At 72.3% G+C, this 55153-nt stretch carries 57 protein-coding genes, 1 tRNA gene and 2 pseudogenes (1 of these 60 cut by a window edge); 27 read left to right on the top strand and 33 right to left on the bottom strand.

Features of this window, described 5'->3' with window-relative positions; translation table 11 throughout:
- Positions 1 to 913: the 3' portion of a trehalose-6-phosphate synthase gene (locus tag O7617_RS18580; RefSeq protein WP_278141292.1), read on the top strand. It extends 488 nt beyond the left edge of the window; the window shows 913 of its 1401 coding nt (coding positions 489-1401); the start codon falls outside the window, past its left edge; the stop codon is at positions 911 to 913.
- A gap of 41 nt (positions 914 to 954) precedes the next feature.
- A complete protein-coding gene (gene otsB / locus O7617_RS18575; protein WP_282264786.1) occupies positions 955 to 3519 on the top strand; it encodes a trehalose-phosphatase in 2565 nt (854 codons plus the stop codon).
- 150 nt (positions 3520 to 3669) lie between these two features.
- On the opposite strand, the gene cobA is transcribed toward otsB, so the two are convergent.
- From cobA to cobC, 3 genes are read right to left on the bottom strand one after another with little or no spacing between them, the layout of a single operon-like run.
- Positions 3670 to 4998 (bottom strand): uroporphyrinogen-III C-methyltransferase, encoded by a 1329-nt coding sequence (cobA, locus tag O7617_RS18570; protein WP_282257036.1) that lies wholly within the window; start codon positions 4996 to 4998, stop codon positions 3670 to 3672.
- Positions 4999 to 5038: 40 nt separating this feature from the next.
- The gene (locus tag O7617_RS18565; RefSeq protein ID WP_282264785.1) at positions 5039 to 6190 is read right to left on the bottom strand and encodes a nicotinate-nucleotide--dimethylbenzimidazole phosphoribosyltransferase; all 1152 of its coding nucleotides are present in this window, start codon (positions 6188 to 6190) and stop codon (positions 5039 to 5041) included.
- Positions 6190 to 7257 (bottom strand): Rv2231c family pyridoxal phosphate-dependent protein CobC, encoded by a 1068-nt coding sequence (cobC, locus tag O7617_RS18560; protein ID WP_282257035.1) that lies wholly within the window; start codon positions 7255 to 7257, stop codon positions 6190 to 6192. The genes O7617_RS18565 and cobC overlap by 1 nt, the downstream gene beginning before the upstream one ends.
- A 121-nt stretch (positions 7258 to 7378) precedes the next feature.
- Here cobC and O7617_RS18555 point away from each other — a divergent pair, with 121 nt between their 5' ends.
- Complete coding sequence (locus O7617_RS18555; RefSeq protein WP_282257034.1) at positions 7379 to 9508, top strand: transglycosylase domain-containing protein; 2130 nt, start codon at positions 7379 to 7381, stop codon at positions 9506 to 9508.
- An 81-nt stretch (positions 9509 to 9589) separates the two neighbouring features.
- Here O7617_RS18555 and O7617_RS18550 read toward each other — a convergent pair whose 3' ends face one another.
- Complete coding sequence (locus O7617_RS18550) at positions 9590 to 10159, bottom strand: GNAT family protein (protein ID WP_282257033.1); 570 nt, start codon at positions 10157 to 10159, stop codon at positions 9590 to 9592.
- A complete protein-coding gene (locus tag O7617_RS18545) occupies positions 10156 to 11559 on the bottom strand; it encodes a cobyrinate a,c-diamide synthase (RefSeq protein WP_282257032.1) in 1404 nt (467 codons plus the stop codon). The genes O7617_RS18550 and O7617_RS18545 overlap by 4 nt, the downstream gene beginning before the upstream one ends.
- Before the next feature lie 182 nt (positions 11560 to 11741).
- On the opposite strand from O7617_RS18545, the gene O7617_RS18540 reads away from it, so the two are divergent.
- On the top strand, positions 11742 to 12566 hold the full coding sequence (locus tag O7617_RS18540) for an SURF1 family protein (RefSeq protein ID WP_282257031.1): 825 nt from the start codon (positions 11742 to 11744) through the stop codon (positions 12564 to 12566).
- A gap of 101 nt (positions 12567 to 12667) precedes the next feature.
- The gene (locus O7617_RS18535) at positions 12668 to 13363 is read left to right on the top strand and encodes a hypothetical protein (RefSeq protein WP_282257030.1); all 696 of its coding nucleotides are present in this window, start codon (positions 12668 to 12670) and stop codon (positions 13361 to 13363) included.
- 19 nt (positions 13364 to 13382) lie between these two features.
- Here O7617_RS18535 and O7617_RS18530 read toward each other — a convergent pair whose 3' ends face one another.
- The 5 genes from O7617_RS18530 to O7617_RS18510 all read right to left on the bottom strand — a co-directional run bounded on the left by O7617_RS18530 (position 13383) and on the right by O7617_RS18510 (position 19280).
- Positions 13383 to 14975, bottom strand: a complete 1593-nt coding sequence (locus O7617_RS18530; protein WP_282257029.1) for an ATP-dependent DNA ligase — start codon at positions 14973 to 14975, stop codon at positions 13383 to 13385.
- A gap of 236 nt (positions 14976 to 15211) precedes the next feature.
- A complete protein-coding gene (locus tag O7617_RS18525) occupies positions 15212 to 15418 on the bottom strand; it encodes a hypothetical protein (protein WP_030333429.1) in 207 nt (68 codons plus the stop codon).
- A gap of 350 nt (positions 15419 to 15768) precedes the next feature.
- Positions 15769 to 17121: a dipeptidase gene (locus tag O7617_RS18520; protein ID WP_282264784.1), complete on the bottom strand. Its 1353-nt coding sequence runs from the start codon at positions 17119 to 17121 to the stop codon at positions 15769 to 15771.
- Between the two features lie 36 nt (positions 17122 to 17157).
- Complete coding sequence (locus O7617_RS18515; protein WP_282257028.1) at positions 17158 to 18303, bottom strand: M48 family metallopeptidase; 1146 nt, start codon at positions 18301 to 18303, stop codon at positions 17158 to 17160.
- 263 nt (positions 18304 to 18566) lie between these two features.
- Positions 18567 to 19280 carry a hypothetical protein gene (locus tag O7617_RS18510; protein ID WP_282257027.1) on the bottom strand — a complete coding sequence of 238 codons (714 nt, stop codon included), beginning with the start codon at positions 19278 to 19280 and terminating at the stop codon, positions 18567 to 18569.
- A gap of 223 nt (positions 19281 to 19503) precedes the next feature.
- On the opposite strand from O7617_RS18510, the gene O7617_RS18505 reads away from it, so the two are divergent.
- Both O7617_RS18505 and O7617_RS18500 read left to right on the top strand, forming a co-directional pair.
- Positions 19504 to 19905 carry a rhodanese-like domain-containing protein gene (locus O7617_RS18505; RefSeq protein ID WP_282264783.1) on the top strand — a complete coding sequence of 134 codons (402 nt, stop codon included), beginning with the start codon at positions 19504 to 19506 and terminating at the stop codon, positions 19903 to 19905.
- Between the two features lie 57 nt (positions 19906 to 19962).
- Positions 19963 to 20184, top strand: a complete 222-nt coding sequence (locus O7617_RS18500; RefSeq protein WP_282257026.1) for a hypothetical protein — start codon at positions 19963 to 19965, stop codon at positions 20182 to 20184.
- Positions 20185 to 20416: 232 nt separating this feature from the next.
- Here the strand turns inward: O7617_RS18500 and O7617_RS18495 are convergent, their stop codons facing one another.
- The 3 genes and pseudogenes from O7617_RS18495 to ssb form a co-directional block, all read right to left on the bottom strand.
- On the bottom strand, positions 20417 to 21958 hold the full coding sequence (locus O7617_RS18495) for a cobyric acid synthase (protein WP_282257025.1): 1542 nt from the start codon (positions 21956 to 21958) through the stop codon (positions 20417 to 20419).
- A gap of 236 nt (positions 21959 to 22194) precedes the next feature.
- Positions 22195 to 23169: pseudogene (locus tag O7617_RS18490) on the bottom strand (cobalamin biosynthesis protein); the annotation flags it as partial.
- Positions 23170 to 23531: 362 nt separating this feature from the next.
- Positions 23532 to 24278, bottom strand: coding sequence for a single-stranded DNA-binding protein (ssb, locus tag O7617_RS18485; RefSeq protein ID WP_282257024.1), 747 nt, complete (start codon positions 24276 to 24278; stop codon positions 23532 to 23534).
- Between the two features lie 303 nt (positions 24279 to 24581).
- Here ssb and O7617_RS18480 point away from each other — a divergent pair, with 303 nt between their 5' ends.
- Both O7617_RS18480 and O7617_RS18475 read left to right on the top strand, forming a co-directional pair.
- On the top strand, positions 24582 to 25022 hold the full coding sequence (locus O7617_RS18480; RefSeq protein WP_282257023.1) for an HPF/RaiA family ribosome-associated protein: 441 nt from the start codon (positions 24582 to 24584) through the stop codon (positions 25020 to 25022).
- A 297-nt stretch (positions 25023 to 25319) separates the two neighbouring features.
- Positions 25320 to 26315 carry an alpha/beta hydrolase gene (locus tag O7617_RS18475; protein WP_282257022.1) on the top strand — a complete coding sequence of 332 codons (996 nt, stop codon included), beginning with the start codon at positions 25320 to 25322 and terminating at the stop codon, positions 26313 to 26315.
- A 29-nt stretch (positions 26316 to 26344) separates the two neighbouring features.
- Here O7617_RS18475 and O7617_RS18470 read toward each other — a convergent pair whose 3' ends face one another.
- Complete coding sequence (locus O7617_RS18470; RefSeq protein WP_282257021.1) at positions 26345 to 27040, bottom strand: hypothetical protein; 696 nt, start codon at positions 27038 to 27040, stop codon at positions 26345 to 26347.
- 160 nt (positions 27041 to 27200) lie between these two features.
- Between O7617_RS18470 and O7617_RS18465 the strand changes: the two genes are divergently transcribed.
- Positions 27201 to 27273 (top strand) — tRNA-Arg (locus O7617_RS18465).
- 64 nt (positions 27274 to 27337) lie between these two features.
- Here the strand turns inward: O7617_RS18465 and O7617_RS18460 are convergent.
- Positions 27338 to 27625: pseudogene (locus tag O7617_RS18460) on the bottom strand (class I SAM-dependent methyltransferase); the annotation flags it as partial.
- A gap of 450 nt (positions 27626 to 28075) precedes the next feature.
- Between O7617_RS18460 and O7617_RS18455 the strand changes: the two are divergent.
- Complete coding sequence (locus O7617_RS18455; RefSeq protein WP_282264782.1) at positions 28076 to 28456, top strand: VOC family protein; 381 nt, start codon at positions 28076 to 28078, stop codon at positions 28454 to 28456.
- A 43-nt stretch (positions 28457 to 28499) separates the two neighbouring features.
- Here the strand turns inward: O7617_RS18455 and O7617_RS18450 are convergent, their stop codons facing one another.
- On the bottom strand, positions 28500 to 28733 hold the full coding sequence (locus tag O7617_RS18450) for a GntR family transcriptional regulator (RefSeq protein WP_282257020.1): 234 nt from the start codon (positions 28731 to 28733) through the stop codon (positions 28500 to 28502).
- 175 nt (positions 28734 to 28908) lie between these two features.
- Between O7617_RS18450 and O7617_RS18445 the strand changes: the two genes are divergently transcribed.
- The 3 genes from O7617_RS18445 to O7617_RS18435 all read left to right on the top strand — a co-directional run bounded on the left by O7617_RS18445 (position 28909) and on the right by O7617_RS18435 (position 31083).
- The gene (locus O7617_RS18445; RefSeq protein WP_282257019.1) at positions 28909 to 29439 is read left to right on the top strand and encodes a hypothetical protein; all 531 of its coding nucleotides are present in this window, start codon (positions 28909 to 28911) and stop codon (positions 29437 to 29439) included.
- A 100-nt stretch (positions 29440 to 29539) separates the two neighbouring features.
- Positions 29540 to 30037, top strand: a complete 498-nt coding sequence (locus tag O7617_RS18440) for a SigE family RNA polymerase sigma factor (protein ID WP_282257018.1) — start codon at positions 29540 to 29542, stop codon at positions 30035 to 30037.
- The gene (locus O7617_RS18435; RefSeq protein WP_282257017.1) at positions 30037 to 31083 is read left to right on the top strand and encodes a hypothetical protein; all 1047 of its coding nucleotides are present in this window, start codon (positions 30037 to 30039) and stop codon (positions 31081 to 31083) included. Before O7617_RS18440 ends, O7617_RS18435 begins: the two co-directional genes overlap by 1 nt.
- 8 nt (positions 31084 to 31091) lie before the next feature.
- Here O7617_RS18435 and O7617_RS18430 read toward each other — a convergent pair whose 3' ends face one another.
- Positions 31092 to 31526: a VOC family protein gene (locus O7617_RS18430; protein ID WP_282257016.1), complete on the bottom strand. Its 435-nt coding sequence runs from the start codon at positions 31524 to 31526 to the stop codon at positions 31092 to 31094.
- A gap of 30 nt (positions 31527 to 31556) precedes the next feature.
- The gene (locus tag O7617_RS18425; protein ID WP_282257015.1) at positions 31557 to 32558 is read right to left on the bottom strand and encodes a hypothetical protein; all 1002 of its coding nucleotides are present in this window, start codon (positions 32556 to 32558) and stop codon (positions 31557 to 31559) included.
- 103 nt (positions 32559 to 32661) lie between these two features.
- On the opposite strand from O7617_RS18425, the gene O7617_RS18420 reads away from it, so the two are divergent.
- From O7617_RS18420 to O7617_RS18395, 6 genes are all read left to right on the top strand, one after another.
- Positions 32662 to 33132: a hypothetical protein gene (locus O7617_RS18420; protein WP_282257014.1), complete on the top strand. Its 471-nt coding sequence runs from the start codon at positions 32662 to 32664 to the stop codon at positions 33130 to 33132.
- An 86-nt stretch (positions 33133 to 33218) separates the two neighbouring features.
- Complete coding sequence (locus O7617_RS18415; RefSeq protein ID WP_282257013.1) at positions 33219 to 33611, top strand: VOC family protein; 393 nt, start codon at positions 33219 to 33221, stop codon at positions 33609 to 33611.
- Positions 33612 to 33729: 118 nt separating this feature from the next.
- Positions 33730 to 34908, top strand: a complete 1179-nt coding sequence (locus O7617_RS18410; RefSeq protein ID WP_282257012.1) for an ATP-binding protein — start codon at positions 33730 to 33732, stop codon at positions 34906 to 34908.
- Positions 34898 to 36106, top strand: a complete 1209-nt coding sequence (locus O7617_RS18405) for a hypothetical protein (protein ID WP_282257011.1) — start codon at positions 34898 to 34900, stop codon at positions 36104 to 36106. The genes O7617_RS18410 and O7617_RS18405 overlap by 11 nt, the downstream gene beginning before the upstream one ends.
- Positions 36079 to 36792 (top strand): response regulator transcription factor, encoded by a 714-nt coding sequence (locus O7617_RS18400; protein WP_282257010.1) that lies wholly within the window; start codon positions 36079 to 36081, stop codon positions 36790 to 36792. The genes O7617_RS18405 and O7617_RS18400 overlap by 28 nt, the downstream gene beginning before the upstream one ends.
- A 72-nt stretch (positions 36793 to 36864) precedes the next feature.
- Positions 36865 to 37587 carry a hypothetical protein gene (locus O7617_RS18395; protein WP_282257009.1) on the top strand — a complete coding sequence of 241 codons (723 nt, stop codon included), beginning with the start codon at positions 36865 to 36867 and terminating at the stop codon, positions 37585 to 37587.
- Between the two features lie 45 nt (positions 37588 to 37632).
- On the opposite strand, the gene O7617_RS18390 is transcribed toward O7617_RS18395, so the two are convergent.
- The 9 genes from O7617_RS18390 to O7617_RS18350 form a co-directional block, all read right to left on the bottom strand.
- Positions 37633 to 37806 (bottom strand): hypothetical protein, encoded by a 174-nt coding sequence (locus O7617_RS18390; RefSeq protein ID WP_282257008.1) that lies wholly within the window; start codon positions 37804 to 37806, stop codon positions 37633 to 37635.
- Between the two features lie 33 nt (positions 37807 to 37839).
- A complete protein-coding gene (locus O7617_RS18385; RefSeq protein ID WP_282257007.1) occupies positions 37840 to 38592 on the bottom strand; it encodes a lysophospholipid acyltransferase family protein in 753 nt (250 codons plus the stop codon).
- Between the two features lie 94 nt (positions 38593 to 38686).
- Positions 38687 to 40747 (bottom strand): glycogen debranching N-terminal domain-containing protein, encoded by a 2061-nt coding sequence (locus tag O7617_RS18380; protein ID WP_282257006.1) that lies wholly within the window; start codon positions 40745 to 40747, stop codon positions 38687 to 38689.
- The gene (locus tag O7617_RS18375) at positions 40747 to 41118 is read right to left on the bottom strand and encodes an SCP2 sterol-binding domain-containing protein (protein WP_282257005.1); all 372 of its coding nucleotides are present in this window, start codon (positions 41116 to 41118) and stop codon (positions 40747 to 40749) included. The genes O7617_RS18380 and O7617_RS18375 overlap by 1 nt, the downstream gene beginning before the upstream one ends.
- A gap of 389 nt (positions 41119 to 41507) precedes the next feature.
- Entirely contained in the window at positions 41508 to 41924 is a 417-nt protein-coding gene (locus O7617_RS18370) for a CBS domain-containing protein (protein ID WP_145779288.1), read from the bottom strand.
- Between the two features lie 197 nt (positions 41925 to 42121).
- Positions 42122 to 42595: a PPOX class F420-dependent oxidoreductase gene (locus tag O7617_RS18365; protein WP_282257004.1), complete on the bottom strand. Its 474-nt coding sequence runs from the start codon at positions 42593 to 42595 to the stop codon at positions 42122 to 42124.
- 82 nt (positions 42596 to 42677) lie between these two features.
- On the bottom strand, positions 42678 to 43703 hold the full coding sequence (locus tag O7617_RS18360) for an aspartate-semialdehyde dehydrogenase (protein WP_282257003.1): 1026 nt from the start codon (positions 43701 to 43703) through the stop codon (positions 42678 to 42680).
- Positions 43704 to 43956: 253 nt separating this feature from the next.
- Positions 43957 to 45294 (bottom strand): pitrilysin family protein, encoded by a 1338-nt coding sequence (locus O7617_RS18355; protein ID WP_282257002.1) that lies wholly within the window; start codon positions 45292 to 45294, stop codon positions 43957 to 43959.
- Positions 45291 to 46580: a pitrilysin family protein gene (locus O7617_RS18350; protein ID WP_282257001.1), complete on the bottom strand. Its 1290-nt coding sequence runs from the start codon at positions 46578 to 46580 to the stop codon at positions 45291 to 45293. Before O7617_RS18350 ends, O7617_RS18355 begins: the two co-directional genes overlap by 4 nt.
- A gap of 100 nt (positions 46581 to 46680) precedes the next feature.
- On the opposite strand from O7617_RS18350, the gene O7617_RS18345 reads away from it, so the two are divergent.
- The gene (locus tag O7617_RS18345; protein WP_282257000.1) at positions 46681 to 47412 is read left to right on the top strand and encodes a phosphodiesterase; all 732 of its coding nucleotides are present in this window, start codon (positions 46681 to 46683) and stop codon (positions 47410 to 47412) included.
- On the opposite strand, the gene O7617_RS18340 is transcribed toward O7617_RS18345, so the two are convergent.
- Positions 47379 to 47597, bottom strand: a complete 219-nt coding sequence (locus O7617_RS18340) for a hypothetical protein (RefSeq protein WP_282256999.1) — start codon at positions 47595 to 47597, stop codon at positions 47379 to 47381. The two genes, O7617_RS18345 and O7617_RS18340, sit on opposite strands and share 34 nt — an antisense overlap.
- Positions 47598 to 47870: 273 nt before the next feature.
- Here O7617_RS18340 and O7617_RS18335 point away from each other — a divergent pair, with 273 nt between their 5' ends.
- The 3 genes from O7617_RS18335 to O7617_RS18325 all read left to right on the top strand — a co-directional run bounded on the left by O7617_RS18335 (position 47871) and on the right by O7617_RS18325 (position 49802).
- Entirely contained in the window at positions 47871 to 48965 is a 1095-nt protein-coding gene (locus tag O7617_RS18335) for a 3-deoxy-7-phosphoheptulonate synthase (RefSeq protein WP_282264781.1), read from the top strand.
- Between the two features lie 357 nt (positions 48966 to 49322).
- Positions 49323 to 49547 carry a hypothetical protein gene (locus O7617_RS18330; RefSeq protein ID WP_282256998.1) on the top strand — a complete coding sequence of 75 codons (225 nt, stop codon included), beginning with the start codon at positions 49323 to 49325 and terminating at the stop codon, positions 49545 to 49547.
- Between the two features lie 60 nt (positions 49548 to 49607).
- Entirely contained in the window at positions 49608 to 49802 is a 195-nt protein-coding gene (locus O7617_RS18325; protein ID WP_282256997.1) for a hypothetical protein, read from the top strand.
- 54 nt (positions 49803 to 49856) lie between these two features.
- On the opposite strand, the gene O7617_RS18320 is transcribed toward O7617_RS18325, so the two are convergent.
- From O7617_RS18320 to O7617_RS18310, 3 genes are read right to left on the bottom strand one after another with little or no spacing between them, the layout of a single operon-like run.
- Positions 49857 to 50396, bottom strand: coding sequence for a DUF1360 domain-containing protein (locus O7617_RS18320; RefSeq protein ID WP_282256996.1), 540 nt, complete (start codon positions 50394 to 50396; stop codon positions 49857 to 49859).
- Between the two features lie 53 nt (positions 50397 to 50449).
- Positions 50450 to 50782: a hypothetical protein gene (locus tag O7617_RS18315; protein ID WP_282256995.1), complete on the bottom strand. Its 333-nt coding sequence runs from the start codon at positions 50780 to 50782 to the stop codon at positions 50450 to 50452.
- Positions 50782 to 51120, bottom strand: coding sequence for a DUF6158 family protein (locus O7617_RS18310; protein WP_282256994.1), 339 nt, complete (start codon positions 51118 to 51120; stop codon positions 50782 to 50784). Before O7617_RS18310 ends, O7617_RS18315 begins: the two co-directional genes overlap by 1 nt.
- 134 nt (positions 51121 to 51254) lie before the next feature.
- On the opposite strand from O7617_RS18310, the gene O7617_RS18305 reads away from it, so the two are divergent.
- Positions 51255 to 51680, top strand: coding sequence for a hypothetical protein (locus O7617_RS18305; RefSeq protein ID WP_282256993.1), 426 nt, complete (start codon positions 51255 to 51257; stop codon positions 51678 to 51680).
- 25 nt (positions 51681 to 51705) lie between these two features.
- Entirely contained in the window at positions 51706 to 52035 is a 330-nt protein-coding gene (locus O7617_RS18300; RefSeq protein WP_282256992.1) for a DUF3817 domain-containing protein, read from the top strand.
- A 48-nt stretch (positions 52036 to 52083) separates the two neighbouring features.
- Here the strand turns inward: O7617_RS18300 and O7617_RS18295 are convergent, their stop codons facing one another.
- Positions 52084 to 52605 (bottom strand): DUF6232 family protein, encoded by a 522-nt coding sequence (locus O7617_RS18295; RefSeq protein ID WP_282256991.1) that lies wholly within the window; start codon positions 52603 to 52605, stop codon positions 52084 to 52086.
- A gap of 494 nt (positions 52606 to 53099) precedes the next feature.
- Between O7617_RS18295 and O7617_RS18290 the strand changes: the two genes are divergently transcribed.
- The gene (locus O7617_RS18290; protein ID WP_282256990.1) at positions 53100 to 54077 is read left to right on the top strand and encodes a C40 family peptidase; all 978 of its coding nucleotides are present in this window, start codon (positions 53100 to 53102) and stop codon (positions 54075 to 54077) included.
- A 70-nt stretch (positions 54078 to 54147) separates the two neighbouring features.
- On the opposite strand, the gene O7617_RS18285 is transcribed toward O7617_RS18290, so the two are convergent.
- Positions 54148 to 55137, bottom strand: coding sequence for a sigma-70 family RNA polymerase sigma factor (locus O7617_RS18285; protein ID WP_088987946.1), 990 nt, complete (start codon positions 55135 to 55137; stop codon positions 54148 to 54150).
- Positions 55138 to 55153 lie beyond the last annotated feature (16 nt).

Here is a 55153-nt window from a genome sequence, read left to right as displayed (position 1 = left end):
CCCGTTCCCGCCGATCGAGCTGTTCATGCAGATGCCGTTCCGCACCGAGATCCTGCGCGGTCTGCTCGGCGCCGACCTGGTCGGCTTTCAGCAGCGGTTGGCCGCGCAGAACTTCGTCCGACTGGCCCGGCACCTGCTCGGTCTGCGCTACGAGGGGCAGATGATCCAGGTCGACGGTCGGCAGGTGAAGGCGGGCGCCTTCCCCATCTCGATCGACACCCAGGAGATGGAGCGGATGGCCGCCGACCCGGCCATCCAGGCGCGGGCCAAGCAGATCCGCGCCGAGCTGGGCGACCCGAAGACGATCATCCTCGGCGTGGACCGGCTGGATTACACCAAGGGCATCGAGTTGCGGCTCAAGGCCTTCCGTGAGCTGTTGGCTGACGGAAAGTTGACAGTCCCCGACGCGGTCATGGTGCAGGTGGCCACCCCCAGCCGGGAGCGCGTGGAGCACTACCAGGCACTTCGCGTCAAGGTGGAGCGCGAGGTCGGTCGGATTAATGGCGAATTCGGCAGGGTCGGCGTGCCAGCGGTGCATTATCTGCATCAGTCGTACAGTCGCAGTGAACTGGCCGCGATGTACGTTGCCGCCGACGTCATGATGGTGACCCCGCTGCGAGACGGGATGAACCTCGTGGCGAAGGAATACGTAGCATCACGTGCCGACCAGGGTGGCGCACTCGTGCTCAGTGAGTTCGCCGGTGCCGCCACCGAGCTTCGCCAGGCATTTTTGTGCAACCCGCACGACCCGGACGCGGTCAAAGACGCCCTGCTCCGGGCAGTGCACGTGGAGAAAACCGAGGCACGCCGCCGGATGCGGACAATGCAACGTCACCTGCGTACCCACGACGTGGGCCACTGGGCCAAGTCCTTCCTCTCCGAACTCGGAGTTCCGGAGGCGGAGGCCGAGTGAACACGTCCGTCAACGATGGGGCGGCCACCGCCACCGGGGTGATGGACCCCGAGCTGCGCGCCGCCATCGGCCGGATCGCCCGGGTCCCCCAACTCCTGGTCGCCTGCGACTACGACGGCACACTCGCGCCGATCGTGGAGGACCCGAGCACTGCCGTCCCGCTGCCCGAGGCGGTGGCCGCCGTCCGCGCGCTCGCCGCGCTACCGCAGACCACCGTGGCGGTGGTCTCCGGCCGGGCGCTGCGCGACCTGGCCGCGCTCTCCCGGCTGCCCAGCGAGGTGCACCTCGTCGGCAGCCACGGCTCCGAGTTCGACATCGGCTTCGTCGAACGGCTCTCCCCCGAGCTGGTCGCGGTGCGCACCCAGGTGCGCAACGCGCTGCGCGACATCGCCGCCGAGCACCCGGGCATCCGGCTGGAACGCAAGCCGGCGAGCGTCGCGATGCACACCCGCGGGGTCGACCCGGAGGTGGCCGCCGCCGCCATCGAGGCCGTCCGCAACGGCCCGGCCACCTTCGACGGTGTCACGGTGACCCAGGGCAAGGAGGTCATCGAACTCTCCGTCGTGGCCACCCACAAGGGCACCGCCGTCGACCAGCTACGCACCCAGCTCGCCGCCAGCGCGGTGCTCTTCATCGGCGACGACATCACCGACGAGAACGCGTTCGGCCACCTGCACGGCCCCGACCTCGGCATCAAGATCGGCCCCGGGGACACCCAGGCCGGCTACCGGGTCGCCGATCCGCTGGAGGCCGCGCGCGCGTTGGCGTTGCTGCTGGAGACCCGACGGCACTGGCTGTTCGGGGAGCGGGCGGTGCCGATCGAACGGCACTCCATGCTGTCCAACGGTCGTACCGTCGCGCTGCTCACCCCCGAGGCGAAGGTGAGCTGGCTCTGCCACCCCAAGCCGGACTCGGCGGCGATCTTCGCCGACCTGGTCGGCGGCAGTCCGGCCGGTCACTTCAGCATCGCCCCGGAACGCGGCGGCATCCCGCTGGGCCAGCGCTACCGCTCCGGCACGATGACGGTGGAGACCCGGTGGTCCGGGCTCACCGTCACCGACTGGTTGGACAAGCCGGCCCGGGAGACCACCCCGGACGACAGCCCGGCGGTCATCACCGGCGACTCGACCCTGGTCCGGGTGCTCACCGGCAGCGGCAAGGCACGTGTCGAGTTCGCGCCCCGGCCCGAATTCGGTCAGGTCGCCGTGCAGTTGCAGCCGATCGGCGACGGTCTGCTGGTGCTCGGCTCCAACGAGCCGGTCGCGCTCTACGCTCCGGGCCTGGAGTGGGAGGTCCGCAACGACGGTGGGTACGAGACCGCCAAGGCGGTCGTCGACCTCTCCGCAGCCGGTGGGCAGGTGGTGCTGGAGCTGCGCTTCGGCACGCACAGCCTGGAACACCACCGGGTGCCGATCCACGAGCGGCAGGCCGCCGCCGAGCAACCGTGGAAGGACTGGGTGGCCTCGCTGCGGCTGCCGTCCACCTCCCGCGACCTGGTCGCGCGCAGCGCCCTCACCCTGCGCGGGCTCTGCCACGAGGCCACCGGCTCGATCCTGGCCGCGGCGACCACCTCGCTCCCGGAGGAGCTGGGTGGCGTCCGCAACTGGGACTACCGCTACTGCTGGCTGCGCGACGCCGCGCTGACCGCCCGATCGCTCGTCGACCTGGGCTCCATCGAGGAGGCCGAGGCGTTCCTGCGCTGGGTGGACGGCTGCATCGAGCGCACCGGCGGCCACCCGGAACGGCTGCACCCGCTCTACACCATCGACGGGTACGAGCTGGGCGCCGAGGCGGTCATCGACACGCTGCCCGGGTACGCCGGGTCCCGGCCGGTCCGGGTCGGCAACCTCGCCAACCACCAGCTCCAACTGGACGTCTTCGGCCCGATCGCCGACCTGATCGCGGCCGTCGCCGACGCCCGCGGCTCGGTCCGCGACGACGAGTGGCGGGTCCTGGAGAACATGGTCGAGGCGGTCCGCCGCCGCTGGCACGAGCCCGACCACGGCATCTGGGAGGCCCGGCTGCCACCCCGGCACCACGTCTTCTCCAAGGTGATGTGCTGGATGACGGTCGACCGCGCGCTGCACGTGATGCGCGAGCACGGCGGCGAGGACCGGCCCGAGTGGAAGGACCTGCGCGACCGCATCGGCGCCAACGTGCTGGAGCACGGCTGGCACTCCGACGTCGAGGCGTACAGCGTCGCGTACGGGGACGAGGACATGGACGCCTCGTCGCTCTGGATCGGGCTCTCCGGCCTGCTCCCGGGTGACGACCCGCGCTTCCTGTCCACGGTCCTGCGGATCGAGGCCGATCTGCGCAGCGGCCCGGTCGTCTACCGCTACCACTGGGACGACGGCCTGCCCGGCCGGGAGGGCGGCTTCCACATCTGCACGGCGTGGCTGATCGAGGCGTACCTGCGCACCGGTCGCCGCACCGACGCCGAGGAGCTGTTCGCGCAGATGGTGCTCACCGCCGGTCCGACCGGCCTGCTCCCCGAGCAGTACGACCCGCTCGCCGAGCGCGGCCTGGGCAACCACCCGCAGGCGTACAGCCACCTCGGGCTGATCCGCTGCGCCCTGCTGCTGGACAACATGCTCAAGCAGTAGTCGACATGGCGGAGGGGCTGGAGCGCTCGCGCTCCAGCCCCTCCGCCATGTCCACGTGATCCACACCAGATCGGCGATTCGGGGCTATCCCGCCGGTCGGACACCCCACCATCGCCGACCGGGAGTGGGTCATGCCGCGCGGCGGGCAGATCAGCCGTCGAGGGCGTGCACCACGTCGCCCACCACGACGACAGCGGGCGGGCGCAGGTCGGCGGCGAGCACATCGGCGGCCACCGCGTCGAGGGTGGACCGCAGCACCCGCTGGGCGCCCGTCGTGGCCTCCTGAACCACGGCGGCCGGCGTCTGCGGCGGCCGGCCGTGGGCGATCAGGGTCCGGCTGATGGCGGCGAGGTTCTTCAACCCCATCAGGATCACCAACGTGCCCCTCAGGCCGGCCAGGGCGTCCCAGCGCACCAGCGAGGCGGGCGCGTCGGGTGCCAGGTGCCCGGAGACCACAGTGAACTCGTGCGCCACCCCCCGATGCGTGACCGGGATCCCGGCCGCGGCGGGTGCGGCGATCGAGCTGGTCACACCCGGGACCACGGTCACCGGCACACCGGCCGCCGCGCAGGCCAGCAACTCCTCGCCGCCGCGACCGAAGACGTACGGGTCGCCACCCTTGAGCCGCACCACGAAGGCGCCCGCCAGGGCGCGGTCGACCAGGATCTCGTTGATCTCCTCCTGGGCCCGGGACGGCCCATAGGGGATCTTCGAGGCGTCCACCAGCTCGACATCGGGGCGCAGCTCGTCCAGCAGCAACCCGGGCACCAGCCGGTCGGCGACCACCACGTCAGCCTCGGTGAGCAGCCGCCAGCCCCGCACGGTGATCAACTCCGGATCACCCGGCCCCGACCCGACCAGCGCCACCCGCCCGATCCGCCCACCGCCGGTCGCCGCCCCGGCGCCGACCCCGTCGGGGTTCAGGGCGGCGGCACCGGGCCGGTCAGGCGTCAGGACGGCGCCGGGCCCGTCAGGCGTCGAGGTGGCGGACCGGTCGGGCGTCGGGGTCGCGGCGACAGACGACAGGCGGGCGGCGAGCAGGTCGCGGATCGCGTCGCGGACGGTCATCGCCCGTCGGGGGTCGCCCCCGCCGAGCACCGCCACCGTGACCGGGCCGTGGCGGGTCACCGCCGGGGTCCAGGCGGTGGCGGCCGACCGGTCGTCGGCCCGGACGCAGAAGATCCGTCGCTCGGCGGCGAGGGCGCTCACCGAGGCCGCCGCGATCGGGTCGTCGATGGCGACCTGGACCAACCAGGCGCCGTCCAGGTCCTCCGGCGCGAACCGGCGCGGCACCCAGTGCAGCCGACCCGCGTCGGCGCGGGCGCGCAGCGCCGGGGTCAGCTCCGGGGCCACCAGCAGGACGTCCGCACCGGCGTCCAGCAGCGCGGGTACGCGCCGGGTGGCGACCGCGCCACCACCCACCACGACCACCCGCCGCCCGTGCAGCCGCAAACCGAGGGGGTACGGGTTGGACGTCACGCCGCACCACCGAGCCGGAGGGCGTGTTCGCTGCGCGTGGTCACTTCTCGGCCACCCCGGCGGAGTCGAAGGTGGCGACCTCGTGCAGCACCCGGACGGCACCGGTGACCACCGGCAACGCCAGCAGCGCACCGGTGCCCTCGCCGAGGCGCAGCCCCAGGTCGACGAGCGGGTCGAGGCCCAGGTGCCGCAGTGCGACTGTCGCGCCCGGCTCGGCCGACCGGTGACCGGCGACCATGGCACCGACCGCGTCCGGGGCGAACGCGGCGGCGGCCAGCGCCGCGGACACCGCGATCACACCGTCCAGCAGCACCGGCGTACGGCGGGCCGCCGCGCCCAGGATCAACCCGGCCAGGGCGGCGTGCTCCAGACCACCGACGGCGGCCAGGACACCGAGCGGATCGCCCGGGTCGGGTGCGTGTCGGACCAGCGCCGCGCGCACCACCGCCACCTTGTGGGCGTACGTCGGGTCGTCGACCCCGGTGCCGCGACCGGTGGCGTCGAGTGCGTCGGCACCGGTGAACGCGGCGATCAGAGCGGCGGCCGGGGTGGTGTTGCCGATGCCCATGTCACCGGTGAGCAGGATGCGGGCCCCGGCGTCGATCAACTCGTCCGCGATCCGGATGCCGGTCTGCACCGCCGCCAGCGCCTCGTCCCGGGTCAGCGCGGCGGTCACCGCGAGGTCGCGGGTGCCCCGGCGGACGGACGCGACGACCAGCCGGGGCACCGCCGGGTCCGATACGGCCGGAGCCGGCCCAGCGGCGTCCAGCACGGCCGGATCGGTCGTCGGCCCAGCGGCGTCCAGCACGGCCGGATCGGGCACCGGTCCGGTGGGCAGCGGGGTGGCCACCCCGACGTCGACGACGGTGACCGACGCGCCGGCCTGCCGGGCGAACGCGTTGACGACCGCCCCGCCCGCCAGGAAGTTGCCGATCATCTGCGCGGTGACCTCCTGCGGCCAGGGGCTGACCCCCTGGGCGTGCACGCCGTGGTCACCGGCGAAGATCGCCACCGCGGCCGGCTCGGGCAGCGGCGGTGGGCAGGCCCCGGCCAGGCCGGCGAGGCGTACCGAGAGGTCCTCCAACGCGCCCAGCGAGCCCGCCGGTTTGGTCAGTCGACCGTGCAGTTCACGGGCTGCGGCCATGGCCGCCTCGTCGGCCGGGCGGATCGCCGCGATCGTGGTCTCCAACATCATGCCTCCATGGTCTCGCGCAGCACCTCGATGAAAGCGTCGGTGGTCTCTCGGTCGCGTACCGCCACCCGCAGCCAATCCGGCCCGAGGCCGGGAAACGTGTCGCCTCGGCGGACCGCCCAGCCGCGCTCGCGCAGGGCGGCGCGGACCGCGCTCGCGCCGGGCAGGTGCAGCAGGACGAACGCGCTGGCGGGGCGGCCGACGACGCGTACACCGGGCAGGTCTTGCAGGCGGGCGACCAGGTGGTCGCGGTCGGCGGCGAGGTCGGCGGCGATCGCGCGTTCGGCCTGGACCGCGACGGTGGTGGCGCAGGCCGACGCGGCGGCCAACGCCGGTGTGGAGACGGCCCAGAGCGGCTGTACGGCGGCCAGTCGGGTCAGCAACTCCGGAGCGCCGAGCAGGTAGCCGATCCGGAGACCGGCCAGGCCCCACGTCTTGGTGAGGCTGCGCAGGACCAGCAGCCCCGGCAGGTCGCGCCGCTCGGCCAACGACTCCGGTTCGCCGGGGTGCCCGGGGGCGATCGTGGTGTCGGCGAACGCCTCGTCGACCACCAGCACCCGGCCGGGGCGGGCCAGCGCGGCGAGGGTTCGTGCGGGGTGCAGCACCGAGGTCGGGTTCGTCGGGTTGCCGATCATCACGAGGTCGGCGTCGGCGGGCACCCGGGACGGGTCGAGCCGGAAGTCGTCGGTGGGGTCCAGCAGGACGCGCTCGACCGCGTGCCCGGCGGCCCGTAGTGCCGCCTCCGGCTCGGTGAACTGGGGGTGCACCACCACCGGGCGGCGTACGCCGCGGAGCGCCTGCGCGATCAGCACGAAGCCCTCGGCGGCACCGGCGGTGAGCAGCACCTCGTTCGGGTGACGGCGGTGTCGGGCGGCGACCGCCGCGCGGGCCGGTGCCGGGTCCGGGTAGTGGGCCAGGTCGGCCAGGGTGGCCGCGATCGGGTCGGCCAACCAGGAGGGCGGATCCGCCTGGCGGACGTTGACGGCGAGGTCGATCAGGCCGTCGCCGACCTCGACGTCACCGTGGTGCGTCAGGTCGGGCTCGGAAGCGGCGATCGGCTCGGGCATGTCCGCGATCCTGCCGGGAAGGCGGCCGGTGGGACAGACGATCTCGGCGTAAGCCACGTCACCACTCGTCGGTTTATGAGTTCTTCTCAGGTACGAATCGGAAATGTCATAACTTGGCCATGTGAGTAACCGACCCCTTACCGCCGCTGGTCGACTCGTCCCTCTCCTGCGCGCCGGGCTGATCGCCGGAATCGTGATCGCCGCCGTCGCGTACCCACTGGTCGCTCTCACCGGGCTCGGCGCGAAGGCCACCGCGCACGCCGTGGAGCAGAAGACCCGGGTGCTGAAGACCGCTCTGCCCGCCGAAACCTCCTACCTCTACGCCCCCGACGGCAAGACCGTGCTGACCATGTTCTACGAGGAGTACCGGCAGTACACCAAGCTGTCCGACATGTCGCCGAACATCCAGCAGGCGATCGTGGCGGCCGAGGACTCCCGCTTCTACCAGCACCACGGCGTCGACCCGAAGGGCGTGGCCCGGGCCTTCGTCTCCAACGCCCGCTCCGGCGGCTCCCAGGGCGCGTCGACGCTGACCATGCAGTACGTCCGGATGGCCCTGCGGGACAGCGCGACCACGCCCAAGGAGGTCCAGGAGGCGACCCAGCAGACGAGCATCCGCAAGGTCAAGGAGATGCGGATGGCACTGGACCTGGAGAAGGAGCTGAGCAAGGAACAGATTATGGAGCGCTACCTGAACTCGGCGTACTTCGGGCACCGGGCCTACGGCATCTACGCGGCCAGTGAGATCTTCTTCTCCAAGACCCCGAAGGACCTCACCCCGGTCGAGGCGGCCACCCTCGCCGGCCTGGTCAAGTCCCCCTCCGAGTACGACCCGGCGGACTCCGACCAGAAGGAGGCCACCGGACGACGCAACTACGTGCTGGACCGGATGAGCCAACTCGGCTACCTCTCCCCCGACTCGGCAGCCGCCGCCAAGTCCGAGCCGATCCGGCTCAAGCTGACGACCCCGCCGCACGACTGCGCGGCGATCCCCGAGAAGTACAACAGCTGGGGCTTCGCCTGCGACTACCTGAAGAACTGGTGGAGCGCGCAGCCCGCGTTCGGGGCGAACCGGCTGGAACGGATGGACAAGCTGCGTCGGGGCGGCTACCGGATCGTGCTCAGTCTCGACCCGAAGATCCAGGAGGCGGCGGAGAAGAACGTCGGCGCAAAGGAGGCCACCGGCAGCCCGTTCGCCAACGGGATCGTGGTCTCCGAACCGGGCACCGGACGGGTCAAGGCGATGGCGGTGAACCGGACGTACTCGCTGGACCTGGCCGAGAACCCACCCAGCTCCAACCCCGAGGCCGGGCCGAAGATGAAGGCCAACTACCCGAACACGGTGGCCCCGCTGCTCGGCGGCGGTGACCTGGCGGGCTACCAGGCAGGCTCGACGTTCAAGATGTTCCCGATGCTCGCCGCGCTCGACGCGGGGATGCCGCTGTCGACCACGTTCAACGCCCCGCACCGCTACCGGTCCGAGGTCTACGACGGCTGGTCGCCCTCGAACGCCAGCGGCGCGATGAGCGGCCAGCAGACCATGTGGTCCGGCTTCGGCAAGTCGGTCAACACGTACTTCGTGTGGCTGGAGGAGAAGGTCGGCGCGGACCGGGCGGTCCGGTTGGCCGAGCAGCTCGGGCTGCGCTGGCGTACCGACGTCGACCGGGACCACGCGTCCCCGGACAAGGCGAAGAAGTGGGGTGCGTTCACCCTGGGCGTCTCCGACGCCACACCGCTGGAGATGGCGAACGCCTACGCCGCCATCGCCGCCGACGGCCGCTACTGCGAGGCGATCCCGGTGCAGGCGATCATGAACCGGGACGGCACACCGGCCACGTACGCCACCCCGGGCGGCATCCACCGTGAGGTGGCCAAGCCACGCTGCCGGCAGGTGGTCAGCGCGGACGCCGCCCGGGCGGCCACCGACGCGGCCCGCTGCCCGACCGGGGACACCCCGGCGCGCGGAAGCTGCGGCGGCTGGTCCACCGCCGACAGCGTGCGGGGCACCGTCGGACGCCCGGTCGCCGGCAAGACCGGTACCACGGACAGCACCCGGTCCGCCTGGTTCGTCGGGTACACCCCGGAATTGGCGGCGGCGAGCTTCATCTCCGACCCGGACAATCCGTTCAACGCGGTCGGTGACGGGCAGTCCCAGATCCCCATCGCGGCGGTCGCCGAGACCCTGCGCGACGGTTTGAAGGGCACACCGACCCGCCAGTTCACCCCACCATCGGACACGATAGTCGGCTGAGCCCGCGCAGGTCGGCGCCGGCCCGCAGCTCGGAGCGGGTCAGCGCAGGTCGGCGGTGGGTCAGCGCAGGTCGGCGGCGAGTCAGCGCAGGTCGGCGGCGACGAACGACCAGAGTTCGAGGTCCACGCGGCTGCCGCTGACCAGCCCGGCGTTGCGCAGCAGGCCCTCGTAGCTGAACCCGGCCTTCTCCGCGACCCGACGTGAGGCCAGGTTGCCGGGCGCCACCCGCAGCTCGACCCGCTGGAATCCGTGCTCCAGGATCAGCGCGATGGCCACCGCGTCGACGGCCTCGGCGGCGAGACCGAACCCTCGCGCGTGCGGTGCCATCGCGTAGGAGATCTCGGTGAGACGGGCACCCCAGTCGGTACGCCGCGTCCAGAGCGAGCCCACCATCTGGTCGTCCTCGCGGCGGAGCACCGCGTAGTGGTCGCCCTCGCCGCTGTCCCGCCGCTGCCGGGCCAACTCCGTGCACCAGGCGTGCCCGTCGATGGGGCCGGAGTCGTCGGGCAGTGGCAGCCAACGCCGGGTCAGCTTGTCGGCGAAGATCTCCCCGGCCGCCTCCGCGTCCGCCGCGGTGAGCCCACGCACCTCGGTGCGCGGGGTGGAGACGGTCAACGCCGGGAAGCGGCGTACCGCCACCTGACCGATCACACCGGCACCCCGCCGGGCTGCGCGGGCACCGCCTCGGCCGTCGGCTCGGCCGCCGCGGCGGCCACCAACCGGGCCGCCGTCGCCGGGTGACCGGCCCAATGCAGGGTGAGCTGTGAGGCGTGCACGTTGCGCCAGACGAACCCCTCCGGCGTGCCGCCGTCCCAACTCCACGCCGGACGCTGACCAGCGCGGGGGGTGAGGACCGCCCGGTGCGACTTGTGACCGACCAGCACCGTGCCCTGGGCGGCGACCACACTGTCGGTCTGCGCGGTGGCCTCCCGGTAGCCGGCCACCAGGCCGTCCCGGCTGACGCCCACCGCGTCCAGGACACCGCACATCGGCAACCCGTCCAGCTCCCGGGCCAGCCAGAGCAGCCCGGCGCCCTCGGCGATCACCGGACGCCCGGTCCGCGCCAGCTCGGCCACCGCGATGCAGAGCCGCCGGTTGGCCGACAACTGCTCGGCGTACGCCTCGGGAAGCGCGCCGCCGACGACGAGCGCGCGGGTGCCGACCGGCAGCGCCTCGTCGCGCAGCGGATCGACGGTGACGATCTCGGCACCGGCGGCCCGCAGCAGCTCGGCGGTCTCCGGGTGGCCGAAGCTGCCGCCCGGTCCGCCGGCCAGTGCCACCAGCGGGCGGTCCGTCGGGGCGGTGAACGCGCCGAGGGCCTCCTCGGGAGACCAGGCCGGAGCGGGCAGTGGCGGGGCGGAGCGGGCCAGCGCAAGCAGTCGTTCCAGGTCGACCGTGGCGGCGACGGCCTCACCCAGCCGGCGCACCGCACGGACGGCGTCGGCGGCCCCGTCGACCACCGGTGCCACACCGTGCCGACGCGACGGCAACACCGCCGGCAGGTCCTGGCGGCGCAACGCCCCGTAGACCGGCACACCCACGTCGTCCAGCGCCTCGCGCAGCATCGCCTCGTGCCGCGACGACGCCACCCGGTTCAGGATCACCCCGCCGAGCCACAACTGCTCGTCGTACGAGCGGAAACCGTGCACCAGGGCCGCCACCGACTGACCCATCGCGGCCACGTCGACGACGAGCACCACCGGGCTGCGCAGCGCGGCGGCGGCAGCGGCCGTGGACTCCTGCTCGGGGCGACCGCCGACCGCGTCGTACAGGCCCATGCTGCCCTGCACCACGGCGAGCCCGGCACCGGCGGTGCCGTGCCCCACCAGCGGGGCGAGCCGGTCCATCCCGACCAGCCGGGGGTCGATCACCCGACCCGGGCGACCGGCGGCGAGGCCGAGGTACGCGGCGTCGACGTGGTCCGGCCCGAGCTTGAACCCGGCGACGCCGACCCCCCGCTCGGCCAGGGCGGCGAGCAGCCCGATCGCCAGCGCGTTCTTACCGTGCCCGGAGGACGGCGCGCTGAGCACCAGGCGCGGCACGACGGTCATCATCGACTCCTCGCGAGCGGCGGCGGGTACGCGACGGGACGACCGGGGCCGATCCGTCGGCGTGACGATACCCGCCCGCCCGCAGACGCGAGCACCGCCAACCGGGGCCCCCGGCCCGACCTCGGCGTCAGGCCGACCCGGTCCAGGTCAGTGGCGCCGGTCATACGGGTAGCCTCGGTGCCGTGTACCGGTTCCTGCTGAGCCCACGCTGGCTGGGCGCTCTCGCGCTGACCCTGGTCGCGGCCGCCGTCATGGTGTTCCTCGGCAACTGGCAGCTGGACCGCTACCGGGGGCGTACCGAGGTCAACGAGCGGATCGACGCGGGCCGGCGGATGGCACCGGTGCCGCTGGCCGACGCGCTGACGGCCCCCAGCGGCGGCGCGGGGACGATCGGCCCGGCCCCCGCCAAGGAGAAGGTCTGGACCCGGGTCACCGTCACCGGCCGGTACGACCCGACGAACACGGTGCTGGTCCGTGGCCGGACGGTGGACAGCCGGGTCGGCTTCGAGGTGCTCACCCCGCTGGTGCTCACCGACGGCACGGCGCTGCTGGTGGACCAGGGCTGGATCCCCCCGGCACCGGGTGGGGCGGCGACCGCCCAACCGCAGGTTCCGGCCGTGCCGACCGGCGACGTGACGGTGGTCGGCCGGGTGCACGAGACGGAGAGCGGTGCCCGCGCCGCCGAACGGCGTGACGGGCGGCTGGAGATCCGCCGGATCGGGGTGTCCCGGCTGGCCGACGAGCTGCCCTACCCGGTCTACGGCGCGTACCTGCTGTTGGACGAGCAGACCCCGGCGGCCGACCCGGCGTTCAAGGCGGTGCCGGTCGGGCACGCCAACAACTGGCAGAACTTCGGTTACGTCGTGCAGTGGTGGCTGTTCGCGGTGATGGCCCTGTTCGGCTACGGCTGGGTGGCCCGTCGCGAGGCCCGCCGAGCCGCCGGCCTGGGCGCTCCCGAGGCCCCGCTGGACCGGGCTGCCGAACCCGCGCCCAGCGCGTCCGTCTGAGCGGGTCCGCGCCGACGTCCCGACCGGACACTCCGGGGCACCCGGGACACCACGGCAGCCGGTAGTCTCCGCCGGGTGCTCACCTCACGTTGGAGGTCCCGATGAGCGTGGATCCCACGGCACCGCTGCCCGAACCGGTTCCAGGTCACCAGACGCAGCCGCCGACCGACCCGTGGGCCGCCGAGCCGCCGACGGCACCGTTCGCCACCCCACCGCCCACCAAGCCGTTCCCCGCCGCACCGCCGCCCGCGCGGTTCTCCGGGCCACCCGCACCCTTCTCCGGGCCACCCGCACCCCTGTCCGGGCCACCCGCACCCTTTTCCGGGCCACCCGCACCCTTCTCCGGGCCACCCGCGCAGCCGGCCGGGGCGTGGCCGGCAACCGGGCCGTACCCACCGACCCCGCCGGCCGTGAACCCGGCAGTCGCCGGCTACCCGGGCGGGCCGGAGGTGGTGGCGGTGCAGATCGCCGAGATCGCGGTGAGTCCACCGATCATCCGTACCCCGGCCGGGGTGCTGCCGCTGGCGGGCGCCACCTGGCACGTCGCCGACTACTGGCAGCGCGAGGAGAAGGTGGCGACCTGGGCACTGGTCTGCGCCATCGTCGGCTTCTTCTGCCTGGCCTTCTTCAGCCTCCTCTTCCTGTTGGTGAAGGAGACCCGGCACCACGGCACGGTGCAGGTGACGGTCACCAACGGCGCGCAGCAGTACGTGGCGCGCATCCCGGTCAGCGACCAGATCCAGGTGCAGCACCTGAACAACCAGGTGAACTACGCGAGGTCGCTCTCGGTCGGATGAGCAGGGCCGGGAACGCTGGTCAAGCGGTGGGACGGCCGGTGTGGATGGCCCGTACCGCGTCGATGGTGTCCGCCTCTGCGGCGGACTTGTCGTCGCGGTAACGCACCACCCGGGCGAAGCGCAGGGCCATGCCACCGGGGTAGCGGCTGCTCGTCTGCACCCCGTCGAAGGCGATCTCCACGACCTGTTCGGGTCGGACCCGGACCACCCAGTCGCCGCGCTCGACCGCGAGGCCGAGGAAGCGTTCGGTCTGCCAGCGCAGCACCTCGTCGGTGAGGCCCTTGAACGTCTTGCCGAGCATGACGAAGCCGCCGCTGTGCGGGTCGCGTGCGCCCAGGTGCAGGTTGGACAGCCAACCCTTACGCCGGCCGCTGCCCCACTCGACGGCGAGCACCACCAGGTCGAGGGTGTGCCGGGGTTTGACCTTGACCCAGGCGGCACCACGCCGCCCGGCGTCGTACGGGGCGTCCGGTGCTTTGACCACCACACCCTCCTGCCCGGCGTCGAGTGCGGCGGCGAACGCGGCGGCGGCCTGCTCACTGCCGTCGACCTCCATCCGACCGACCAGCAGTGACGAGTCCACCGCGCCCGCGAGGAAAGCCCACCGCTCCCGACCGGGCAGGTCGATCAGATCCTGGCCGTCGAGATGCAGCAGGTCGAAGAAGTACGGGGTGAGCACCGTCGCGCCGGTGCTGGCGGCCGCCGCGAGCACCGCCGGGGCGACGGGTGTGCGCCCGGTGGTGCTGGGGGTGGTGCGTCGGGCGGCCCGGCTGGAGGTCTGCTGGAACGGCAGTGGTCGGCCCGTCGCGTCCAGACCGATCGCCTCGCCGTCGAGCACCAACTCCCGGGCCGGCAGGGCACGGACCGCGGCGACCACCTCGGGCACCCGGGCGGTGATCTCGTCGAGGCTGCGGGTGAACACGGCGATGTCGGCGCCGGAGCGGTGCACCTGGATGCGGATGCCGTCGAGCTTCACGTCGACCACCGCCGGCGTGCCGGTAGCGGCGAGCGCCTCGTCGACCGAGGAGGCGCTCTGCGCGAGCATCGGTGCCAGCGGTCGGCCGACCTGAAGGCCGAACCCGGCCAACTCGGCGGCTCCACCGGTCAGCGCGGCCACCGCCACGGCCCGCAGGTCTCCGGCGAGCAGCAGGGCCCGACGGACGGTCGCCACCGGCACCTCGGCGGCCCGCGCCACCGCGTCGGCGAGCAACCCCGCCTGGGCGCCCTGGCGCAGCTCACCGCTGAACAGGCCGGTGAGCAGCCGCTGCTCGTCGGCGGTCGCCGCCGCGTAGAGGGCTCCCAGCAGCGCCCGCCGTCGGGCCTGTGAACCGGCGCCCCGCACGGCGGAGATCTGCTCGATCGCCGCGTCCACGCCGGCCACTGTCAACGTCGGCTCGGCGGCCGGCGTCGGCAGGTCACGCAGGCTCGCGTAGCCCACCCCGGTCTGCCGTTGGCGCAGCTCACCGGCGAGATAGCCGGCACCGGGCTCCACCTCGCCCGGGTCGAGCCGGCGCAGCGCATCAGCGAGCAGCTCCACCTTGGCCCGCCGGCCGCTGGTGGCGGCGACGGCGGCTGAGGTGGCAGCCAGATCGAGGAACCGCACGCCACTCATCCTGCCAGTCACCTCCGACACCGCCCGGGCATTGCCGTGCCCGGGCGGTGTCGGCAGGGTGCCGCCCGCCCACGCGGACGACGGCCAGTGCCTGTCTCCTGAGGGCGGTCGAGCCGAGGTGGAGACCGGGCGGCGATCCGGCACGGCGCGGTCCCGGGCGGATACCGGTGTCGTATCCGGTCGAGACGCAACGCGCCGGTCGTCGTCCAGGCCGGCCACTCCTCGTGAAACAGGTCCTACGCGGAGACGGGCTCCTCGATGCGCAACCCCCGGGCGCGGACCTCGCCGGCGACGCGGGAGAGCACCGAGTCGAGGGCGACCAGGGCGGCGGAGAGCTCACCGAGCTGCTCGTTGAGCGTGTCCTCGGACCACGCGGAGACGTCGACGTCCCCCAGTGCGCTGACAGCGGCCCCCAACCGGGCCATCACCTCGTTCGTACTCATGTTCGAAAGGCTATAACAGTCGTCTGTGCGACACGCCGTAAAGCGCCAGATCAGACGCAAAGTCACCGTGTCGGCACCCAACTGCCCCTGCCCTGCCCGCGCCCCGCGCCCCGCGCCGCCCGGCCCTGCCCTGCATGCCCCGCCCCGCCTTCCCCCGCCTCCCCCGCCTCCCCCGACGCCAAGATCCGCGCAACATCACTGTTGTTGGTGCCTCCCGCGACTCGGAGGCAGCAACATCCGGGAAGTTGCGCGGATCTTGGGCGGATCTTGCGCGGAAGTTGCGCGGAAGTTGCGCGGAAGTTGCGCGGAAGTTGCGCGGATCTTGGGTGGGGTCGGGTGGGGACGCAGCGCTAGCTGCCTGCGCCTGCGGCGGCGGCGACCTTGCCCAGCAGGAGCGCCTCGGCGAGGCAGACCCGGGCGAACTCCCCCAGGTGCAGACTCTCGTTCGGGCCGTGCGCGCGGGCGTGCGGGTCCTCCACACCGGTCACCAGGATGGCCGCCTTCGGGAACATCTCCTGGAAGGTGGCGATGAACGGGATCGAACCGCCGATGCCGATGTCCACCGGGTCGGTGCCGTCCCAGGCGGTCCGGAAGGCCCAACGGGCGGCGTCGAACATCGGCCCGGACGCGTCGATCACACACGGGTTGCCGTCGTGCTCGAAGCTGACCGTCACCTGCGCGCCCCACGGCGCGTGCTTCTCCAGGTGCGCGCGCACCGCCGCGTACGCCCGCTTGGGGTCGTCACCCGGGGCCAGCCGGATGCTGAGCTTCGCCTTCGCGGCCGGCACCAGGGCGTTCGGCGCCTCGCCGGTGGACGGCGCGTCGATGCCGAGCACCGCCAGCGCGGGCTTGGTCCAGATCCGGTCGGTGATCCGGCCGGTGCCGATGAACTGCACGCCGTCGGCCAGCCCGGCCTCGGCCCGCACCCGGTCCTCGGGGTAGTCGACCGTCGCACCCTCCCGGGCGACCAGCCCCTCCACGGCCACGTCACCGGCGTCGTCGTGCAGGGTCGCCAAGAGCCGGACCAGCGCGGTGAGCGCGTCCGGCACGGCACCGCCGAACATGCCGCTGTGCACGGCGTGGTCCAGAGTGCGCACCTCGACGAAGCAGTTGACGATGCCGCGCAGCGAGGTGGTCAACGCCGGTACGCCGATGTCCCAGTTGCCGGAGTCGGCGATAACGATGACGTCCGACTCGATCTCGTCGCGGTGATCGATCAGCAGTTGCTCCAGCGAGTCGGAGCCGTACTCCTCCTCGCCCTCGATGAAGAGCACCACACCGACCGGCAGTGCGTCCCCGTACGCCCGCAGCGCCGCGACGTGCGCCATGATGCCGGCCTTGTCGTCGGCCGCGCCCCGGGCGTAGAGGCGGCCGTCGCGCTCCACCGGCTCGAACGGGTCGGACTCCCACAGCGACCGATCACCGACCGGCTGCACGTCGTGGTGCGCGTAGAGCAGGACGGTCGGCGCACCGGGTGGGGCTGCCCGACGGCCGATCACGGCGGGCTGGCCGCCGGAACGCACGATCTCGACGTCCAGGCCGCAGCCGCGCAGCAACTCGGCGACCGCCTCGGCGGAACGTTCCACGTGCGAGTGGTCGAAACCCTCGAAAGCGATGCCGGGAATGCGGACGAGGCGTTCCAGGTCGGCGCGTACCCCGGGCATCTCCCGCTCGACGGCGGCCCGCACCTCGGACTCGGACATGATCGGTGAGGTCATGACCGGCATCGTATGCCGACCTTACCGGGGTGTGCCGCCGGAGCCCGTACCGTCACCGCCGCCCGGCGTCCCGCTGCCGGCCCGCGTGCCGGGGGCGGCCCGGCCGGCGCGGTGTGCGCGGCCGGCGGCCTCGGTGGCGGCGTCCATCCACGAGCGGGCCCGCCCGGCGGTGCCGCCCACCCACTCGCCGACGTCGCTGGCACCGTCGCCGAGCCGTCGCAGCAACCCGACCAGCGGGTCGGTGGACCGGCTGAACTCCTCCCGGTACGACTCGGCAGCCGCCTTGATCTCCTCGGAGAGCCTGGTCGAGCCGTCGTCGTCGCGACGCGGATAGTCACCGGCCAGCACCTGCCCGTACGCCCCGGAGTCGATCCACTGCCGAAGCTGCGCCGCCCGGGCCACCGGCACCGGGTGGGTGCTCCACGCCGTCATCCGGATCTTGTGCAGGCTGTCGCGCAGGTCGCCGCCACCGGCGTACTCGGCCGCCTGCTCCAGGAACGCGGTCGTGTCGACCTGGGACAGGTCACCGCCACCGGCGAGCTTCATCAGCAGCCGCAGCGCGGCGGCCGGATCCTGCCCGGCGAGCAGACCGGCCCGGTCGGCGGAGAGTTCGGCCTTGCGCCACCACTCCAGCATCGCCGCGATGATCGCCCGCAACGCGATCGCGCCGACCGGCAACCAGCTCAGGTTGGCCGCCCAACGGGTGAGGATCATGAGCATTGTCTTGTAGACCGCGTGCCCGCTGCCCACATGCCCCAACTCGTGGCCGAGCAGACAGCGCAGCTCGTCCTCGTCGAGTTGCTGCACGCAGGCGGAGTTCAGCACGATGAACGGCCGCTCCAGGCCGACCGCCTCGGCACCCAACCAGGGCGACTGGGTCACGTACAGCTCGGGCAGTTCGGCCACGTCCAACGCCGCCGCCGCCTCGGTGTAGCGCTGCCACACCACCGGGTACTGCCGGTGGTCGACCCGGATGCCCGAGGCCAGCACGGACAGCCGGAAACCCCGCTCGTTCCACATGCCGAAGAACGCCCGCAGCACGTCGTCGAAGCCGCGCAGCTCCCGTAACGCGACCAGGGCACCCCGGTCGGCCGGATGTTCCCAGGCTCGCGAGCTGATGCCGGTCAGAGTGATCCGGCGCCGCGCGGGCGTGTCCGTTGCCGACATGTTGAGTCCCCCGATCGCCGTTCCCTTGGTCTTCTCGCGCCGCGCCCTCGGTCTTCGCGCCGTGGGCCTCCGGCCTTCCCGCCGCGCCTACGGCCCTCCCGCCGCGCCGTTGGTCTTCGCGCCGCGCCCTTGGCTTCTCCGCGGTGCCCTTGGCCCTCCTGCCGGGCGTTTCGGTTTCTCGCGCCGGGCCTTCCCGTCGTGCCCCGGCCGATGGCGGCCATCTCGCATCGTGCCGTAGCCGATGCCGGACGTCCATGCCCCGCTCAGCGGAGGCGCACGTAGTACCGGTCCGCGTCGTGCGGCAGCACCGGTGCGCCGTCCACCAGCAGGTCCGCCCGGGCCGCCGTGTCGTCGGCCGCGAAGTGCGCCTGCTCCCCGAGGTGCCAGCGACGCAGCTCGGGCAGGATCTCCGGCCCGTCCCGGGCGACCGCGCGAGCCAACCGCAACGGCGCGGGCGCGGTGACGAAGACGGCCAGGGTCAGCTCCGGCCCGATCACCGCCCGCGCGGCGCTGACCCCCTCCAACACCAGCACCGACGTCACCGGAACCGGAACCGGCCGGGGCAGAAACCCTTGCCGCACCCAGCTGTACCGCCGGTACGCCCCCGGCGTCCCCGCCCGCAGCGGAGCAAGCACCCACTCGTCGAGTCGTGGCCAGAAGGTGACCTGGTCGTCCCACCCGTCGAGCAGATCATCGGTGTGCACGACCGGCGGTCGTCCGCCGGGCAGCGCCGCCAAGGCGTCCGCGAGGCGCGCGGCGAACCGGCTCTTACCCGCGCCGCTCGGCCCGTCGACAGCGACCAGCCGGGTCCGCCCCAACCGCGCCGGGCCCGCGAGCACCCGACGAGCCAATTCGGCGTACGGCTCGACGACTGCCACGGTCGCCCGACCGGTCTCCGGGTTCAGTGCGGCCTCGCGTGGTGCATCACCGCAGTATGCCGCCGCGGCCGTTGCGCGCGGTGATCGACTCGGGATCATCGACGTCGCGGTATCCCTGTCGCCGGGACACCACGACTTCCGTGAAACCGAGTCGATCATGCGGTGTTCGAGGCCCCACGGTCGCACTGACACGTCCGGCTGACCACCCCTGGCCGGTCACCGTCACGTCCGGGGGAATTGGGGCGGCGACGGGTGACGGGCGGCCCGTTCGCCGCCGTGGCTGCTACCGAATCGGCATCATCGGGTGGTGCTCCGAGACGTGATGAGCCCCGGTATCGACGCCCTGCTCGAACAGGCCCGAGCCGGGCTGCACCGACTGACTCCGCAGCAGACCGTCGAGGCGGTCCGCGGCGGCGCGCTGCTGGTCGACACCCGCACCGAACTACAACGCCGTGAACAGGGCGAGCTTCCAGGAGCGGTGGTCATCGACCGGACCGTACTGGAATGGCGACTCGACCCGGCCAGCGCCTGGCGGATCCCGGAAGCCACCGGCTACGACCGGGAGATCGTGCTGGTGTGCCGGCAGGGTTACAGCTCCAGCCTGGCCGCCGCCAGTCTGCAGACCCTCGGGCTGCGCCGAGCCACCGACATGATCGGCGGCGTCGACGCCTGGCTGGCCGCCGGCCTACCGACAAGCGACCGCCCCGCCGACGTACGTCCCTGATCACCCACCCCGCCCAGCCGGCCGGATCATGGCGGCGTCGGCAATGCCGAGGGTGGCGTGGATCGGCGCACGTGGGCGAGACCCGATGCCGCACCGCACCGCCGCCGCACCGCACCGCGCACCGCGCACCGCGCCGCACCACGCACCGCACCGCACCGCGCACCGCGCACCGCGCCGCACCACGCACCGCACCGCACCGCGCACCGCGCCGCACCGCCGCACCGCACCGCGCCGCACCGCCGCGCCGCCGCACCGCACCGCACCGCGCACCGCGCCTGACCGCGCACGGGCCGCCACGCACTTTCCCCGATGTTGCTGCCTCACGACCGAAGGAGGCAGCAACATCGGGGAAAGTGTGCGGATCATGCCCCTTCGCTCGGCGGCCGAGCGCCACGGAGGGCCGCCGGGACAGTCAACGACCGGATGCGCCCAGGACCGTCAGGAGGGTGAGCCGGCCGGATGCGACAGCGGGCCGCCGGGACAGTGAGCGGCCGAGCGCCACGGAGGGCCGTCAGGATGGTGGCGGGCCGGGTGGGATGAACGGGAGATTTGCGGGCGCGCCGACTTCGATCAGTTGCCACAGTGCGTCGGTGTCCAGGTGTTCCTCGACCAGGTCGCCGAGCAGGTCGAGCGAGCGCTCCCGGACGGCGGCGAAGCTGGTGGCCGGTGCGACCCGGAACCCGGTGCGGCCGGCCAGTCGGGCCGCCTCGGTGAGGAACCACCGTCGGAATTCGTCGGACTCGAACGCCCCGTGCCAGTGCGTGCCGTGTACCGCGCCGAGCACGGCACCTTCGCCCACACCGTCGTCACCGGTCAGCAGTGGGGTCAGGGTGGGGTCGGCCTGCGAGACGTACCCGTGGTGGATCTCGTAGCCGCGCACCGGGAGGCCGCCGTGCGCGATGCCCACCGACTGCCGGACGGTCTTGCGGGGATGGAAGGTGATCTCGATGGGCAGCAGCCCGAGCCCCGGCACGCTGCCCCGTCGGCTCTCCACCGGGTCGTGGATGGCCCGCCCGAGCATCTGGAAGCCGCCGCAGAGGCCGAGCACCGGCTTGCCGGCTGCCACATGCGCGGCCACCGCGTCGGCGAGGCCGGTCTCGCGGAGCCAGGCGAGGTCGGCGACGGTGGACTTGGAGCCGGGCAGGACGACCAGGTCGGCGGCGGCCAGTTCGGCCGGTTCGATGGTCAGGCGTACGCGGACCCCCGGCTCGATGGCCAACGCCTCCACGTCGGTGGCGTTGCTGATCCGGGGCAGTCGAACGACTGCCACGTCCAGCCATTCGGTGCCGTGTGGGGCGGCGGGGCGGCCGAGCACCCGGCCGTACGCGAGGGAGTCCTCCGCGTCGAGCCACAGGTCCAGCGCCCAGGGCACCACCCCGTACGTGGGACGGCCGGTGACGTGCCGCAGCATGTCCAGCCCGGGCTGGAGGAGCCCGAGGTCACCACGGAACTTGTTGATCACGAAGCCGGCGATCAGCGCCTGGTCGGCGGGGTCGAGCAGCGCCAGGGTGCCGAACATCGAGGCGAAGACGCCGCCCCGGTCGATGTCGCCGACCACGATGGTGGGCAGGTCGGCGTGCCGTGCCAGCCCCATGTTGACGTAGTCACCGGCCCGTAGGTTGATCTCGGCAGGGCTGCCGGCGCCTTCGCAGATCACCACGTCGTACGTGTCCCGCAGCTCGGCCAGCGCCGCGTACGCGGTTTCGGCGAGGCGGGGACGCAGGTGCCGGAACGTACCGGCGGTGATGGTGTCGACGGCCTCGCCGAGGAGCACCACCTGACTGGCGAGGTCACTGCCGGGCTTGAGCAGCACCGGGTTGAACCGCAGGTCGGGTGCGAGCCCGCAGGCGGCGGCCTGCATCGCCTGGGCTCGCCCGATCTCGCCGCCGCGCCCGTCCGGCCCGACGACCACGGCCGAGTTGTTCGACATGTTCTGTGCCTTGTATGGGGCGACCTTGACGCCCTGCCGATGCAGCCACCGGCAGATCCCGGCGGTGAGCACGCTCTTGCCGGCGTCGGACGTCGTGCCGGCGACCAGCAGGCCGCCGCTCACCGCCCGTTCCCCCACGCCGCCCAGCCAGCCTGCCGCTCGTGCCCACCGTCACCAATTAGCCCACGCCGTCCGGCCCCGAGCCCACCGCGAGCGCCCACGGCAGTCGACCCGCGCCCCCCGACCCCGGCCCCACCGCCAGTCGCCCCACGCCCTCCGGCCCCGACCCCACTCCGATCGGCCGCCGCGGCCAGCGCGCGCCGGCCCCTGACACCGGACCCCTGCCGGGCCACGGACCGGAGCCCGCGCCGGCCCAGCGCCGCGGCCAGACGGCCGAGGGTCACCGGGTACGCGGCGGCCAGCCCGAGCGCCGCCAGCCCGACCGCACCGGAGATCCGGGCGGCGCGCTTCAGGTGACGCGCCTCCGGGCGAGGGCCGTCGCCGAGGAACGGCCGCACCTCGGAGCGCCCGAAGTAGACGTTGCGACCACCGAGGCGGACGCCCAACGCACCGGCCATCGCCGCCTCGCACTGACCGGCGTTGGGGCTCGGGTGGTCGTTGCGGTCACGCCGCCACACCCGCCAAGCCTGCTGCCGGTCCCCGTGCGCGACAGGCGCGACGGCGACGGTGAGCAGCCCGGTCAGCCGGGACGGCACCAGGTTGAGCGCGTCGTCCAGCCGTGCGGCCGGGGTGCCGAACCGCGCGTAGCGCGCCGACCGGTGCCCGACCATCGCGTCGAGGGTGTTCGCCGCGCGGTAACCCAGCAGCCCGGGTAGGCCGGCGACCGCACCCCAGACCAGCGGGGCGACGACCGCGTCGGAGGTGTTCTCGGCGACCGACTCGACGGTGGCGCGGGCCAGCTCCGACTCGTCCAGCGCCGACGGGTCGCGCCCGCAGAGGTGACCGAGACGTCGACGCGCAGCGGGCAGGTCACCGGCCCGCAGCGTCCGGCCCATGACTGTGGCTTCGTGCCGCAGCGTGCGCCCACCCAGCACACTCCACGTGCCCGCGGCCACGAGCACCGCACGGGTCACCGGCCGGTTGCGGGTAGCGGCGGCGGCGGCGACCCCGAGCAGCACGGGAGCACCCACGGCCAGCGCGGTGAACGCCGTACCGGCCGTCCGGTCCGGCCGGTAGAGGCGGCGCTCCAGCGCTCCGGCGGCCTGACCGAAGCCGGCCACCGGGTGCCACCGGCGCGGGTCACCGAGCAGCCGGTCCAGCGCGTACCCGGCCAGCAGCCCCACCGCGTTCGCCACCGGCGCTGTCCGTCGCACCCGCACCACCTCCGGCCGGCCAGCCTAGACGAGCACCCCGTGAACCGGCCCGGCCCACGGTGCCTCACCATCCGCGAGCGGACAGCGCGTACCGGGCGGGAGCAGCCCCGTGGCTGCCGCCACGCGGGGTGACGACGCCGCTGGCGCCGCCACCCCGCCCCCGTTGATGCCCAGCGCACCACCGAACCGCGCCCTGCCCTGCCGCGCCCTGCCCTGTCGCCCTGCCCTGTCACGCCCTGCCCAGCAATGCAGCGCCCTGCCCTGCCGTGCAGCGCCCAGCAGTGCAGCGCCTTGCCGCGGCGCGTCACCGGAGCACCCGCGACCTCACACTGCTCGGTCGGGAGCCCGAACCGACCAGCCGGTCACGCCGGCTGCGGCACCCGACCACGGCCACGCCGCCCCCGACCGGTCGGCGCCGGATCCGGCTGGCCCTCGTCGGGTGCCGAGCCCAACTCGTCGTCCGGGTCGTCGTCGGTGTGGTCGTCCTCGCCGGGTGGCGGGGCGAACTCGTCGTCGAGGTCCGGCGGGACGCTGGCCTGCCCGATCCGGCCACCGTCGGCGGCGATATCGGCGTCGAGGAACGGGCTGGTGCGCACCGCCACGTAGTCGGGCAGCTCGAACTCGTCGTCCAGCGCGCGGTCGTCGGGCAGCACAGGTGCCTGCTCAGCCGGCACGGGCTCGGTCTGCTCGCCGTGGACCCGGCTTTCAGCCTCCGCGTCCTCCACGGTGCTGGTCGTGACGCTGGGCCGGTTGCGCAGGAACCGGGCGCGACCCCGGGACAGGTCATGGCCGACGGCCACGGCCTCCAGCTCGTAGAGGGTGCGGTGGTTGCCGGCGTCGTCGGTCCAGTCGCGGGTGTAGAGGCGGCCGCAGACCACGACCGGATCGCCGACCATGACCGAGGCGGCCACCCCTTCGGCGAGCTTGCGCCAGCAGTTGACGCGGACGCGCAGCGAGTTGCCGTCGACCCACCGGCCGCTGTCGCGGTCGAGCCGCCGGGCGGTTGAGGCGACCTTGAAGTTGGCCACCAGGGTGTTGCTCTGGGTCGTGCGCCGCCACTCGGGCGCCGTCAGAACATTACCGACAATAGTTACATAAGTATCGAACATCGTTCCTCCAGGGGATCGGGGCCTGCCAGCGCGAGTCGACTCGACACCGAGCCTGTGCGCCGCGGGCGACCGTCGCCAGCGCCCGCCCGCGCCCTGTGGACGACGAACCCACCTGTGGACAAAGGCCTGATCATGTCCGGATGTGGTACGGCCGACCGTCCGTTCTGCCGGTCGGCGGTTTCCGGTGCCGCCCGAACTGGGTATGGATTTGATCAACGCACCACCGACAGCTCCACGTCGACGAGAGGTCAGCGCCATGATGATCACTACCATCGGCTCCGCGAACGCTTCCGAGGCGCGGCGATGAGCGCCGTGGCCAACCCCGCCACCGTGGCCGAGTGTCTGCGGGTCGGTGCCGGGTTCTCGCAGGGCGACCGCAACTGGATCGCGGAGCAGTTCGCCACCCTCGACGCGCGGCTGGCCGGCTTCCACGCCGACGCCACCGAACTGGAGGTGTCGGTCAAGGACCGGGAGGCCCGCGGCCAGAAGGTCACCCTGGAGTGCTGGATCGCCGGCCGACAGAAGATCGTCACCACTTCGGCCGAGGAGGACCTGCACGCCGCGCTCAACGACGTCCGCGACGACCTGCGCCGCCGGCTCAACGACGCGAAGACCCGCCAGGAGCCCCGGCACAACAAGCACCTGCGCGACATCCCGCAGCCGCAGGGCGAGCCGGACCCGGCCGACGACCAGGAGCAGATTCCCGCCGCCGACCCGAGCCGGGCCGACGCGGAACTGACCTGAGTCCCCACCCCTCCGAGTCGATCATGGAGTTGTGGTGGGCACTACATCCAGGAAAGCCCTTTCTGCAGACCACCACAACTCCATGATCGACCGGGGCAGGCGGGGCCGGGGACAGGCCCGGCAGGGACGGGGAAGGCAGCGCCGGGGACGGGCCGGGCAGGAACGGGCCGGGCGGGAACGGGGAAGGCAGCGCCGGGGACAGGCCGGGCAGGGACGGCGACGGGCGGGAGCGGGGGCAGCAGGGCGGGCCCACCCGTGGGCTACCGCTGGGTAGGTTGGCGGCGTAGCGTCGCGGTCGTGGAACCGGACGTGTTGGGGCCGCCGTACGAGCGGCAGACGATCGACCTGGGCACCGACGACGAGGGCCCCGTCGTCGCGACACTGGTCCGACGGCGCGCCGAGCGCCCCACCGGGCGGGCCGTGCTCTACGTGCACGGGTTCGTCGACTACTTCTTCCAGACCCACCTGGCGGACTTCTTCGCCGAGCGTGGCTGGGATTTCTACGCGCTCGACCTGCGCAAATACGGTCGCAGTCTGCTCCCCGGCCAGACTCCGAACTTCTGCCACGACATCAGCGACTACTTCCCCGAACTGGACGCCGCCGCCGAGATCATCCGCAAGTACGACGGCCACGACACCCTGTTGGCGATGGGCCACTCCACCGGCGGCCTGATCCTCTCGCTCTGGGCGGGCGCCCGCCGCGACTCCGGCACCGTCGACGGCCTGGTGCTGAACAGCCCGTTCTTCGACCTGAACGCACCCTGGGCGGTCCGCCGACCCCTCGCGGCCGCCGTCTCCCGGCTGGGCCGCAGGGCGCCGCACCGCATCCTGCCGTTCGGGCTCGGCACGGTGTACGGCGAGAGCATCCACGCCGACCACCGCGGCGAATGGACCTATGACCTGGCGTGGAAGCCCCTCGCCGGGTTCCCGGTCCGGGCCGGCTGGCTGAACGCGATCCGCACCGGTCAACGCCGGCTGCGCGCCGGGCTGGACATCCAGGTGCCGGTGCTGCTGGCCTGCTCGACCCGCTCTTTCCGGGGCACCCGCTGGCACGACAACGCGACACTGGCCGACGCCGTGCTGGACGTCGAACACATGGTCCGGTACGCGCCCCGCCTCGGCCGCCACGTCACCCTCGCCCGCTTTGACGGCGGGCTGCACGACCTGACCCTCTCCGGCCCGGCCGTACGGAAGAAGGTCTTCGACGAGGTGGGCCGCTGGGCCGAGGCGTTCCTCGCCGCCGGCCCCACCGCCCCCGCCGACCAGAAGCGTGTGCCCAACCAGCGCGGCTGAGCAGAGTGGGTGGCGGTCCGGGACGCGGCTCAGACGTCGCCGGGCATCACCGGGAGAACAGCGCGGATCCGGTCGAACGTCGCCACCCGGTGACCGTCGACGCCGGGTAGTACCAGCCCGAGGCAGTACGGCGAGACCTCCCCCGTCGCGTCGGGCTGCACGATGAAGACCGGCGCGCCGACGTACCCGGGTGGCAGTTCGGTAGTGATCCGCACGGCGTCGGCGTCGCGGACGACGCGCTCGATCGCGACCTCCAGCGGCCGGGAGCCGTCTTCGCGTACCCCAAGGGCCAGCACGAAAGCGGAACCGGCGTCGGCGCCGAGGCGGGCGACCACCTCGGGCCCGGCGGCGATCCCCGCCGGTACCGGCTGGACGCGCCAGCGCCAGCCGCCGTCGCCCGCGTAGCGGTGCAGGCCGGCGGTCGGCAACACCGCGACCCCGTCGCCCGGGAAACGGGCCCAACCGGGCACGATCTCGGCCTCGGCGACGACCGCCGGGGCGACCCCGGCCGGTTCGGTGACGCTCGCCCGCAACCCCAGCTCCCCGCCCGACGCGCCCACCAGGTCGGCCGCCGTCAGCAACGACTCCCCCACCGGGTCGTCGCCGTCACGGAGGAAGAAGGCGGTGCCGAAGGCGTCGCCCGACCGGTACGGCAGGATGGCGCGACCGACGACCTGGCACAGCTCGTAGGCGACGGCGCTCTCGGCGTCGGAATCCAGCAACACCAGGCAACGGTACGGTCCACGGTCACCCCGCTTCCGGGTAACCCGGATGCCCGCCGCACGGCCGACGTGAGACCCTGCTCGGCAACGTGGACGCGGGCACCCTTTACGCCGCCGGACAGCCGGACGGCGGTACCCTCTGGGCGCGACACCCACGCCACACGCGCCCGTAGCTCAGCGGATAGAGCAGGGGACTTCTAATCCCAAGGCCGCAGGTTCGAATCCTGCCGGGCGCACCGTTATTCACCGCAGGCCAGCGGCCTCCCGCGCCGGCACCGCGTGTTCCAGTGACGTCGGAGGCACGCGGACGGCTTCCGGGAAGTATCGGAAGAGGGTGATTGCCTGGTGCCTTCCGGCGAATGCGGAGCGGATCAGCAGCGGGGCGCCGAGGCGCAGAACTCGGCGCAGTTCGTGGGCCGCGGCGGCAAGGTCGGGCACGTGGTGGATGACGGTGGAGATCCAGACGGCGTCGACGCTGTCGTCGTCAAGCGAGATGTGCGCGGCATCGCCGGGGGCCACGGGCTGGTACACCGAGCGAGCACGCATCGCCTCGGAGGAATCGACCGCAATGACATTGACGCCCTCGTACTCGTCTACTTGTACGCCGCCGGTGACCGCACACGCACGTGGCGGGGCCTGGCGACGACCGGTGAGGTCTTCGACCGCTTTACCAAGGAGCTCAGGACGCCGACCCCGGTTCAGCTCCAATCCTTTGTCGATCTGAGCATCGTCAACGAACTAGACGTCTTCGAGCACGATCGTTCGGTGCTCGATAAGCATGGGGCGTACTTCCGCGAGCTGTTCGCTGCGTGGGCTCCCGTCGCGTCCCCGCAGGTAGCCAGCGAGGCGCTGCGGGTCTTGGGGCGATAACGAAGAACGACCGGACGGCCGCTCCCACGAGACACAGGACCCTGGCACAGTCGAAGCGGATCCGCCCGTCCAACGGCAAAACTCAGCGGCGACCACGTCAAGCCCTGGGCTGTAGCTGCCAGCGCGCACATCGCGGCTCCCGTGCGCTGATAGCGTCGGCCCGTGTCGATGTTCCGCACTCCTCAGGTGATCCTCTTCAGCGAGGACGTTACGCGCACGGCAGAGTTCTACGCGGGCCTCGGCTTCGCCGAGACCTTCCGGGTGCCGACCGAGGGCGAGCCCATTCACGTCGATCTCGTGCTCGACGCCTACAAGATCGGCATCGCCTCGGTGTCCTCCACCCGCGATGACCACGGGCTCGACCCCGTACCCCACGGCCAGCGGGCCGCGGTGATCCTCTGGACCGACGACACCGCCGCCGCGTACGCCGAACTCACGGCGAACGGTGTCCCTGCCCTGGCCGCACCCCACCGGTGGCTCGATCGCCTGCTGATCGCCTGGGTGGCCGACCCGGACGGCAACCCGATCCAGATCGTCCAGCAGATCTGACACCGCCAGGTGCTCACCGAGGAAGACGCAGCGTCAGCCGAGGTCAGCTCTGTTCGACAACGAAGGTGCCCTTCGCGTGGACGGTGACGACCAGGCCTCTGTCACGTAGTTCGCGCATGGCCATCCGTACCGTGCCCCGTGCTACGCCGTAGGTCTGCTGTAGATGCAGCTCGCTCGGCAACGGCTGCCCGGGGCGCAGCTTGCCTTCCTCGATCTGCTTCGCGAGCAGGTCCGCCAACTGCCGGTAGATCGGCACACTGGACAGCGGGCTCGTCATGGCCGGAGCGTAGACACGCACATGATCTGTACGTGTTCAGGGTTGTACAGGCTCTAGACGTCTAGCTACTAGACGTCTAGAGCCTGTACGTTTGTCCTGGCCGGAGCGAAGCGGCCCCCGACCAGCGATTGCGCCGCTGGCCGGGGGCCTTGATCGCCTAGCTAGGAGGCGACCCGTGCGAACCCTACCCACCCCGCCCGTCTGCGGAGAGCCTGCGACGGTACGCATCGAGCTGTACACGGCAGACTCACTCGACGCCTGCGCGTACACCTGTCCTGCCCACACCATCCACGTGACGGCTGTGGCGACCAAGGCCGGGATGAACGCCCAGCCGGTCGGCATGGCGCCCGACGTCGAGCGGCCCTGCGGCTACGTACACGTGTTCCCGACCGGCACCCTTGCCACCGAACCCGCCGACCCGAGCCACCCTCGCTGGTGCGATCGTGGCGGCTGCGACCACAGGGGCCGGCACCGCTCGCCAAATTTGATCCTGGACACCAACCGACCGGAAAGCTCCATCGTTGAGATGGCCCTGGTGCAAGCGTTGCACTCTGCCACCGGACCGATGGTGAGCTTGACGAGCATGGAGGGTGACGCCGCAGCCGAGCTTAGGCTCTCCCTGGGGCAGGCCCGAGTGTTGAGGTACCGCCTGGTCAATCTGTTCGGCATGGCCATGACCACCAGCAACGACGAGCGCCGAACGTAACCGGGGCCTGCAATTGGAGTACGCGCCGCGCCGGGCTAACCGAAGCAAGAACCGCCCAACCGATGTCTACGGGACGGTCGACCTACGGCGTTAATAGGGCGTGACGTTCGAGGAGTACGCGTTCGCTCGCACTTCGGCGCTGGTGCGGCTCGCCCGACTGCTGACCGATGACGAGCATCGGGCCGAGGACCTGGTCCAGGAGGTCCTCGCGCGGGCGTACGCCCGCTGGGGGCGCATCTCCCGGACGGACCGGCCGGACGCGTACGTCCGGCGGATGCTCGTCAACGCCCACCACTCGTGGTGGCGGCGGCGGAGCAGTCGGGAGGTGTCGGTCGCGGCGGTGACCGACCGGGCGGGTGCCGCGGACGAGGCGGCCACGGTGGCCGAGCGCGACGCGTTGTGGCGGCTCGTCCGTGAGCTGCCGAGGAGTCAGCGCACCGTGATCGTGCTGCGCTATTACGAGGATCTCGACGACACGTCGATCGCGGAGATCCTCGCCTGTTCGACCGGCACCGTACGCACCCACGCGAAGCGTGCCCTGGCGACGCTGCGCAAGCGGCAGGAAGCACCGACCCCCGCACGGGCAGGAGAGTTCTGATGTTCAGCGATCTCGATCAGCGGCTCACCGCGACTCTCCAGCACCGCGCGGGCGGTGACGTCGACCCCACTCCGATCGTCGCGCAGGCCCGTCAACGTGGTCGCCGGCTCAGGCTGCGCCGTCGTGGGTTGATCGCCGGGGGCGTGGCGGCGGTCTGTGTGGCTGTCACCTCGGTCGTCCTGGCGTTCCCGATGGGCCGCAACGCCGACGAGCCGATCATGCCGGCGGCGGTCATGCTGCCGGAGGCGCCGGGGCAGCGCGGTGCCACCGCCCGTCCCGAGGAGGTCGGTGCCGACCCCGCAACCGTGCACTTCTCGCCCGACGCCCTGCTCGACGGTGCTGAGTACGCCACGTGGCACGCCGGTCGGGGCGTCGAGAGCGTCGAGTTCCGGGGCCCGAGAGGGCAGGCCCGTTTCGCGTTGGCGCGCAGTGTGGCGGCGCTGGACGGGCTGCAACAGACGTTGTCGTCGGCCGGACGACCGCAGCCACGCACCGAGGCGCGGGTCGGCGACCGATCGGGGGTCGCCTGGTACGACCCGTCCGGTGACCGGAAGCTGTGGTTCGTACGGTGGCAGCCCACCGACGGGCTCTGGGCCCAGGTGGACATGTACGCGACCACCCAGGACGAGGCGACCGGCACCGCCGCCCGGGTCCGGTTCGACGGCGCACACCGCTGCGTCGTGCCGTTCCGCCTGGAGTCGCTGCCGCCCGGTGGACGGCTGCTCGAATGCTCGGTCACGCTCGGCCGCTCGGGGGACAGCCGTTTCGTGGACGGCTCACTCGTGGTCGGTGACGACGCCGGTCGCTGGTTGACAGTGCGGGCGCAGCACGCGCCGGACGGCTACGAGGCCGGGCGCGGGGACCTGGTCGCGGGCCCCTACCGGGCCCGGCGGCAGGGCAGCGACGTACTGGAGATGGTGGTCAAGCCCTGTTTCGTGGAGGCGTTCCGCAAGGGTCGGGGCAGCGGCTACACCGAGGCGGAGGGCCTGGCGATCCTCGGCGGTTACCGGCCGGGCGGCGACCTCGACCGCCCGGACACCTGGTGACACCGCCATCAGGCCGAGGTTGCCGCCACGCAGAACTCGTTGCCCTCCGGGTCGGCCATCACCACGTGGTGCAGCTCGTCCTCTCGGAGCACTGTCCCACCTGCCCGCACGAGACGATCGGCCTCGGCCCTGATCCGCGCCCACCGATCGTCGGGGCTGCCGTGGCCCGGCACCCGGATGTCGATGTGGAGGCGGTTCTTCGCGGTCTTGGGCTCGGGGACGTTGAGGATGGAGAGGTACGGACCGACACCGTCCGGGTCGCACAGCCACGCGCCGTCCTCGGGTACGTCGTCCTCCGGTAGGTCGAACTGCGCCAGCCACTCCTCCCGGGTAGCGAAGGGCGGTGGTGGTGGCTCGTCGATGTAACCCAGGGCGGTCTTCCAGAACGCGGCGAGCACCCCGGCGTCGGTCGAGTCGAGGGTCAGGGAGATTCGAGCTGCCATGAACGGGACGCTAGCGCGACCCCCCGACGCTCAGACCGGCCCCAGCAGCTTCGCCAGCGCGTCGTCGCCCTGGCCGAGCTGAGCCGCACCGCTCGGTGACGTGACCAGGAACCGAAGGCACCCGTCGAGTTCCACGTACCGCTCGGGTCCGGCGGTTCCGTCCAGCGGACGCAGCACCGCGAAGCGGGACGCCGGGGTGGCGCAGTCGATCACCGCTCGACGGTTGGACAGCCCCCGGAGCACGCCCGCCTGACGCTCGGCAGGTAGCGGCCCGCCGTACACGAAATCTCCCGCCGGTTTGTCGCCGCCCTGTTGGGACGGGGGGACCTGGTAGACGCAGAGGCGCAGCGGCCCGGCGGCCGGCGGCACGGCCGGGACGGGCGGCCCCGGGCGGCCGTGCCGGGTCTCCACCCACACCATGTCCGACCATCGCTGCGCGCATCCGGCGGCCTCGGCCGCCGCGGATTCGACCTGCCCGACGGTACGGGTGTCCACCGTCTTCCACTGCAGCCCGGCCAGTGCGGCGCTCACCTCGGCGCGGGGTTTACGGCAGGAGTCAGTCGGCAGGTACGGCCGCATCCAGCGGCCCTGCTCGTCGACGAGGGCCAACCAGGGCGGGATGACCATGTCGAGGGTGCAGGCGATCTCCCCGTCGGCCCGCTGGTCGGGCAGCCGGAGCGCGGCGAGCAGCGCGGCGATGTCATCGGCGCGCCGCTCGGTGGCGGTCTGTTCCTGCCCCCCGTTGGTACGCGGCCGGATCTCCCGCCCGCAGAGCACGACGGCGACCGGTGTGAACGCCGGGTCGATGCGCCCGATCTTCGGCTCGGGCCCGACCGGCGCCGGCGTCTGTGTGGTCGGCACGCTGATCACCTCACCGGCACGGGGTGCCGCCTCGGCGCAGGAGGTCCACGCGTCGACGATCTCGGCCGGTCCGGGCTCCTCGCCGCCGCCCGGTCTTTTGGTCGTGTCAACGCAGCCCGCCAGCGCCACGCCGAGCAGCGCGACCGCCAGTGCCGTCCGGGACGAGCGCATCCGGCTCACCACCTTTCCACCCGAGGATGGGACGGCCGACGGGCACGCGAGGTTCCGCCGACGACCAACGGAACCGACGGCAACTGTCGGGCGTCTCAGCGGAATGGACCGACTGCGTACCGCGATCCTCACCGTGACGGCGCTCCTCACCACGGCGGGGTGCACCAAGGAAGACGTTCCGCCGCCGCCGCCGAGCCCGGCCGTGTCGCTGAGCCCGGACGCCCCGGCCGTGCGCCTTGTCGAGGAGGATCAGGCGGACCTGCACCTCTGGGTGAGCAACCAGTCGTTCACTGACGACCTGGTCGCTCTCACGGTCAGCATCGACGGCACCGAGGTGGTCGATCGGCGCTTCGCGGTCGAGAACCAGCACAACTGGGTGCTGTTCCCGGTGCGGGTTCCCCCGGGTCAGCATGTGGTGCGCATCGTCGCGGGCACCGGGGTCGAGAAGCAGGAGAGCTTCACGATGCCGGAGACCGGGCGTCGGTACGCGGCCATCGACTACGGCAACGCCGTGGACGAGCGTCAGCGGTACGTCAACTGGTTCATCCGGTCCACCCCGATCGGGTTCGCCTGACCGACGCGCACCCGGGCGGCGTGATGCGGGTGACCGGTGGGCATGCCGCCGATCGGGCCCGCGACGCCCGCCGTCATGATGGCCGAATGGCACATCTGGGACTTGTCGCGCTGCTGGTCACCGAGTACGACGAGGCGATCGACTTCTACGTCGGCGGCCTCGGTTTCGAGTTGGTGGAGGACACCCCCCGGCCGGACGGTTCGCGGTGGGTGGTGGTCCGGCCGACAGGTGCCCGGGAGACGGCGTTGCTGTTGGCCCGGGCGAGCACCGCCGAGCAGCAGGCCCGGATCGGCGACCAGACCGGCGGCCGGGTCGGGCTGTTCCTGTACACCGAGGACTTCGCCCGGGACCACGCCCGGATGGTGGCCGCCGGGGTGCGTTTCCTGGAGGAGCCGCGCCACGAGGCGTACGGGTCGGTAGCGGTCTTCGTCGATCTCTACGGCAACCGGTGGGACCTGCTCGAACCTCGCACAGAGTGACACATTAGCGACACTATGCACTCAAGTGGTCGGCGCTCGCAGTAAAGCATGCTATTGTCCGATGTCGATCTCCGCCCGCGCGGACCCGGATGGGTCGTTGTCGGAAGGACACCTCCCGATGCCGGCCACGGCCACTCCTGTCGTGCCGCCGCCCACGCTGGACAATCCGGCCGGCGGGGCGCTCGGCCTCATCTTCACCACGTTGCCGGCCATCCTGCGACTGACCTGCGGTCTGGTCGGCGCGGCCGTGGCCCTGTCGGTACGGACCCCACCGGTCGAGCCGGCCGTGTTGCTGCCCGGTGTGGCAGCGCTGACCGGCTGGTCGATCTGGTACGCGCACCGCGCGCTACGCCACGGCATCGGCCCGAGCCTGGTCGCCGGCGACGTCGCCGTCACCGCGCTGGCCTGCCTCCTCATCCCCGTCCTGGTGGCGCCCGGTGTGCTACCCGGCGAGGGCAGTTGGATCGCCGTGCTGGCCAGCACCACAGTGATCAACACGCAGGCCACCGCCCCGGCGCGCTGGTCCATCCCGGCCGGGCTGCTCGTGATCGGCACCTACGTGACCGGTGCGCAGGCGGCCGGCAATCCCACGGAAGCCCGGGCGCACGCGGCGACCCTGCTGGCGCAGACCCTCTGCACCGCCATGATGGCGGGGGTGATGCGCCGACGGATCGGCCGGGCGGACCGCGCCTTCGTCGAGCACCAACTGTTGGCCCGGGAGTCGGTCGTCGCGCGGGCCGCCCGCGACGCCGAACGTCAACAGAACCGCGACCTGCACGACACAGTGCTCGGCACGTTGACCATGGTGGGGCTCGGCGCGGTGCCCGGGCCCTCGGCCGCCTTCCGTGAACGCTGTGCCGCCGACCTCCGTACCCTCGTCGCACTCACCGACGTCGGCCCGGTGGCCGGCGATGGCCCGGTGCCGCTGGACGGGCGGATGCGGGCGGTGGTCGGCCGCCTGCCCGAGCTGCCGGTGCACCTGGCCCTGGAGCCGTACGCGGTCCCGGCGGGGGTTGCCGACGCGATCAGCGAGAGCACCTACGCCGCGCTGTCCAATGTGCTCCGCCATGCGCCGGGCGCGCAGGTCACGCTGCGGATGAGCCGGGACGCGGTGGGCGTCGTGGTCGAGGTCGCCGACGACGGCCCCGGCTTCGACCCGGCCACCGTCCCCTCGCACCGGTACGGGCTACGCGAGTCGATCCGCGGCCGGATGGCGGCGGTCGGCGGGCGGGCCGACGTGCATTCGGCACCTGGCGCGGGCACCCGGATCCGACTGGAGTGGCCCGGTGTCGGCTGACCTCGGCGCGCCGACGCAGACCACCGGCGAAGCGGAGGCGCCGGACCGGACAAGTGCGCCGGCACCTCGGGAGCCGGTCGTCGCCGAAGGGCTCGCCGCGCCGGCGGCCGTCGCGCACGCGTCCGACCGGGGTGCCCGGATCGCCGCCGTCGCCATCGCGCTGGTCTGGCACGTCGCGATCGGGCTGCCGGCGGTGTTGGGCGCCCGCGCGGAGTTCGCCGCGCCGGTCGTGGTGCTCGGCGCCTGGGTGCTGGTCGCGGTGGTCGGCGCGGTGGCCGGGGTACGCCTCCTGCGCGGCTCGCCGCTGCCGCCGTGGCCGTTGGCCGGGCTCTTCCTCGTCGTCGACGCGGCGGTCTTCGCCGCCGCCGGCGAGGGGCAGTTGTTCACCGCCGCCAACTGGGTGTGGGGCACGCTCGGCTGGTTCTTCGTGCTGGCCGTGTGGGGGCAGCGGGTCGTCGGCCTGATCGCGTTGCTGAGCACGCACGCGGTGATCGCGCTGGTCGCCGTGCTCGGGCACGGGGCCGACCCGGTCGACGTGGCCCGCTACGTGATGTACGTCTACGGCACGTTCTCCCTTCCGGTGGCGGTGTTCGTGGGCAGCACCGCGATCGTCGCCCTGGCCCGGGAACGGGCCGCCATGTCGGCTGCCGGCCATGCGCTGGCCGCCGAGCGCGACGCCGCGGAACGGGGCCGCCGGGACCGCCGGGACCGGCTCGCGCTGGTCAGTTCGGCCGCCGGGCGGGTCCTCGGGGAGCTGGCCTCCGGTCAGGCCGACCCGGCCGACCCGGAGGTGCAGCGCCGCAGCGTGCTCGCCGCCGCCCGGCTGCGTCGCCTGATCGCCGAGTCCGACGACGTGCCCGATCCGCTGCTGCACGAGCTGCGAGCCGCCGCCGACCTGGCCGAACGCAACGGCCTACCGATCGACCTGGTCACCATCGGGAACCCGCCGCCGCTGCCGGTGGAGATCCGACGTCGGCTGGCCGATCCGCTCACCGCCACGCTCGCCGACGCCCGCGGCTGGGCCCGGTTGACGGTGGTGTCCGGCCCGAACGAGGTGGTGGTCAGCCTGGTCACCCCGGACCGGGAGGGACCGGAGGCGACCGGTCCGCCACTCGCCCGACACGACGACGGGCAGGTGGAGCACCTCTACGAACGGGACGGGGACATCAGATGGGCGCAGACCCGGTGGCGGCGATGACCGGCGAGCGGCCGATCGGGGTGGCGATCGTCGACGACCACCCGGTGGTGGTCGAGGGTGTCCGCGCCTGGCTCGCCACCGAGCCCCGGCTGACCGTGCTGGCCACCGGCGACGACCCGGACGAGGTGCTACGGGCCGCGCCGGACGCCGACGTCGTCCTGCTCGACCTGCGACTGCACGGGCGGATGGCACTGGACAAGTTGGCCGAGTTGAGCGCCGCCGGCCGGCGGGTGGTGGTCTACTCGGAACACACCGACCCGCAGACCATGCTCGCCGCGCTGGACGCCGGCGCGGCGGCGTTCCTGGCCAAACACGAGGGGCGGGAGCACTGCGTGGCGACCGTGCTGGCCGCCGCGAGCGACCGCCCGTACGTGCCACCGGCGCTGGCCGGGGCGATGGTCGGCGACCCACGGCCGGACCGGCCGATGCTGTCCGACAAGGAACGTGAGGCGCTGCTGCTCTGGTTCCAGTCGATGTCCAAGGCGTCGGTGGCCCGCCGGATGCAGATCAGCGAGCACACGGTGAAGCAGTACGTCGACCGTGCGCGGATCAAGTACACCCGGGCGGGGCGTCCGGCCGCCACAAAGGCGGCACTGCTCGCCCGCGCGATCGAGGACGGCCTCGTCCGCCCGGAGGAGATCGGCATCTACCGGTCACAGGCGGCACACGACCGGCCGACCCCCTAACAGGCGTCATGACAGCGGCCCTGCGGTCCGCCAGGCTTCTCATCACAGCCAGCTGACCGGGAGGTCGTGACGATGCATGCCGACGCGTCCCCCTTTTTCATCGGCCCCCACCGGTTCGACGCGCCCGACGACGATGTGGGGCCGGTCCTGGATCGCCGCCACAGCCTGCGCCCGGTCCCCGGCGAGCGGGTCCTCGGCCGCCACCGCCTGCTGGTGTCGGGTTACCTGCTCGGGCCGAGCGAGGCGCGGCGCCGGTGGCAGCTACCCGAGCCGGTCGCGGTGACCATCACCGACCAGCGGATCTGCTGGGTGGGCAGCGGCTCGCACCTGTCGCTCGTCGTCGCGGGCACGACCCGGGCCCGGCCGCCCGCCCGACTCGACGGCCTGATGAGCGGCCAGATCCGCTGGCAGTGGCCGTCCCGGTTGGAGTTGCCGGTGACCGAGCAGGACGCACCGTCGCAGCTGCTGATCGTCTGCGACGCGTTGCGCACCATCCAACAGCCGGCGTTGGCCCTCGGCGGGCCGGCCGCCGAGGTCGCGGCGCTGGCTCAGCAGATCCGCCGGGCGGTGGCCATGTTCCGGCTCACCCATCCCCAACTGGTCGACCTCTCGGCGCAGGAACGCGACGTGCTCCTGCTGCGGGCCGGCCCCGCCCTCCTCGCCGGGGAAACCCGGGTCACGCTGCCCGGTTCGCTGCCGGTGGAATTCCACTCCCGCGACGACTACTACCGCTCGGGGCCGGAGCCGACCTCGTGGAGCGGGCTCGCAGGCGGCGCAGCATCCGGGCATCGCTGAAGCCGACGGTCCGCGCGGCGGCCTCCACCGTCGCGCCGTGCCCGATCAGGTGCTCGGCGCGCTCGACCCGGAGCAGTTGCTGGTAGCCGAGCGGGTGAGGCCGGTGGCCGCCCGGAACAACCGGGTCAGCGTCCGTTCCGCCAGACCCCCGGCGGCGGCCAGGTCGGCCAGTGGCAGTGTCTCGGCGTACCGGCTGTCGATCAGGTCCTGCACCCTCATGCCCGGGTGCGGAACGATCCGGCCACGGCGGCGTCAGGCGCTGGGGGTGCTGTGCTCGGCTGCCTCGTCCAGGGCGGCGGCCTCCTCCGGCGTGGGCGCTGTGCCGCCCAGGTGCGCCGGCAGCCACCAGGTGTCCTCCGGGCCGGTCGGCTTCTCCGGGTACTCCCGCTGGGCCCGGTCGACGAGAGCGCTGAGCCGGGTGGTCAGCTCGGCGGCCAGCACGTTCGGGTCGGGGAAGTCCGCCGGCTCGATCGGCTCACCGATCAGGATGGTGATCGGGGTGTGCCGGCGGGTCAGCGTGCGGGGCCGACCCTTGGTCCAGAGCCGCTGGGTGCCCCACAGCGCGACAGGCAACACCGGCACCTTCGCCGAGCGGGCCATCCGGACCGTGCCACTCTTGAGTTCCTTGACGGTGAACGACCGGCTGATCGTCGCCTCGGGGAAGACGCCGACGACCTCCCCCTGCTTCAGCGCACTCACCGCGGCGCGGAACGAGGCCGCGCCGGCCTGCCGGTCCACCGGGATGTGCCGCATGCCGCGCATCAGCGGGCCGGAGATCCGGTGCGTGAAGACCGAGTCCTTGGCCATGAACCGGACCAGCCGACCGGAAGCGTTGGCGCCCAGACCGGCGAAGATGAAATCGAGGTAGCTGACGTGGTTGCTGGCCAACACCGCCCCGCCGGTGCGGGGTACGTGGTGGGCGCCCTCGATGGTGATCTTCAGGTCGAGGAGACGGAACATCGTCTTGGCGGTGGCGATAACGGGCGGGTACACGAGCTCCGGCATCCGCAGAATCTACCCCGCCGGGCTGGGGTTCGGCCGAGTGGCGAACCGGCGGCGACACGACAGGCGTGCCGCCGCCGGTTAGTCGGTCGGTTCCTCAGTCGTCGAGTTTGTTCAGGTCCAGCCGGCCCCGGGCGAACGCATCCACCCGACCCCACCGACCCGGGATGTCCAGCACCTCGATCCGTCCCATGCCCACCGGCAGCCGTGGCTCGACCGCCAGGTGCCCCTCGTGCGGCTCCAGGCCGAGCATGGTCCGCAACAACAGCAGCGGCGTACCGGTGGACCAGGCCTGCGGGCTGCACGCCGTCGGATACTCCACCGGGAACTTCGTCAGCTCCCTCGGGTAACCGCCGAACGCCTCCGGCAACCGTCCGCCGAAGTACGTGGCCGCGTCCAGGATGCCGTTGGCGATGGTGGCGGCCTCCTCGGCGAAGCCGTACCGGCGCAGACCCCAGGCGATGAAGGAGTTGTCGAACGGCCAGATCGTGCCGTTGTGGTAGCCGATCGGGTTGTACCTGGTCTCCCCCTCGGCCAGGGTGCGTACGCCCCAACCGGAGAACAGTCGCGGCCCCACCAGGTGCTCGGCCAGCTTCTCCGCCCGCTCAGGGTCCACGATCCCGCTCCACAGCAGGTGGCCGATGTTGGAGCTGAGGATGTCGCACTGGCGGCCGTCCGGGTCCAGGGCCAGGGCGAAGTACCCGCCGTCGTCCACCCACCAGTCCCGGTTGAACCGCTGTTTCAGCTCCGCCGCCTCCCGCTCCAACTGGTCGGCGAACTCCGGGTCATCCCAGAACTCCCGGGCCAACCGGGCTCCACGCATCTTCGCGTCGTACGCGTACCCCTGCACCTCGCAGGTGGCCCGGGGAAACGGCGGCAGGGTGCCGTCGGAGTAGGAGATCGAGTCCCAGGAGTCCTTCCAGCACTGGTTCTCCAGTCCGGTGTCGGTGTTGCGCCGCTCGTACCAGATGTAGCCGTTGCCCACCAGGTCGGCGTAGTTGTCGATCCACTTCAGCGCCGCCCGGGACTCCTGCTCCAACTCCTTGACCAGCGCGACGTCACCGCTCCACCGCTCGTACTCGTCGAGCAGGACGACGAACAGCGGCGTCGCGTCCACCGAGCCGTAGTACGGCGAGTGCGGTTGCTCCTCGAAGGCCGCGGTCTCGCCGTAGCGCATCTCGTGCAGGATGCGACCCGGGTCCTCGTCCCGGAAGTCGTCGAACCGACTGCCCTGCAACGAGGCCAGGATGCGCAGCGTCGTCTTCGACAACTGCGGCGTGAACGGCAGTGTCTGCAGGCAGGTCAGAATGCTGTCCCGGCCGAACATGGTCATGAACCAGGGCAGACCGGCGGCCGGCAGGGTGGCACCACCCAGCGACAGCGGCGAGAAGCGCAGCGCGGCCAGGTCGATCAGGCTGCGCCGGTACGTGCTGGACACCCGACCGTGCTCACTGTTGACCTTCGGGGCGTCGGCGATCCACTGCTCCAGGTCGTGTTGCAGGGCGAGCCGCTCGGTGTCGCGCATGCGCAGACCCAGACGCAGGTCCCGACCACCGGGCCCGACCGCGTGCGTCTCGACGTGGATCGAGGCGTCCCACTGCTCGTTGGGCTCCAGGTGCACGGTGTACGCGAACCCCTTGTTGTCGAACCGGGGCGACATGGACGAGGAGATGACCGTTTCGCGCCGGAAGTTGCCCCGCCGGTACCCGAGCCGCAGCCGATCCGACTCGACCTCGGTGTAGATCTCGCCCTTCTTGTTCAGGATCTCGTCCTTGACCTGGAACAGGTCCGCGAAGTCCGACGCCGCGTCCATCCGCACTTCCAGGTCGACCGGCTTCTCGTCGTGGTTGAGGATGGTGACCTGCTCCCGGAAGCTGCTGCCCACCACGCGCTCCCGGATGATCGACAGCTTCGCGTCCACGTAGTGCGTGGCCATGCCCGGAACCAGGAAGAACCGCGACTCGAAGTACTGCAGGTCATCGAAGGAGAGCGAGTTGAGCCGCTCACCGTTGACGGTCAGCACCCACGTCGACAGGAACCGGGTGTCGATGGAGAAGAGCCCGGTCGGCTCGCTCGGCGTCGCCTCGATGTCGCCGGTGTCCTCGCAGACGACGAACGTGTTGCCGTCCAGGATCCGGATCGTGTTGCTCTGCCCCATCAGTGCACCTCCCCGACGAAGCGGCGACGGGGCCCCCGGGCGTCCGGGGAACCCGGGAAGATCCGCTCGACCTGCACGATCAGACGAGCGTCACCCGACACCGTCATGTCCCCCCGCAACAGCGCGGCCAGGCCGTGCTCACGCCCGGCGGCGATGTCGTCGAACAGGACCGGGTCGGCGCCGATGACCGTATCGGCCTCCCGGTCCTCCTGACTCACGTTCAACCGGCCGTGGTCGATCCTCAGCAGCCAGTGCCGGGTCTGCGCCCCCTCGTGCAGGTCGATACGCAGTGTCCCGGAGGTCTTCGCCAGCAGGGGCTCGTACCCCCGCCGGTCCAGGTCCTCGAAGAACCTCGTGGTCGCGTCCACCATCGGGTCCACTCCTCCCAGTTGCCGGGCCCGGGATCCCACCCACCGCGCTCGCCTCGCGCGGACGGCCGGCGTCGAACGTCCCCGCACGGGTCCCCGCAAGCCCCCCACCCAACCTCGCCCGAATAGGGTGACCCCCCAACTCCCCCACCCCCGCGCCCCCTGCCCCGCGCCCCGGCCCCGCGCCCCGGCCCCCGCGCCCCCGGTGATCAAGAGGTTTGCGTCACGACACGCCGGAGACGCTGACGCAAACCTCTTGATCACCGGCTTGGGGCGGGCGCGGGATGGCGCGGGATGGGCGCGGGATGGGGCTTGGGGCGGGCGCGGGATGGGGCTTGCGCAGCGCCGGCCCTTCCCCCTGGGGGAAGGGCCGGCGTGCCCGCGGCGGACGGTCAGTTGTTCGGGTCGTCGGCGCTGATGTCCGCGAGCACCGACTGCGGTTCGCGTTCGACCGCGAGGTCACCCATCGAGACCAGGCCGACCAGACGCCCGTCGTCGATGACCGGGAGCCGGCGTACGGCATAGGTACGCATCAGGTCCGCGGCGGCCACCGCGTCGTCGTACTGGCTGACCGTGATCACGTCGCGGGTGGTGATCTGGTTCAGCCGCGTCGAGCCCGCATCCATGTTCTCCGCGACACCCCGGACTGTGATGTCCCGGTCCGTGACGATGCCGACCACGCTGTCTCCGTCGGTCACCACCACGTCACCGATCGCGCTGTCCCGCATCTCCTGCGCGGCCGCGATGAGCGTGTCGTTGCCGTCCATCGTCACCAACCGGGTCGTCATGAACTCTCCGACCGTTGTCATGGTGCTCCCCTCTCGGTGTCGGCACGGCCCGTCTACCCGCCGCCCGGGAGGGGGTAACGCCCACTGCTCGCCGGGCTATCGGCGCAGTCGCCGCAGCTCGTAGAATCCGCTGCTGGTCAGGGCATAGAAGACGGGCAGCAGCAGGAAGATCACGACCGCGAGCAGCGGGATGAACAGGAATCGCCGACGTCGGCGGGTCAGCCCTGGGGCGGCATTCCGTAGACGCGCTCCACGTGTACGCGCAGCACCAGCCGCCCCTCGTCGACCATGGCCTGCCGGTATTCGGCCCAGTCGGGGTGTTCGCCGCGCAGCGCCCGGTACAGGCCCACCAGTTCCTCGACCGTGGCATCGCCGGGTTCGGCGGAGGGCGGGGTCAGTTCGGCGCGACCCTCCACCACCGCGTACGCCCAGCCGTCCTCGCTGCCGACATGGAAGCTGGCCCGGGGGTCCCGGCGCAGGTTGGCGGTCTTGGCGCGGCCGTCGGTGACCGAGATCCGGATCACGCCCGCGTCCCGGTCGAAGGAGTAGACCACTGTGGACATCTGTGGCCGCCCGTCCCGCTTGATGGTGGCGAGCACGCCCATCGAGCGGCCGGCGATCAGGTCGGTCAACGCCTGCTGGGTGCGGTCGTCCGGCACGGTCTCCTCCAGGTGGACGTCGGCTCCGTCCATCCAAGCATGCCGGGTCGGCCGTCGCCCGGAACGCGACCGAGCCCCCGCCGGCGATCGGCGAGGGCTCGGGGTGACGCGACGGTCAGCGGCGCTCGGCGGCGACCAGCTCGGCGAGCTGCACCGCGTTGAGTGCGGCGCCCTTGCGCAGGTTGTCGTTGGAGCAGAACAGGGCGAGCCCGTACTCCACCGTCTCGTCGGCGCGGATCCGCCCGACGTAGGTCGGGTCCTGCCCGGCGGCCTGCAGCGGCGTCGGAACGTCGGTCAGTGCCACGCCGGGCGCGTCGGCCAGCAGCTCGTGCGCGCGTTGCGGGGTGAGCGGCCGGGCGAACCGGGCGTTGATCTGCAGTGAGTGGCCGGTGAAGACCGGCACGCGGACGCACGTCCCGGACACCTTCAGGTCGGGGATCTCCAGGATCTTGCGGCTCTCGTTGCGGAGCTTCTGCTCCTCGTCGGTCTCGAACGAACCGTCGTCGACGATCGAACCGGCCAGCGGGAGAACGTTGAAGGCGATCGGCTCGGCGAACGACCGGGGCGCGGGGAACTCCACGGCCGACCCGTCGAACGCCAGCCCGGCGGCGTGCTCGGCGACCTTGCGGACCTGCTCGTCCAGCTCGGCGACGCCGGCCAGCCCGGCGCCGGAAACCGCCTGGTACGTGGACACGACGAGGCCGACGAGCCCCGCCTCGGCGTGCAGCGGGCGCAGCACCGGCATCGCGGCCATCGTGGTGCAGTTCGGGTTGGCGATGATGCCCTTCGGGCGGTCCAGGGCGGCGTGCGGGTTGACCTCGGCGACCACGAGCGGCACCTGTGGGTCCATCCGGAACGCCGACGAGTTGTCGATCACCACGGCGCCGGCCTCGGCGACCCGGGGGGCCAACTCCCGCGCGGTGCCCTTACCGGCGGAGAAGAGCACGATGTCCAGCCCGGAGTAGTTCGCTGTCGCGGCGTCCTCCACGGTCACCTCACCGTCGCGCCATGGCAGCGTACGCCCGGCGGACCGCGCCGACGCGAACAACCGCACCTGCTCCGCCGGGAACTCCCGCTCCGCCAGCACCTGCCGCATCACGCCACCGACCTGGCCGGTGGACCCCACAATGCCGATCCTCATGCCCCGGAGGCTACCCAGCCCGCCCCCGAACCCGGGAGTCCTTTCCCACCCCCCGGGTCCCGCATCACACCCCCGCCTTCCCCTCCCACCCCGCCCCTCCCACGCCTTCCGCCCCGCCTTCAGCCGTTGATCATGAAGTTATCGCCACGACACGCCGTGCGGGTGACAACAACTTCATGATCAACGCGGGAGGGCGCGCGGGAGGGGAGGAGGGCGCGCGGGAGGGCGCGGGAGGGCGGCGGGGCGGCGGGGGTCAGGTGATCAGGTCGCCCAGGTTTGCCGCGGTCAGGTCGTCGCGGATGACTGCGGCGTCGCCCTCGATGACCAGCGTCAGCGCGTCCGGGTGCAGGTGGGTGGCCGCCGCCGCGGAGACCTGGTCGACGTCCGCCGCCAGCAGCGACTCCCGCAGCCGGGCGTGGTAGTCGTCGGGCAGGTCGTGCACCACGAGCGTGGTCAGCGCGGAGGCGATCGCCCGGGGGCTCTGCAACTCGACCGAGAGCTGCCCGGCCCGCCAGGACCGGGCCACCTCCAGCTCGTCCTCGGTGACCCCGGTGGCCTGGGTACGGGTGATCTCACCCACCGCCTCCACCAGAGCCGGTGTGGTGACCGCCGTCTGCACGCCGGAGCTGACGGCGAAGCGCCCGAACCGCCGGGACGACGCGAAGTCACCCCGGATGCCGTACGTGTAGCCGTGCACCTCGCGGAGCAGGTGGTTGAGCCGGGAGGTGAACGCCCCGCCGAGCACCGTGCCGGCGAGCGTCATCGGCACGTGGTCGGGGTGCGCCCGGTACGGCGACGGGTGGCCCAGCCGCAGCGTCGACTGCACCGAACCGGGGCGGTCCACCAGGATGATCCGCCGGCCGGTGTGCAGGGGCACGTCGATCGGGCCACCCCGCTCGGCCGGACCGCCGCCCGTGCCCGCGAACGCCGACGCGGCCAACGCGTCCAGGTCGATCCGGTCCAGGTCCCCGGCGACGACCAGGGTGCCGGGGCGCAGGAACCACTCGGAGTGGAAGACCGTGACGTCCTCCACGTCCAGGCCGGCGACCGACTCCGGGTCGCCGTGCATGGGACGCCCCCAACGGTTCTCCGCGCCGAACAGGTCAGCGCGCAGGGCGGCGTCGGCGCGCGGACCCGGGTTGGCCCAGTCCATCCGCAGCGCGGTCGCCTCGTCGTCGCGGACCCGGCGCACGTCGGCGGGATCCAGTCGGGGCGTCCGGACCGCCTCGGCGAGCAGCTCCACGGCCGCGCCGAGCCGGTCCACCGGGATCACCACACTGGCCTGGAACGAGTCCCAGTCCAGCCCGGTCGTCAACGCGGTGCCGAGCCCTTCGACGGCGAGCGCGTACGCGGCGGCGTCCCGCTGCGCGGTCCCCTCCTCCAGTGCCTTGGCCAGCACACCGGACAGGCCCTCCTTGCCGACCGGCTCCTGGCCCGCGCCCACGTCGAGCAGCAGCAGGGCCACGGCGAGGTTCTGCCCCGGCAGGTGCGCGGCGACGACCTGACCACCGGCCACGGAACGGCGGACCACCTGCGGGAACCGGTACGGGCGCGCGGCACCCGGGCCGGGACGGTCGGCGATCAGCGTCATGAGGTCTCCTCGGGCAGGTAGGTCAGGGTCACCCGGTCGGTGGCGAGCACCTCGGCGGCGGCGTCGGCGATCTGTTCGGCGGTCACCGCGAGCAGGCCCGGCAACTGGTCGGCGATGCGGGCCGGGTCACCGAACTGGGTGGCGCACCGGCCGAGCAGGTCGGCACGACCGTCCACGGTGGACATCTGACGCCACCACCCGGTGCTGAGCAGCGCCTTGGCCCGGTCGAGTTCGGCGGCGGTGACCGGCACGGTGGCCAGTTCGTCGACGACCTCGGCCAGCCCTTCAGCCAGCCGCTCGGCGCTCACCCCGGGGCGGGCGGTGGCGGTGGCGATCAGCGGCGCCGGGGCGTGCGCGAGGTCCACCCCGTACGCACCGACCGAGTCCGGCTGGGCGATCCGTTCACCGTCGGCGAGCCGCTGGTAGAGCCGGCTGCCCCGACCACTACCGAGGACGGTGGCGAGCACGGTGATCACGTTGTACTCCGGGCTGCCGTACGCGTAGGTGCGGTGGGCGATGTACACCCGAGGTGCCGGCACGTCGGCGCTGACCGACTCGACGGCGGTCTGCCCGGTGGCCGGGACACTGCGGCCGTCCGGGGCGGGCGGGATGTCGTCGCGCGGGGGCAGCGCGCCGAAGTACTTGTCGGCCAGAGCGAACACGTCGGAGGCGGTGGCGTCACCGACCACGGTGAGCACCGCGTTGTTGGGCGCGTAGTAGGTCTGGTGGAACGCCTGGAAGGTCGCGAGGTCGGCGGCGTTCAGGTCGGCCATCGAGCCGATCGTCGCGTGATGGTAAGGGTGCCCCGGCGGGTAGAGCAGCGGCAGCAACCGCAGCCAGGCATCCCCGTACGGAACGTTCTCGTAGCGCTGCCGGCGCTCGTTCTTGACCACTTCGCGCTGGTTGTCCAGCGTCTCCTGGGTGAGCGCCGGGACCAGGCCGCCCATCCGGTCGGCCTCCAGCCAGAGCGCCAACTCCAGGTGCTCGGCCGGGACCGTCTCGAAGTAGTTGGTCCGGTCCGGGTTGGTGGTGGCGTTGAGCGAGCCGCCGGAGCCCTGGATCAACTTCATGTGTTCGGTCTTCGCCACGTTGGCCGAGCCCTCGAACATCAGGTGTTCGAAGAGGTGCGCGAAGCCGGTCTGCCCGGCCGGCTCGTGGCGGGAGCCGACGTCGTACCAGAGGTTGACCGCCACGGCCGGCGCGGTGCGGTCCTCACTCACCACCACGCGCAGGCCGTTGTCCAGTCGGGACGTCTCGATGGGCCAGGGGTAACCGCTGTCGGGCATGCCCCGACGCTATCCGATCTCGGGGGCGGAAAGGTGACGTGCGGTCCGTCGGCGAGCCGACCGCCGGCATCAGGACCGCCGCTCGGGGTACCGGAGGGCGATGACCGTCACCCCGCCGTCCCGACTCGCCACCACCGTCGAACGCGCCAGCGCCGCGCTGGGCCGGCGCCGCGGCCGGTTGCTGCATCCGGCCGGTCGCTCCTTCACCGGCGAGATGATGATCTGGGGTACGCCCGGACCACCGACCGGGGCCCGCCTGCTGGACGATCCCTTCCGCTACCAGGCCACCGTCCGGCTGTCCAAGGGCACGCCGACGCCCGGCAGTTGGCCGGACGTGCTGGGCCTCGCGATGCGCCTGCACCGCGACGGCGACCACCCCTTCGACCTGCTGGTCAGTTCCAGCGGCGCGGCCCCGGTGCTGCGTAACCTGCCGCTGCCCCGGCGTGACTTCACCGGGACGTACACCTCGATCATGGGTTATCGCGTGGGCCGTCGGCGGATCTGGCTGGCCGCGCTGGCCGACCCCGACTCGGTCGGCCTCGGACGCAGCCTGGGCACGGTGGCCGCCGCGACCCGGGCGGACACGCCGCGCCTGGTGCTCGCTGTCGCGTCCGCCGTGGGGCCGTGGCGGCCGGTGGGGCAGATCAGCATCGGCGCGGAACTCGACGCCGAGGAGGACGCCGCCCTCGCGTTCGACCCGGTGCGCAACCTGCCACCCGACCTTCGGGTGGCCGGCCCGTTGGCCTGGCTGCGCGAGCACACCTACCGGGGGTCACGCCGGGCCCGCGGGGCGAACGCTCAGTCCGGGGGTTCGACCGCGACCACCGTCTGATCCGAGGTACGACGTTCCAGCACCGTGTCCGGTGCCGCGTTCTGGTCCTCCTCACGGATGTCCGACTCGGCGAGGATGGCCTCCGCCTGCGCCTCCGGGTCGTCGCTGCCCACGGCCTCCTCCTCGGGCAGGAGGTGGTGGGCGCGGGACTCCACGCGGTCGTGATCGCTCTGCTCGTCAGTCATGGCACCCCTGTTACCCCGCCGTCGACCGTGACACGCGATGTTCACTCCGCATCTTGGGACGAGGAAGCGGGCTTCCGCATCCGGTCGGGTACGCTGGGCGACGTGACGCGTTCGTATCGATGGTTTAGGCAGCCGGCTCGCACGCCGGTGACTTCACCATGATCTGACGTCACCACGGACCGAGCCGGCTGGGCAGGAGCTTTCGTTCCTGCCCTTTTGCGTACGAGCAGCCGGCTTCCCCGGGCACCGGCCCCGGGCGCGGTCGGCGGAAGGATTCCCACCGTGACGACCCCGGAGACCGATCGGGTCAGCGATCAACGGATCGACCGCGTCGTGCCGTTGACCACGCCCGCCCTGCTGCACCACGAGTTACCCCTGGACGCACCGCTCGCCTCGGCCGTGTTGGACGGCCGTCGGGCGGTGGGCCGGGTGCTGGACCGTGCGGACGACCGCCTGCTCGTGGTGGTCGGCCCCTGCTCGGTGCACGATCCGGCCGCCGCCCTGGAATACGCCGAGCGGCTACGCGGCACCGCCGACCGGCTCTCCGACGACCTGCTGATCGTGATGCGGGTCTACTTCGAGAAGCCCCGTTCCACGGTCGGCTGGAAGGGCCTCATCAACGACCCCGGTCTGGACGGCAGCGGGGACGTCAACACCGGCCTGCGGCTGGCCCGGTCGCTGCTGCTCGACGTGCTGCGCCTCGGCCTGCCGGTGGGTTGCGAGTTCCTCGACCCGATCACGCCGCAGTACATCGCGGACACGGTGGCCTGGGGCGCGATCGGCGCCCGCACCGTGGAGAGCCAGGTGCACAGGCAGCTCGCCTCCGGCCTGTCCATGCCGATCGGCATGAAGAACCGCCCCGACGGCAGCATCGGCACGGCCGTGGACGCGATCCGCGCCGCCGGGGTGCCGCACGTCTTCCCCGGTATCGACTTCTCCGGCACTCCGGCGATCATGCACACCCGAGGGAACACGGACGGGCACCTGGTGCTGCGCGGCGGGGGCGGCCGACCCAACTACGACGCGGAGTCCGTCGCCGGCGCGATCGACCTGCTCCGCGCGGCCGGGCTGCCGGAGCGCCTGGTGATCGACGCGAGTCACGCCAACAGCGGCAAGGATCACCGCAACCAGCCGAAGGTCGCCGCCGACGTGTCCGCCCAGATGGCCGCCGGGCAGCGCGGGATCACCGGCGTGATGCTGGAGTCGTTCCTGCTGCCCGGCCGACAGGAGCTCGACCCGACCCGGGAGTTGGAGTACGGCCGTTCGGTCACCGACGCCTGCCTCGGCTGGGACGACACCGCCGAGGTGCTCGAACACCTGGCCTCGGCCGTGCAGGCACGACGGGCCACCCTGCCGACGACGGTCTGACGCTGTGACGGCCGACACCGCAGGGTCCGGAACACGAGCGGGGGTCGGCTGGTTGACTGGGGTGTCGGTGTGTCCAGTGTCCCCGGGCCTCACCTAAATAGCCTTCGCGGAATACCGTCCGGCTGGAGCCGCGCAGTGCCACTCGCCGAGAGGCGACCTGCACACCGACACCAGCGCCGCCCCCGGCCCACAAGGCCGGGGGCGGCGCTGTCTGTACCGCGAGCCCGGCCGGAGGCGGCCGCCGTACCCCAGACGTCCCCGCACGACCCGGACGACGGCGGCCACGGGCGCGGCGACGGCGCAGGCGCCCCCGTTGACGCGACGTTTGACCGATTCCGGCCCGGGTAGCTGATCGAGGTGACCGACGACGCATCAGTGGCCGGCGAGCCGGACACCCGGGCCCTCGACGACCTGCTCGACGACGTCTTCCGAGCACAGGAGCGGGTCGACCAGGGCGAAATTTACCGCCACGCGGTGGCCGCCGGGCTTCCGGCGGACCTGCTCGCCCGAGTCGACGCGCTGCCCGAGGGCGAGTACTCGGTGGACGAGGCCAGCGACCTACTGGGCGGCTCCGTAGGGTGAGCGACGGCACCCGGTCCGTTGCGTGAGCGACTTCGCCAGCTCCGTAGAAGGGACACCGACATGACCGACAACGAGGACCACGACGAGAAGGTGCCGGCGCTGGGTCAGCCGCCGAAGGGCAGGGACACCACCCCCGAGCCGGACTTCGCCAACGAGCACGACAGGACGGCGGTGGACCGGGACATCATCACCGGCGCGGACGAGGACGAGCGGGAGCCGGAGTCGCCGCACGGCTGGTCCGGCATGCAGCGCTGAGACGTACGACAGACGGAAGGGGCCGGCGGTGCCGGCCCCTTCCGTCACTGTTCGTCAGTCGTCGTCATGCCCGCCTTCGGCGGCCTGCTGCGCCGTCGCGTACGCCATCTGGAGGAAGTCGGAGGCGGCGACCGCGGTCAGCGCGGTGGCCACCAGCCGGGTCAGCCGGGGCGCGAGCACCAGGCCACCGGTCAGCCCGGTGGCCACCCAGACAGCCAGGCAGAACGGGCAGCTCAGCAGCTCGCCGATGGCGTGCCGGGTGGGGCTGCCCGAGTCGCGGACCTGTTCCATCACCTCACCGCTGCCGATCGGACGGTCGTACCGGGTGAACGGCGCCCGCAGAGGGCTCGTCACCGCGTCCTTGGACAGCAGCCGGCTCAGTTTGTGGGTGGCGATGGAGAGCAGCACCACGTCGGACGGGGCGGGACGATCCGGCACCGGCCGACCGGTCACCTTGACCAGACCGGCGAGCGCCCCGGTCACCCCGGCGTAGACGCCCATCGCCGCCAGGTAGCCGCCGAGCGGCCGGTGTTCGTGCGGCGCGTACGCCCGCCGCAGCCGCGTCGCCTTCTCTCGCAGGCCAGTGTCGCTCACCCGTTCTCCTCCCCTGTCAACGTGGTGCGGGACCGGCGTCCCGCGTGGCCCGCTCAGCCGGCCTGGAGGTTGTCGGCGACCTCGCGGGCCAGATTGGTGAGTGCCTCGTCGGCCAACTGGTCCGGGCCGGGCTCCCCCGACCCGTCGGCCAGGTCGAGCTGGATCCGGGCGCCACCGGCGTCGGCCGGTTCCACCCGGAGCTCGGCGGACCAGTCGTCGCCGCCGCCCCAGCGGGCGCGCAGTTTCTCGCCGTCGATCTCGGCGGCGGGGCTTCCGTCGCCGCGCAGCGCCTCCGGCAGCCACGCCGAGGCGCGATCCGGGTCGGTGGCTGTGTTGAAGACCACCTCGGGCGGTGCGGACACGCCGCGTACGGCGCGGGCCGGCATCAGGCGTCCCGCAGGCGGCCGGGGTCGACCTCCCGGCCCGGGTGGCGGGCCAGGTATTCGGTCTCGAGTTCCGCGGTCCGCCGCAGGTGGTTGGCGAGCGCCGAGTCCGCCGCGTGACGCAGGGTGTCGAGGCGGGTGCGGTGCAGGCTGTGCATCTCGCGGATCAGATCCTCGTCGGTCAACTCCGTCGGGTCGACGCCGGGCAGATCGCCGTCGAGACTCGTGGCACCGGCCGAGTCGGCGAGGTCGTCGCCGCCCCACTCGGGCACCCGTTGCTCCGGGCTCATCTCGGTGTTGCCGCTGGACGCGTAGCCGTCCTGGCTTACCGATCCGGTCATGATCGCCCCCCTTGATCTCGTTTGGGCTGGCGTCTAGACGATTGCCCAAGCGTGGTGCGGCCAAACCACGGCGGCGACGCGGCAACTACGACACGGTGTCGGAGACCGATGCCGCCCCCGGTACCCTCGATGCCATGAGGCGGCTCTGGACCCCGGCGTGGATCGCGCGCCACATGGCCATGGTCGTGCTGACCGTGGGCTTCCTCGGGCTGGGCTGGTGGCAGGTCAGCCGGGCCGCCGCGGGCAACAGCCTGAGCTGGGGGTACGCGGTCGAGTGGCCGATCTTCGCCGGTTTCGTGGTCTACGTCTGGTGGCGCGAGGTGAAGCTTGCCCGCCGTCGGGCGGTGGACGCCGACGCGCCGCCGGTGAACGCGGACACGGACTCCGAGATCGCACCGGAGGTCGCCGGTTCCCGACCGACGGTGCGCCGGCCGGTGCGGGTCGCCCGGATGCCCGTCGGCGGCGACGCCGTCGAGGACACCGATCTGGCCGCGTACAACCACTACCTGTCATGGTTGAACGCCAATCCGGGCGCCCGGCCCGGTGACTATCCCGGCTGAGCCGGGTTCGGAAGGACGGACGAAGGTGGGCGCTGCCCTTACCCGGTACCGCGTGATCGCCTGGATCGTGGGCGTGGTGCTGATCCTGCTGGTCGTGATCGGCATGCCATTGAAGTACGTGTTCGACAACCCGGTGGTGGTGGAGACGGTGGGGCCGGCGCACGGCTTCCTCTACATGATCTACCTGGTCGCCGCGTTCGACCTGAGCCGTCGAGCCGACTGGCCGCTGAAGCGGATGCTGCTGGTGATGTTGGCGGGCACCGTGCCGTTCGTCTCGTTCTACGCCGAGCGCCGGGTCAGCGCCTGGGTGGCTGCGCCGCAGGAGCAGCGGACGCCGGAGCCGGTCGCCCGCTGAGCCGCCGGTGGGCCGACACCGGTTTCGCGCCGGCCCACCGCCGTCGGGTCAACGGTTCGGCCGCCACGGTTCGGCCGAGGCGAGCGGGTCGACCCACCCGCCGTACCGGTTGACCTCCCGGGCCCGCAGCAGCGCCCGCGTGACCTGGCCGAACTGCCGCTCGTCGTCAGCGCTGAACAACAGCACCTCGGTTCCCCGGTACCACCCCCACAGCTCGTAGGGCGGTGGACGCCAGCGATCCCCGACCATCGCCAGGGCCGCCGGAAGCAGGAACACCGCGCCGAGGATGAGGTACGCCCCGGCGGTCAGGCGGTGCAGACCACCGGTGAAGCCGAGCAGCAGCCCGACACCGCCGAGCATGCCGGCGGTGACGACGACGGCCCGGACGGCGATCCGGTCGTGCGGGCCTCGGGTGGTACGCAGGTGGGTCAGGTCGGCCACCTGGTAGCTGGTTCGGCCGGCGGTGAACCGGTCGACGGTCACGATGATGCCGGGCCGCGCGTACAGCAGGGTCGACCGGGTGCCCGGCGCCGTTCGCGGCGGCCGCGTTCCTGCGCCTTCACGTTCCACGGTTCCTCCCGCGGGGGACGGTTGGCCGGGGTGCATCCGGGCAGGCATCGCTACCTGTCGACGGGATTCCCGACTCCGTTCATTGTGTTGCGGCACCGCCAGCTGACCTGTGTATTTGTCGACTCTCGACCCGCTCCCCCAAGCGGCGACATCGCCGAGAAACAGCATCCATTTCAGGTTTTATCGGTTATGGCGAGCAGATATCCGGCGGCATACGCCCGGAACGACGAAAGTCGTGTATCCGTCAATACTTCGCCAAAGGGACGGTTCGCCCCCCTTTCCACGCGTCATCAGTCACGATGACGCCACCCGACGCAGGGATACGACCGGGCCACATCGCCAACATTCGCCCCTGCTTCAACTGCGAGCGACAGCCGTCCCGGGTTAGGTTGGGCGAGCCGGTCCGGCCCAGTGCCGTCCGCCCGGATGGCCCCGGCCGGTGTCGCCGAGGGCGTCAGCAGCCCCGGCGGCCGTGGGAGAGGGGCCTTTCGCTCTTGTCATCCCTGAGAAACCTGCTGCGCACCATCGCGCTGGCCGGCATGTCGGCCGCGCTGATCGCCCCGACGGCGGTGGCCCGCGCCGAGCCGTCCCCCGCCGACCTGACCCGCCGGATCGAGACGTCCTCGACCGAGCTGGAGCGGGTCGTCGAGTCGTACAACAAGTTGCGTGAGGAGATCAAGACCAACGAGGCCGCGGTGGCCCGATTACAGGCCCGCATCGGCCCGCTGGAACAGCAGGCCAAGCAGAGCCAGGCCGACGTGGCCGAGCTGGCCAGCACCGCGTACAAGAGCGGCGGCCTGCGGACCGCCGACGCCCTGCTGGGTTCCGAGGGCGCCACCGCGCTGCTGGACCGCCTCGGCACGCTCGACCATCTGACCCGTCAGCGGCAGGAGCGCATCTCCGGTTACACGGCCGACCAGCGACGGCTGCTGGACGAGAAGGCCCGGCTGGACGCCACGCTGACCAGGCAGGCCGCGCAGGCCCGTCAGCTCACCGCGGCCAAGAAGCAGATCGAGCAGGATCTGAGCAGGCTGTACGAGCTGCGCCGGCAGGCGTACGGGGCGGCCACCGAACGACCCGAGCCCAAGGCCGCGGCAGCCGAGGCCAAGAACGTGCCAGCGGTGGCCGGTGACGCCGGCGCAGCGGTGCGCTACGCGTTCGGCGCGTTGGGCAAGCCGTACGTGTGGGCGGGCGACGGGCCGAACGGCTACGACTGTTCCGGGCTCACCTCGGCGGCCTGGCGGGCGGCCGGGCGGTCGCTACCGCACAACACGCGGATGCAGTGGAGTGCGGTCGCCCACATCGGCCGGGGTGATCTACGCCCCGGTGACCTGGTGTTCTACAGCGGGCTCGGGCACGTCGCCCTGTACGTGGGCGACGGTCAGGTGATCGACGCCCCGAGCGCCGGCCGCAACGTGCTCAAGCGGGGCATGAACATGATGCCCATCCAGGGGTACGGCCGGGTCCGCTAGACGGTCGAAGACGGTGAACGGCCGGCGTCCCCCTATCGGACGCCGGCCGTTCGCCGTCATTACTACCAGGTCAGGCCGCCTGCAGCCCCTCCGCCCGGGCCAGCTCACGCAGCCGGCCGAGCGCCTGGATCTCCAGCTGTCGAATCCGCTCACGGGACAGCGAGAACCGGGAAGCGACCTCGGTGAGCGAGTGCTCCCGGCCGTCCTCCAGCCCGTAGCGGGCTCGCATGATGCCGGCGGACCGGTCGTCGAGGTGGTTGAGCAACCCCTCGATGCGCTGCCGCTCCAGACCGCTGAGGACGATGTCCTCCGGCGACGGCGCGTCACTGTCGGCGACCAGGTCACCGAGGTTGGTGTCGCCGTCGTCGCCCACCGGGGTGTCCAGCGAGACGGTGTCCTGCGACCAGCGGCGCAACTCGTTGACCCGCTCGACGGTGACGCCGAGCGCTGCCGCGATCTGCTCCGGCTCCGGGTCACTGCCCAACTCACGGGTCAGCTGCCGGGCCACGTTGCGCATCCGGTTGACGTCCTCCACCAGGTGCACCGGCAGACGGACGGTGCGTTCCTGCTGGGCGATCGCCCGGCTGATCGCCTGGCGGATCCACCACGTCGCGTAGGTGGAGAACTTGTAGCCACGCTCGTAGTCGAACTTCTCGACCGCCCGGACCAGGCCGGTGTTGCCCTCCTGGATCAGGTCCAGCATGGGCATGCCCGAACGCACGTAACGGCGGGCGATCGAGACGACCAGTCGGAGGTTGGCGCGGATGAAGAGGTCCTTCGCGCGCTCCCCCTCGACGACCAGCCACTCCAGGTCGGCCCGGTCGACACCGGCGGGGACGGCATCCTCACCGAGCAGGTGCTCGGCGTAGAGGCCGGCCTCGATCGCCTTGGAGAGATCGACCTCCTTGGCGGCGTCCAGCAGTGGCGTCCGGGAGATCTCGTGCAGGTAGACGCCGACCAGGTCGCGCTCCTCGGCAACCTCGTCGGTTCGCATGCCGATGTTCTTGTCCACGTTGCCCACGGTCCCCTCGCTCGCGCCGGTTGCCCGGTTCCTTGCCATTCCCCACGTCCGTCAA

The organism is Micromonospora sp. WMMD1155, from assembly GCF_029581275.1.
Lineage (GTDB): Bacteria > Actinomycetota > Actinomycetes > Mycobacteriales > Micromonosporaceae > Micromonospora.
The sequence above is the reverse complement of the archived record's forward strand: the minus strand, read 5'-3'. Positions and strand labels throughout refer to the sequence as shown.

What these genes read in the sequence shown, in the direction of transcription:
- O7617_RS18520 (WP_282264784.1), bottom strand. Translation starts at nt 17,121, where the DNA reads ATGTCCGAGTCCGAGGTGCGGGCCGCCGTCGAGCGGGAGATGCCCGGG.
- O7617_RS18420 (WP_282257014.1), top strand. Translation starts at nt 32,662, where the DNA reads ATGGACCGACTGCGTACCGCGATCCTCACCGTGACGGCGCTCCTCACC.
- ssb (WP_282257024.1), bottom strand. Translation starts at nt 24,278, where the DNA reads ATGTTCGATACTTATGTAACTATTGTCGGTAATGTTCTGACGGCGCCC.
- O7617_RS18310 (WP_282256994.1), bottom strand. Translation starts at nt 51,120, where the DNA reads ATGACCGGATCGGTAAGCCAGGACGGCTACGCGTCCAGCGGCAACACC.
- O7617_RS18450 (WP_282257020.1), bottom strand. Translation starts at nt 28,733, where the DNA reads ATGACGAGCCCGCTGTCCAGTGTGCCGATCTACCGGCAGTTGGCGGAC.
- O7617_RS18535 (WP_282257030.1), top strand. Translation starts at nt 12,668, where the DNA reads ATGAGCGTGGATCCCACGGCACCGCTGCCCGAACCGGTTCCAGGTCAC.
- O7617_RS18545 (WP_282257032.1), bottom strand. Translation starts at nt 11,559, where the DNA reads ATGACCGTCGTGCCGCGCCTGGTGCTCAGCGCGCCGTCCTCCGGGCAC.
- cobC (WP_282257035.1), bottom strand. Translation starts at nt 7,257, where the DNA reads ATGCCCGAGCCGATCGCCGCTTCCGAGCCCGACCTGACGCACCACGGT.
- O7617_RS18480 (WP_282257023.1), top strand. Translation starts at nt 24,582, where the DNA reads ATGAGCGCCGTGGCCAACCCCGCCACCGTGGCCGAGTGTCTGCGGGTC.
- O7617_RS18360 (WP_282257003.1), bottom strand. Translation starts at nt 43,703, where the DNA reads ATGAGGATCGGCATTGTGGGGTCCACCGGCCAGGTCGGTGGCGTGATG.
- O7617_RS18415 (WP_282257013.1), top strand. Translation starts at nt 33,219, where the DNA reads ATGGCACATCTGGGACTTGTCGCGCTGCTGGTCACCGAGTACGACGAG.
- O7617_RS18505 (WP_282264783.1), top strand. Translation starts at nt 19,504, where the DNA reads ATGAGCCCCGGTATCGACGCCCTGCTCGAACAGGCCCGAGCCGGGCTG.
- O7617_RS18345 (WP_282257000.1), top strand. Translation starts at nt 46,681, where the DNA reads ATGACCGTCACCCCGCCGTCCCGACTCGCCACCACCGTCGAACGCGCC.
- otsB (WP_282264786.1), top strand. Translation starts at nt 955, where the DNA reads ATGGACCCCGAGCTGCGCGCCGCCATCGGCCGGATCGCCCGGGTCCCC.
- O7617_RS18305 (WP_282256993.1), top strand. Translation starts at nt 51,255, where the DNA reads ATGAGGCGGCTCTGGACCCCGGCGTGGATCGCGCGCCACATGGCCATG.
- O7617_RS18530 (WP_282257029.1), bottom strand. Translation starts at nt 14,975, where the DNA reads ATGAGTGGCGTGCGGTTCCTCGATCTGGCTGCCACCTCAGCCGCCGTC.
- O7617_RS18425 (WP_282257015.1), bottom strand. Translation starts at nt 32,558, where the DNA reads ATGCGCTCGTCCCGGACGGCACTGGCGGTCGCGCTGCTCGGCGTGGCG.
- O7617_RS18340 (WP_282256999.1), bottom strand. Translation starts at nt 47,597, where the DNA reads ATGACTGACGAGCAGAGCGATCACGACCGCGTGGAGTCCCGCGCCCAC.
- O7617_RS18515 (WP_282257028.1), bottom strand. Translation starts at nt 18,303, where the DNA reads ATGTCGGCAACGGACACGCCCGCGCGGCGCCGGATCACTCTGACCGGC.
- O7617_RS18325 (WP_282256997.1), top strand. Translation starts at nt 49,608, where the DNA reads ATGACCGACAACGAGGACCACGACGAGAAGGTGCCGGCGCTGGGTCAG.
- O7617_RS18315 (WP_282256995.1), bottom strand. Translation starts at nt 50,782, where the DNA reads ATGCCGGCCCGCGCCGTACGCGGCGTGTCCGCACCGCCCGAGGTGGTC.
- O7617_RS18565 (WP_282264785.1), bottom strand. Translation starts at nt 6,190, where the DNA reads ATGTTGGAGACCACGATCGCGGCGATCCGCCCGGCCGACGAGGCGGCC.
- O7617_RS18400 (WP_282257010.1), top strand. Translation starts at nt 36,079, where the DNA reads ATGGGCGCAGACCCGGTGGCGGCGATGACCGGCGAGCGGCCGATCGGG.
- O7617_RS18375 (WP_282257005.1), bottom strand. Translation starts at nt 41,118, where the DNA reads ATGGTGGACGCGACCACGAGGTTCTTCGAGGACCTGGACCGGCGGGGG.
- O7617_RS18410 (WP_282257012.1), top strand. Translation starts at nt 33,730, where the DNA reads ATGCCGGCCACGGCCACTCCTGTCGTGCCGCCGCCCACGCTGGACAAT.
- O7617_RS18510 (WP_282257027.1), bottom strand. Translation starts at nt 19,280, where the DNA reads ATGATCCCGAGTCGATCACCGCGCGCAACGGCCGCGGCGGCATACTGC.
- O7617_RS18525 (WP_030333429.1), bottom strand. Translation starts at nt 15,418, where the DNA reads ATGAGTACGAACGAGGTGATGGCCCGGTTGGGGGCCGCTGTCAGCGCA.
- O7617_RS18390 (WP_282257008.1), bottom strand. Translation starts at nt 37,806, where the DNA reads ATGAGGGTGCAGGACCTGATCGACAGCCGGTACGCCGAGACACTGCCA.
- O7617_RS18395 (WP_282257009.1), top strand. Translation starts at nt 36,865, where the DNA reads ATGCATGCCGACGCGTCCCCCTTTTTCATCGGCCCCCACCGGTTCGAC.
- O7617_RS18370 (WP_145779288.1), bottom strand. Translation starts at nt 41,924, where the DNA reads ATGACAACGGTCGGAGAGTTCATGACGACCCGGTTGGTGACGATGGAC.
- O7617_RS18365 (WP_282257004.1), bottom strand. Translation starts at nt 42,595, where the DNA reads ATGGACGGAGCCGACGTCCACCTGGAGGAGACCGTGCCGGACGACCGC.
- O7617_RS18435 (WP_282257017.1), top strand. Translation starts at nt 30,037, where the DNA reads ATGTTCAGCGATCTCGATCAGCGGCTCACCGCGACTCTCCAGCACCGC.
- O7617_RS18430 (WP_282257016.1), bottom strand. Translation starts at nt 31,526, where the DNA reads ATGGCAGCTCGAATCTCCCTGACCCTCGACTCGACCGACGCCGGGGTG.
- O7617_RS18455 (WP_282264782.1), top strand. Translation starts at nt 28,076, where the DNA reads ATGTTCCGCACTCCTCAGGTGATCCTCTTCAGCGAGGACGTTACGCGC.
- O7617_RS18350 (WP_282257001.1), bottom strand. Translation starts at nt 46,580, where the DNA reads ATGCCCGACAGCGGTTACCCCTGGCCCATCGAGACGTCCCGACTGGAC.
- O7617_RS18285 (WP_088987946.1), bottom strand. Translation starts at nt 55,137, where the DNA reads ATGGCAAGGAACCGGGCAACCGGCGCGAGCGAGGGGACCGTGGGCAAC.
- O7617_RS18355 (WP_282257002.1), bottom strand. Translation starts at nt 45,294, where the DNA reads ATGACGCTGATCGCCGACCGTCCCGGCCCGGGTGCCGCGCGCCCGTAC.
- O7617_RS18380 (WP_282257006.1), bottom strand. Translation starts at nt 40,747, where the DNA reads ATGGGGCAGAGCAACACGATCCGGATCCTGGACGGCAACACGTTCGTC.
- O7617_RS18385 (WP_282257007.1), bottom strand. Translation starts at nt 38,592, where the DNA reads ATGCCGGAGCTCGTGTACCCGCCCGTTATCGCCACCGCCAAGACGATG.